Source organism: Embleya sp. NPDC008237, assembly GCF_042956465.1.
Classification (GTDB): Bacteria; Actinomycetota; Actinomycetes; order Streptomycetales; family Streptomycetaceae; genus Embleya.
Genome location: NZ_JBIBGL010000020.1, coordinates 1 through 57,671, shown reverse-complemented (window position 1 = coordinate 57,671; position 57,671 = coordinate 1). Strand labels below are relative to the sequence as shown.

Here is a 57,671-nt window from a genome sequence, read left to right as displayed (position 1 = left end):
GCCCGCGAGGACGGGCGGAAGATCCGCGAGCGGCCGGGAACCGGGCGTGGACGCCTGCGTGCACGCGAGCGGCGACAACGCCACCACGAGTGCGGCCGACGCCGCCTGGACCGGACGTAACGAACGGGACCGTCGCATGGGACCAACCTCCGAAACCGGACGTCACCGCGATCACGGGCGTCCTCGAGTAGGTGCGATCGAACAATCTTTCCCGCCCGAGTGCAACCACGGGCGACGTCGCCGACCGGGACCGGACACCCACGCACGCCCCGTTCCCACACCACCGCCGGCGCCGCCCCCAGGACCTTGCACGGCAACGAACGCGCCTACGAGGGGGATAGGTTCGACGTCGGGGCAGGTTGCCGAGGAGGCGAGGCGGTATGACCGACAGGACACAAGGCACCGTTTTCACGGAGTACGGGAGCTTCTACCTCGTGCCCGGGGAGGACCGACCCCGGAGCTGGGCGCAGTCCTTGACGACGGGGCTGGTCTCGGCTCGCGGGGAGGACGTGCGCATCAGCACCGGGACACAGACCGGTGAGGTGCCGTTGGCCACCGAGACCCTCGACCGGGAGCCGCCCCTGGAGCCCGGTTGGGAGGACGTCGCGGAGGTCTCCGTCGCAGCTCCCTCGGGAAGGCTGCGTGTGCTGGAGTCCCGGCATCCGTTCCTGTTCGGCGACCTCGCCGCGTTCGGCCCCGGGGACTACCGCGTGCGGGTGCACGCGAACCGCCGCGGCGACGAACGCGCCGGCCGCGGAGGCGGGGACTCCTATCTCCTCCAAGTCTGGCCGGCCCCCTGGGCCGAGGAGAAACTCGTCCGCCTGTGCGAGGAATCACGACGCGGACTCGAATCCGCGATGAGGTTCGCCCGCGAACCCCTCCCCGACGTTCCGCGACCGCCCCGCGGCGACCCCCGACCCGAACCCCGCCCCGTGCCCGCACCCGGCGGTCGCCGCGTCGCATACCTGGAGGGTGCGCTGCCGGAGCCCACGACACCCCCGGCCGACAATGGCCGACAATGACCGACCGGGACGCATCACGACCGGTGAACATCACCGACGCCGGGCGGGCCCCGTGTGACGACGATCGATGGTGGCGAACGGCGGTCGCGTCGTCGGCAGGTCGCGGCTTCGTGCCGATGCGGGGTGCGGGTTCCCCGTGAAGGCCGGGCGGTCCGGTCACCGGGCCGCCGACGGCAATTCGACACCACCGTCAACCAGGCGTGTCGGGACCTGTGCGAGCATGCCAACACCCCTCGAATTCCTTACGATTAGTCAGGTTCTCGCGTCGGAATGCGGTAGGATCTGAGGTGTCGGTGTCATCGTGGGAGAGGTCGGGCGGATGAGCGACGAGAGCCGGGCGTCCGATCAGGGCGAGCGGACCGAACCCCCGCACCGCCTCCCGGCCGGGTCCGGTCCGGACGTGGCGCTGGGTGTGGAGGAGGTCCGCCGCAAGTGGGCCCAAGTGGTGGCCGACGCCGCCGCCGGCGCCCGGATCGTGATCCACGCCCCCCACGGCGTCCGAGCCGTGCTGGCGCCGCCCACCCCGGATGTGATCGCCGCACAGGGCGAGTTGCCCGCCTTCACGATGACCGCCGCCCGCCAGGGCCTGGGCAACCTCGTACGCGCCGCCGCGACGGGCACGCCGCAACTGGTGCTGCGCTACCGCACCGTCTACGCCCAGATCACCCACCTCTCCGCAACACCCGCCCCCACCACCGACACCCCCGCGACCGCCACCGGTTCCGCCGTGCCGCCCGCCGCGATCACGCACCGGGACACCGACATCGCGCCGGCGCCGTCCACGGCCCCGAAGACCGGCCGTCGGGTCACGGCGTTCGCGACCGCCTTGAACGAGGCGACCACCGCCCGCCGCCGCGCCGTCTCCTTCGGCCCCACCGCCCTGGACGAGGCCTCGGGCGGCGGCGCACTGCCCGGCCGCCTGGTCCTGGTCGTCGGCGCACCCGGCGCCGGCGCCGGCCTGCTCGCGGCGGGCACCGTCCTGTCCGCGACCCTCACCCCGGCCGACGACCCCGACGCGCCGAACGCGGTGCTCTCGTGCACACCCGGCCGCCCCCGCGCCGACATCGCCGCCCGCCTGACCGCCGCAGCCGCCGGAGTCGACCACCGACGCCTGCGCGCCGGCACCCTCACCGAGTCCGAACGCCACGCCGCCGACGCCGCCTCCGCACGCCTGGCCGCCGGGGGACTGCTCCTGGACGACGGCACCGACCTCACCCTGGACCTGCTCCGGGAAACCGCCGCCGACATCGCGGGACTGCGCCTGATCGCGGTGGACCCGCTCAACCACCTCCTCCCCGCCGCGGCCGGCCCGGCCGGCTCGGATGTCCGCCGTGGCGTGGCCGCGTTGCGCCGTCTGGCGGCGGACCTGGACCTGCCGGTGGTGGCCGTGTGGGAGACCGGCGCGAGTGAACCACCGGAGGTCGCGGCGGCGTTGGCCGAGGCCGACACCGTGGTCCATCTGACCCGCGAAGGCGAGCAGGCGTTCGCGATCGTCGCCGAACGCGACCTGGGCCCAATCGCCCAGGCGGCCCTGCACGCCGACCTCGCCCACGTCCGCTTCACCGACCCCCTGCCGACCTCGACCCGGACCGACCCGGCCGGCGCGGCCCCGGCCGACACCGCCGGACCCCCGGCCCCCACTCCTCGCGAACGCGCCGAGGGCGGACAGGACCGACCCGCGGCCGGCGCACCGGCGACCGCACCGCGTACGTCGACCGCGCCGAAGGCCCCGGCGGCGGCGAAGAAGACGCGCAGGGTCGTGGTGGACACCGACGAGGACCCCCTGCCCGGCGCGATCGCCGACGCGGTCGCCGAGGAACTCGCCGCCGCCGAGGGCGACATCACCGCCGCAAGCGAAGCCCTGGCCCGCCGCGCGATCCCCGACGTGATGGAACTCCTGCGGCTGTCGCGGGCGGGTTCGCGGTACGAGCACACCTGGTACCCGCCGCTGCCGGAGTTGCTGCGCAAGCGCAGCAAGGAGGAGTCGGACGCGGTCTGGGAGGCCCGCCCCAAATGGCGCAACAGACACCTGCCCCCAGGGGATCACGAGGTCGTCGCGCTGGACATGAACGCCGCCTACCTGTCCGCGCTCAAGGCCCACCTGCCCATCGGCCCCCTCGAACACCGCGCCGGCCCCGACCTGGACGACTTCGACGGACCACGCGGCCGCAAACGCCGCCGCGCCGGCATCTACCTCGTCGAACCCCAGACATGGGACCACGCCGATCTCCCGAACCCGCTCGGCGACCGCGACGAGCCCGGCCCGTTGTGGATCACCGACCCCACCCTGCGCCTGCTCCTGCGCTGCGCCTCGCCCGCCTACGGCAATCTGTGCGAGGAACCACAGATCCTCGAATCCTGGACCGCGGTGGCGACCGAGAACCTCCTGGAGCGGCTGCGGACCGCGCTGCGCGACGCTCGCGACGCCGCGATCGCCGAGGGAGACGACGTCACGCTGGACTACGTGAAGCAGATGTACGCCAAACTCGTCTCCACCATGGGCGGTTCGAACTACAACCGGGAGATCAACCGCCCCGACTGGATGCACATCATCCGCTCCCAGGCGTTCTCCAACCTGTGGGTCAAGGCCTACAAGGCCCACCGGGGCGGCCTGACGGTGGTGCGGGTGATGGGCACCGACGAACTCCACCTCACCGGAGGCGACTGGCGCACCCTGTTCACCGAGGGCCGCAGCGTCGGCGACGTGAAGATCAAGGACACTTACATTCTCCAGACCAAGGACAAGAGTTGACGGCCCACACCACCGCCCCCGCTTCGCCCGAGAGGACCTGACGCCGGATGCCGCACCGCTCCCTGGAGCCCGGCAAGTACGGGATGCGCGGCGCCCGCGCGTCCGCCCTGGCCGCCGAGCGCCTGGACGAACTCGCCGACGGCGTCAGCTCGCCCGTCGACACCGAACGCGGCCTCGCCGCACGCCTGCGCTACCTCACCGCCTCCACCGCTGGCTACACCGCCATGGACACCGCAGGCATCGCCGTCACACCGCGCACCCTCGCCGCCTGGCTCGCCGAGGACCAGACCCCCAACCGGGCGAACCTGCGCCGGATCGAGACCGCCTACCGCGACCTGCGCCGGCGCAACGTGGCCCGGTCGCTGATCCGCCGCCTGAACAACGACGGTCGCGGCACCCGGGTCGAACTGCACCCGCACGACCAGTCCGGTGTACGCGAGCCGCACCGCCGGGCGGGCGTCGCCGGGCACCGCAGCGTGAACGTCCGCCGCTGGGACGCGATCGTGCGCGCCTGGGCGGCCGGGGACGAACGGATGCTCGACGAGCGGTGGACCGACGAGGTGTTGGCCGATCTCGGTTCGGACTGGGGCGGCTTCGAGTTCGCTTCCGGGGTCGGATTCGCGGCCTGACTGGCTGGTTGGTTGGCTTTCGGGCTTCGAATCTCCCGAACGGTGGTCACTCGCCAGCCGATTGGCCACTCATCCGAGACTGGCCGCTCGGAGTCCCGAACGCCATCACTCACAAGAGTGAACGTAGGCCCGCTGAAGGTCGACAGCGCCCACGGGCGTGAGATCGAGGGGCCCGCCACAGCCTGTTCGGGCCAGGGCGGCCGGCAGTGTGTGCTCGCACGCTCCCGGTTCCTCGACCAGGTTCACGAACGACGAGCGCCACGGCGCGGTCTGCCAGCGCTATGCCGGCCGATGAGGATCAGCGTGGTCCCTGCGCCTGCCAATGCCGGAGCAGCTCGCGCCAGTTCCAGCGGGCTTTGCCGAAGGTGCTCCAGCGTGGATCGGCTGGCGCCGTGCGAAGGTCGTCGACGGCGATGCGTACGGCCAGGTCCAGCCACTTGGCGGCGTATTGGGTCCCGATCAGATCCCGCAGCGCGTTCCGCGAGCGTGGGAGGCGGGCGACGGAGCTCCAGTGGGCGGCGCGGATCTGTTCCGGGGTGAGTTCGCGGCTGAGGAGGACCGGCACTGCCAGTTCGACGAAGTCGCGGCACTTCGCCTCGTGGGGGCTCATGTCGATGACTCCGCGGAGCGCGCGGTGTGCGTCGCCGGCTCCTTCGGTCGCGTGGTGGGTGATCAGGCCGCGGGGCACGGGCGAGTTCACGTGGTCGTCCGGTTCCCATGCGAGGGCGATCCACCGGTGCGGCGGTGGCGCGGGCCGGGTGAGGAGCCGGGTGAGCAGTCGCTCGGCTTCCGCTTCGTCGAGCAGTGGGCCGGACTTGGTCCAGTCGGTTCCGCGTCCCAGCGGCGTCGCGGTCACGCCGGCCCAGTACACGTACGGCACCACCAGCCGGTCGTGCACGCGGCGCAGCCGCGTGAGGTAGTCCGCCTCGCTCAGTCCCAGGTAGTCCAACTCCCGCCGGAAGGCGCCCACCGTGATCGTCTTGTCGCGGCGCAGTGCGCGGTGCAGGTCGCCCGCCAGGGTTTGGAATCCACGCTCCGGCAGGCGCAGCGCGGCCTCCAACGACCCGAGCGCCGCGTTGCAGCGGCGACACAGCGCGCCGCGTACCAGGCCTGTGGCGTGGTCGTGGTCGACGACCACCGCGGCTCCCGGGCAGAGCATGCAATGTGGGTGTTCGGACAGGTAGCGGCCCTTGGCCTGCGACGACATCGATTGGTACCGCACCCGTGCCTCCTGCGTCTTCGCGGCCGACCGGTCGTCGACCGGCAAAGCGTCCCGGCTTCCATGGGACGAGAAGTCCGCGGCGGACACACGCTTTTTTGTGAATCCCGCACGGCCCCGAGCCCCGAGACATATCCCGGCCGGCCGGATGACGGCGTGCGCCCAGCCTCTCGATCGTGACTCCGGGTGCCCGCCGCTGTTGGTGAAGTCGCTGGTCGAAGCTCCGGGTGGAGAGAGATGATGGGCCCGTTCCGTTGTGAGCGATGCGAGGAGAGCACCCTGATGACCGTGCCGCCGCTGACCACCGAGGAGCGCCGGGCCGCGCTTACGAAGGCTGCCCTCGTGCGTAGGGAGCGGGCCGAGGTGAGGGAGGCGCTCAAGCGCGGCCGGTTGTCGCTGGGCGAGGTGTTGGCCGCCGACTCCGACGCTGTGCGCAAGATGCCGGTCCGCGCCCTGCTCGAATCCCTTCCCGCCATCGGCAAGGCGCGGGCCGCGAGGCTCCTCGGGGAGTTGGAGATCTCCGAGAGTCGCCGTGTGCGCGGCCTCGGCGTTCAACAACGCGACCGTCTTCTGGAGCGATTCCCACCGCAGGGCTGACGAACAGGGTGACATCCCGACCTTGAGCCGATCCCAGGTCAGAGCGCGCGGTACGCGGCCCACGCGCGGGCGGCATCGGCCAACGCGCGGGACCAGGGCTCCGGTCTGCGCCGGGTGATGTCCTCCCAGTAGCGCGCCTCGGCCCCGGCGAAGTCGGTGAGCACCCGATCGGGCACATCGCGCCACGCGGGCAGTCGACTCGCCCACGCCTGCGCCGCGGCTGGCGACTGCCCACCGGTGGCGATCAGGCGCACGACCGCCAGCGCCGGATCCAACCACGCGGGCCCCCGCACGGCCCACCCCCAGTCCACGAGCACCGCCCTGCCGGGCTCCACGAGGACGTTCTCGGGGGTTGAAGTCCGTATGACACAACGTGGACCCCACCAGCGCCTCGCCCAGACCCGCCCCCGGCACGCATGCCGCCCACCGCTCCAGGGCCGACGGCAACTCCACGGCGGGCAGCCGAAGACCGGCGAGCACGGTCAGCGTGTCGGCCAACAGGCCCAGGTCCCGGGAGTGTTCGCGATAGTCGGCGTGACGGCCGACGACGAACTCGAAACCCACCAGATCCCAACCCCCGACCAGCAACCGCCACAACACCCGCGGCCCCACCCCCACCACACTCTCCCCGATCAGCGCCTCGCGCCGCTGCGCCACTACTCGCGGATCACCGGTACGCAGCCCTTTGACGAACACCGGCCCGGTCGCGGTGTCCAAACGCACGGCCAGATCGCTGTGATGGCCTCCCTCGACGGGCGTGAGCGTGTGGATCGGCCCGGTCAGGGCCTCCACCGCCGAGCGCACGCGAACCGACAACACGTCCCGAGGCCGCCGCCCTTCGCCCATCCAGCCCTCCCGGCCGGTCGTCCGGACACCGCCCCGTGAGGATGCGTCAGCGCACAGAATTGCGCACGTCGCCCTCGGCGGCGTGGCGACACGGCGACCGACCACCAACCCCAGTGGTGGCGCTCGGCGCGGTTCCAGGGGTGGGACGGTGGTGTGCTCTTGCCCTGGGTGATCACGGGCCGGTGATGGCCTCGCCGGCGGTCGTGTCCGCCGATCGCACGCGAGCGATCATCCTCGCCCCGGCCGGGGTCGGGAAAAAATCGGGCATGGATTGTGTGGTGGTCCGTATGCTCGCTCGTCATGGGATGGAACAAGCTGGCCCGTTGTGGCTGGTGCGAGCACAACACGATGATGCGACCGATCCCCGAATCCGCTGTGCTGACGTCTTTCGGACCCGACGATGGGTCCGACCCCCTGGGGTGGATGGCCTACCGGTGTGAGGGCTGTCAGGCGCTTTCCCTTGCGCAGGGTCGCTTCGCGAGAGTCGATTTCGGCGTGCCCGACGGGGGATCGTTGTGGGGTGAGTCCTGGTATCCGCAGCATCCGATCCACAAGACGTACGAGTCGTTCGTTCCCGAGCGGATCGCGGAGGTGGCGTCGGAAGCCCATGGTTGCCTGAGTGTGGGTCACCATCGTGCCGCGGTCGCCCTGGCTCGCGCTGTCGTGGAATCGACCGCGAAGGCCAAGGGAATCGACACCGGCCCGCTCGTGAAGAAGATCGACAAGCTCTACGAGCAGGGCCTGATCTACGAGCACGTGAAGGATGCCGCCCACGAAGTCCGCGAAGGGGGAAACGAGATCGCCCACGGTGACCTCGTCGACGATCCCATCGGCGCGGAGGAGTCCGCGGCCATCGTCGAGCTCATGGACATGGTTCTCGACGGCGTCTTCATCGCCCCGGGCAAAACGGCCGCGCAGCGTGCGGCCCGCGTGGCGCGCGAGCAGGCCAACCAACCGCCGGCGCCTCCGACGCCCTGACGTGAACCGCCGGTTACCTATCCGAGTCGGTCGCCGGACTGAGTGATCACCAAACGCCGGCCCTCGAGACGGAAGGCGAGTTCCAGGCCACTGTCCAGGACGGCGGTGACGTCGACATGACTGTCGGCGGGCACCGTGGCGACGGACCGGCCCTGGTGGGCGACGGACAGGACTGCCGAATCCGCAGCAATCCTGGTGATGGTGACGCGACCGTCGACGACCTCCGAGCCTTCGGTCGCCGTGACCTCGACGGTGGCACGCCCCTGTTCGAGAAGTGTGGTGAACAGGCTGCCTTCGCGGCGGCGCACATACTCCAGCAGATCAGCGATCTCGTATTCGGTGGCGTGGAAATCGCTCCGCCAGCCGTCGATGTGCAGGCCGGTGAGCCAGCCGCGCAGATCCTCGGCGTGGACGTCTTCGTCCGCGGCTCGCCGACCGACGAGGTGGGCGAGCCGGCGTGAACTGATCCCGGAGGTCAAGAGGGCCAGAGCCTGTTCGGTATCGACGCCGTGGCGCAGGTACCAGGCGGTGTCGCCGCGCAGGCGGGTGGAGGCGTCCGTGTTCTCGAGCCGTTCGTTGACGAGGTTGACCAGGGCGCCGAGGACCCAGGAAAGCGCATGTTCGAACGTCTGGCTGACGTTGTCGACCGTTTGCTCGAGCGCCCATTCCCGGGGTACGCCGGGAAGCCAGGTGGTGGCGAGGTCGGGAATCGAGGCGCCGGCCATCCAGTCGTCGATCGCACGCGAGAGCGGGACAAGGACGGGAAGGCCCAGGGTCCGGCGGTTGGTGAAGGTCCACGCCCCGGCGACCTCGGGGAGCGTCAGCAGGTCGTCGAAGACCTGGTGTTCGGCGAGGAAGTCGAGGGTGCGTCGCAGGGACCATTCGTCGGGGCCCCACGGCTGGTGGAAGACGATGGTCGACGTGTGCGGTTGCGGTGGTTCCGCGGCCTGGAGGAGTAGTTGGGTGAGACGTTCGGCGAGGCCGTCCAGGACGCGGGCGGTGCCGAGGCTGGTTCCGGGAGTGGTCCAGCGATGCCGGGTGATCGGGTCGGTGCGCGTGTACTGGTCGGCTACGTGCCGCGCGAGGTCGAGCCACCGCTCGCGAATGGACACGTCGAGTTGGTGCATGGCCAGCAGGCGGCGGACGGCGCGTAGGGGGTCGTTGAGAGTGAGAGTGGGAATGCGGGTGAGCGCGTCCAGGGTGAACCACACGTAGGCGGCGAAGTCGGCGACGAGAGTTCCGGCGAGGGTGAAGACCGCGTCGGTGGTGTGCCTAATCAGTTCCTCGGCCTCGGCGAGCTGCTCGAGGGCGCTGGGGTCCAAGAGGGCGGAGTCGACTTGGAGGTGGGCGTCGCCGGGGGTCATGTGGTCGAAGTCTGCGGGGGTCGGCGTTCGGTATCGGGTCAGCAGGAGCCAACCCTCGGTCTCCCGCCCGGCGCGCCCGGCACGGCCGACTGCGTTCAGAAGCTGGGCGGGGGTCAGCCGGCGCTGGTTCTCGTAGGTGAGGCGGTCGTCGGCGACCGGGGCGTGGACGATGACCGTGCGGACGGGAAGGTTGACGCCGTCGGTGAGAGTGCTGGTGCTGGCGATTGCGAGGAGTTCGTCGGTACGCAGGGCATCCTCGATGGCCCGCAGGACGTCGTCAGGCAGGCTCCCGTGGTGGAAGGCGACACCCTTGCGGGCGCACGCGACCAAGGGGTGCTCCGGGCCAAGAGTGTCGGCGAGAAAAGCGGTGAGGGAGGCGGCCTTTTCCCGATCACCGAGGTTCTCGGCGATGGCCAGCGCGGTGTTTCGTGCATCCCTGCGGGTTCCCACGATCATCAAGACGCTACCGGCGCGCGTCAGATATGCGGCCCCGGCAGCGAACAGTTTGTAGTCCGCAGTCCCCCCGCTGAGCTTGCTTGCAGACTTCCAATCACGAGGTACACGCTCGGCGTATCGGCGCTCCCCCAACGGCTGCGTGACCAATCTGGTGACCTGTGATGTGGGGGTGGGCCGCAGACTCAGACGCATGGCGACGGGCACGATGGCCCTCGTGGTGCCTGGCTGGTTCTTGCTGGGTTTGCGGGGGGTTCGGACAACGCCGTCGTCAACCAGGTGCGGGGAGAGCACTCCGTGTAGGCGGCGAGGGCCTCGCCAGTCGTCGCTGAAGACGACATGTCCCTCGTGTACGCCCGGCGCCAACCAGCCAGCGAGCGAGGCACGGTTGCCCACGGCAGCGGACAGGAGCACGAGCCGGGGCGATGTCGGGTGGGTTTGACAGTAGGCGAGCAGACTCTCCAGCACGAAGCCACGTTGACCCTGCGCCATGTGGTGAGCCTCGTCGACGACGATCAGCCCGACGTCTTCCAGCGCCGCGGCGGGATCCTGGCGCAGCGCGTGCATCAGGCGCTCCGGCGTGAGAATCTCCACGTCGTCCGTGAGTGAGGTGCCTCGCTCGGCGGCGGGAAAGTCCGGCTGCTCGGCCGCCAGCCGTCGCCCGAGCAGCCGTAGGCGGGCGCGCAAGGCCTGACGCATCTCGCGGCCCAGACTGCGCAACGGACAGACGTACAGGACACGGCCGGGAGCCTGGGCGAGGTGGGAACAGATGATCAGCTGGGCCATGAGGGTCTTGCCAGCGCTGGTGGGGACGCTGATCAGACTCCGTGTGGTCGCGGGGTCCACGGGATTGCCGTGTTGCAGGCTCAGGAGTCGGCGTTGGGGCGGCCACAGGGTCAGCACGGCGGGTTCGGACAGCGCGAACGTACGGGCGACCGCGGGGGGAGTCCCTGACGGCAGGCAGGAGTACAGGCTGCTGGCAGCCAACTCACGGGTAAGTTCCAAGAGATGCGAGGCAACCCATCGTGCCCACAGATCTCCCGTACCGGCACTGTGATCGACCACCGACCACAGAAGGGCCTGGGCCTGCTCCAAGTCGGTCGCCTCACCGAATGCGAGGTGCCGATGCAGATGATGGACCGCGTCGACGACGGCTTCGGCCGGACCGTACATGGTGCCACGCAGGGAGCGCAGGTCGGTGAGCCCGCGCAGGGCCGAGAATTGGCGACGCCAGGTGCGCAGCGCGTGGGAGAGCGGGGCCCGATTCATGCCGAGGAACGCCACCCCGGCCTCGACCGCAACGGTGTCCACGTGATCCGTCAGGTCATCATCCGTACGGACCAGATGCTCGACGCGACGAAAGACCGCAGTGGCGTTGGGGTCCTGTTCACAACGCCGGTATCCGGCTTGAGCCGCGAACGCCAGCCGCAGCCGTTCCGCGTTACTGCGGCTGCCTTCCGTCTCGCCACCCGAGCGGGCCTCGGCGTCGCCACGCCTTGACGGGCTCTGCTCGCTGGCGTTGCTTTGTCCTGACGCGCTGTGCTCTCCGGCGAGTGCCAAGTCGAAGACGTGGGCACTGACGGCGAAGGCATGGCGTCTGCGTGCCAGATCGTACAGATCGGTGCCGGGAACGGCTGCGGCGACGCCATGGAGGTACCAGGCGGTACGCAACAGATCGTCGGGGATATCGAACTGCGCGCGGACGACCTTGATCTCCATCTCGGCGATCAAGGACATCAGTCGATCGGGGTCCGGCAGCATGCCGCCGGTGTGCTCGCCCAGAGCTTGAGCCAGAATGTCCCGATCTACAGTGCGGTCCACACGTACTCCCGGACGTCGGCGGCGAACGCCTCGAAGTTGTCGATGGCGACGATCAAACCCTGAAGCGCGTCAGCATGTGTGTGCGTGGAGAAGTGCGTATGCGAGGTATGAAAAGCCCGGTTCGGTACGGCGGTTTCATTGATGACGACACTCACCCCACCGCCGCTGCTCGGCTCGGCGTCCAGCCACTGGCCAACGAGTGTGCTGATGAAGGCCCGTGTGTCCTCGGCCAGATATTTGTCGCCCCACGCCATGGCCGCCAGATAGCTGGCGCCTTTCGTGCTCAACTGCTGCCACGCCTTGCGGATGGTCGGGTCGACATCGTCGTTGCCGCCAGTGAACTTCTTCATCTCCCAGAGTCGGAAGACGAAGCCGGCCGAGGTACCCGGCAAGCGGTAGACAACGATCCCGTCCCCACCGCTGTCGGTCACGGTGGGACTCGGGGTCGACAGGATCTCCACGCTGCGCCCCGCTTCCGGGGGATGACCTCGGGTCAAGAGGTACCAGAGCCACTCGCCCACGTATCCAGCCAAACCATGGCTCTTCTGTGATCCGGCGGCTTCAAAGACCATGTGCGCGAACGCCCGGACATGCAACCGGTCCTTGCCCGTCAGCGGGATACCAGCGTGTGCGGCGTTGCGCCACAAGTCGTAGGCGGCGGTGTCGTAACCGGTACGGCCTTTCATGATCGCATCGGCAACGATCCACGCCGCGGCTGCCTGCTGCTCAACCGACGAGTTGATCAGAGTCACCAAGTCCCAAGGGCACTTCTGCGCAACGCCCTTTCTCTGACGTGCTACGAGGGTGTGGAGCAAACCACCGTTCGCTTCTGCAACCCGCTGGGCGACGTCGATCGAAACCCTCGGAGCCATGGATGTTCTCCTCGCAACACGGGCGGACCACCCAGCCCCCGATCCAGACCCTAAGGCGTCCCGCATCTCGTCGCGGGTACATGCTCAGATCGCGAAGATGATCAATCCCCATCCGACAGAGGCGTCGATGTGCATGGGTAATTCCCACGCCGATCTCACTCCGGATCTCACACCTTTCCCGCGCAGCCTCACCACCTCATGCCGAGCATGATGAGGAGCAGTTCTGGCTCATCGGAGAGCGAACCCCCTATAGGCCCGCCGGTTGTTGATCCATTTGCCGAGCAGGACGACGACTGCCGCCAGCCTCGCCGACCGTCGCGGCGCCGCGTCCACCCGGGCCCGCGGTCTCCGGCGTCGGCGGAATCAACGTCCCGCTGCGCCACGCGAAGGGTTTCGACGTACGCTCGGGCACGTCCAAACGCCCCTCGCGTTCGCGGTAGGCGACGGCCGCGTTGAGTGCCTGTTTCTGATCCCGACTCCGTGAAGAGTGCGGGGCCTAGGCTGATGTCGTGCACGAAGGCGCCGGGCCAACCGGGGAGCGCGTGTGTCCGGGCTGTCGTGGGCGGCTGAGAGCGGACGCGCGGCCTGGTGCCGTGTACTGCTCGGGGGTCTGTCGTGCCTGGCAGTGGCGTAAGGACCGCCTCTGCGCAAGCGGGTGGTGGCGGAGTTGAGTGGTACGGGCCGGGCCGAATGCCCCGAGTGCGGGGCCACTTGGGTGGCGGGGGTGGACCGCCGTTCGGACGCCGTCTACTGCTCTCGCCGGTGTGTCGTGAGGGCCTGGCGGACTCGGAACGAAACGTTCGACGAACGGTCACCGTGACCGCACGGCGAACGCATCCGAATGGCACCTTCGAGTAGCTTTCTATCACTTTCTGTCGTTTGCTGTGATCTTCGTATTTACCGTTCGAATCTCGGTCTCGGAAGCGGGCCGACGTCTCGTCACGGTCGAAGGGGCCGTGCCCCGGCTCGCGGTGGGTGGTGAATCCCATGCCCGAAGAGTCCATGAACACCGACAGGGTCGGCAGCGTCAGCTCCAGCCGCTACGAACAGATCGTGGCCGAACTCCGCGAAATCGTGGAGAACCAGACCCGGGGCCAGTTCACGATCGGCGACTACGCACTCGAGATCGAGCCGATGCGGGAGGTCGGCGGCCAGGAGCGGGGCGATGAACTGTTCACGGTCAAGGAGTCGTTGTTCCGGCTGGCCGAGGACATCGGACTGTCGTATTCCTCGGTGAAGGAGACCCGGTGGACGGCCTCACGCTGGCCGAGGGAACGCCGGCAGTCCGGGGTTTCCTTCACGGTCCACAAAATTCTGGCGGTGATCGCCGACGAGCGGGAGCGGTTCGCCGCGATCCTGACCCCGCCGGAGGGCGAGGCCCGGTGGACCGCGGACGGAGCCAGGCGCCGGGTCGGCCGGCAGGTCGACCGGCCGGTCACGCCGCAGGAGAAGGTCAGCGCGATTCACACCCTGGCCCGTGACGAGGACGTCGCCGCGGTGGTCACCACCGACTTCCTGCGGCGGCCGACGGTGGTCGCGCAGGTCAAGAGGGAGGACAAGGTCCGGGTCGTCGAGGAGTTGACCCGTGACGACCACGTTGCCGCGGAGGTGACCACCGGTCTGTTGCGGCGGCCCGACGTCGCGTTCCGGGCGATGCGGGACGACACCGCTCGCCACCAGGTCAATCACGCCCAGGTCGAGCGGGGGCGGCAGGCTCGCGAGCACTTCGAGGAGACGAATCCGGTCGCGCCGGCGGTCCGCCGCATCGAGCGGTCGGTGGAGTTTCTGGACCTGGTCACGGCCTGCCATGCGTTCGTCGCGGCGGCCGGCCGGGTCGTCCCGGGCATGCGGGATCGGCAACTGGGCGACGACGAGCGCACGATCGTGCACGAGAACGTGGCCAGGGTTCGGGCGACGTTGGACTGGATCGAGACGGCCGTCGACACCGGGCGGGTCGACGTCGACGGCGAGCTGGCCCGACTCCTCCAGGGCGAATAGGCGATGCCTCGGGCCTCCGAGCGCAGATCGCCCGCGGCCCAACGGCACGCGGACACCGTTCGGTTCGTCCTCTTCGAGGCACGGCCGGCCGGTCTGGCCTTCAATCAGTTGGTCAGATCCACCGAGTTGTCGCCGAACCAGGCGCGCGCGGGCCTGGCCTGCCTGCGGGACATCATCACCGAGCGGGGCTGGCCGCCCCTGATCTGGACGCGGGCGGACGGCTACAAGTTCTGCTCGGACCCCTCCGAACTCCAGGCCTACGAGGTCGCGGTGATCCGGGAGAAACTCACCGAGATCCGCCGGTTCATCACCGGGGTCGTGGCCCCGCACGCGGCCCTGCAACCCAAGGGCCGCTGGATCAAGCACCTGAACACCCAGCTCAACTCCGTCGAGTCGACGCTCGACGTGATCGCCGACTACATCGAAGCCTGATCGGTCGGGGCCGGCCGCGTCGCGGCCGGCCCCGACCCCGTCCTTCAGGAAGGGGCACGATGGCGCGGCCCCGCTGCTATCCCTCGGACACCTGGGACGACGAATGGGCCCTGATCGAACCGCTGTTACCGCCGCCCGCCTGCGAGAGCCCGACCGGCGGCCGGCCGGAGAAGCACCCGCGGCGGGAGATCGTCGACGCGATCCGCTACGTCGTCGACACCGGTTGCAAATGGAGGGCTTTGCCCCGGGATTTCCCACCTTGGCGGACCTGTTACGGCTTCATGGCCCGCTGGGCGGCCGCCGGGGTGGTCGGACAGATTCGTGACCAGCTCCGCAAGCGCATCCGGCGCGGGATGGGCCGGGCCCCCGGGGCGGTTGCCACCGTCATCGACTCCCAGTCGGTGAAGGCCGCGGAGACCGTGGGCAAGGACTCGCGCGGCTACGACGGAGCGAAGAAAATCAACGGCCGCAAGCGGCACCTGGTCGTGGACACCAAGGGCCTGCTGCTGTTCGTCCTGGTCACCCCGGCCGACACGACCGACCGCGACGCGGCCAAGGAAGTGCTGTTCAGACTGCGGCTGATGCACCCCGAGATCACCATCGTCTGGGCGGACTCCGCCTATGCCGGACAACTGGTGACCTGGGCGAAGGACCGCCTGGACCTGACGCTCAAGACCGTCAGCCGACCCAAGGACGCCATCGGATTCGTCGTCCTGCCCCGCCGTTGGGTGGTCGAAAGGTCCATCGCCTGGGTCATGCACGCCCGCCGACACGCCCGCGACTACGAACGGCTCATCCAGCACTCGGAATCGCTGATCACCTGGGCCGCGATCACGCTCATGACCAGGCGCATCACCCGGCGACAATCCCGACGGACGAATCAGCCGTCCTCCCGCGAGAACATCAGGGATTGACGGTCGCCCGGACCACCGCCACCCGGGGCGTTCGCCGTCGTGGCAGGCGTCGTGGGCATGGACCGCGGAGGAGTCCCGCACGCGCGAGTACAGCTCGCTGCCGTCCGTGATCGCGGTCCCGCACCAATCGCACGGCTCCGGCAGGACCTCGCCCTCGCCCCGGCCGTCCGCCGTTCCAGTCTCCAACACCCGGACACCGCGCCCGAGTAGTTCACTGCCCTCGCCACCGCTTCCTTAAAACCGGATAACCGCTAGCGTGTTTTATGCATTGACACTACAAGATCAACGGAGTTTCCTTGTCTTGCACGAGGAACCGGTAGTCATGTTGAGGGGGGACGATGATCCGCATCCGTCTGGGCAAGCGTAAGTACGTCGGCGACGGCGGAGAGACGACTCGGCCGCACGCGTTCCTGGTCCGGCAGCTGACCGGCTGGGACCCCACGATGAGCGAGCACGACGTCTACGACGCTGCCCGCGGCTGGTGGAAGCTCAGCGACCGGGCGGAGCGCGAACAGTACGCCGCGATCGTCGGCGACGGCGTGGTCCGCATGGTCGTCGAGATCGACGAGTGGGCCACCAACGACGAACGCCGGGGCTTCGCCGGCACCGTGCTGCAACCCGGCCATCCGGTCCGCGACGCGCTGGTCGGACGCGACGACCCGGTGCCCACGACCAGCCGCAACCCGATCGCGTACTTCCGGCACGACCTCGAAGCCGGGATCTGCCGCTGCGGCTGCGGGGAGCGGGTGCCCTCCGGCGACTGGGTCCAAGGACATGACCAACGCGCGCTCCACCAGCTCATCAACGACGAGTTCGGCGGCTCGGTCAGTCGCTTCCTCGACTGGTACGAGGATGCGGCCGCCGCCCGAGGCTGAGCACTCCGCACGACCTCGGCCGGCGAACATCCCGGACGGGCCGCACACCGACCACGACGGACACGAAGCAAGGGGGACGAACATGGCGAAGAAGAAGGCACCAAAGGCCCACGTCTACAGCAAGCACCGGCACGGCGACGTCACACACCTCTCGCACGACCGGCAGTCCCGCCTCGTCTGGAACGCAGAGACGAAGAAGTTCGACGTCCAAGTCCGCGACTGGGTCACCATCGACGCCTGGAACCGCAAAAGCGCCTACGACGAGGTCGGCGAGGGCTGGGACGCCTTCCAGCTCACCGCGCTGACCGACCCCGACAACGTCCACTTGGTACCTGTCGAACCGGCACAAGACGACGCGGTCTAACCCCGCGGCGCGGCAACGAGGAGATGGCCCCAGACACCTGTCTGGGGCCATCTCCTCGTTGCCGCCGAACCGACTGACATGTGTGTCAGACCGGCCTGGGATTAGACACAGGTACTGAACGCGGTCTCCCAGGCCGCCTTTGCCGCGCCGCGCCCTACATCCCCGCCAGCGCCCGCCGCTGCGTCGGAATCACCATCGGTAGCGCCATCCCGTGGTCGACGTCGCCGGCCTCGGGTGGGAATCGAATGGCTGCGCGACTTGCCGCCAACTTCACGGCCGGCCTTCGAGAACAACCACGGAGCCGAGGTGGAGCCGCCGGCCGGACGCGTTGCCGCGCTATTGATCCGCTTGCGCCTCGACCGAAGCCTCGACTCGGCGGTCGACCGCGCGGCCGGCCTCCGTGGCGTTGTCGACCACAGGGCGGCTTTTCGATCGGCCGTTCACCGTCGCCGGAACACAACGGCGCGGACTCCTGTTCCGCGCCAACCACCGACCGATACCGGCCAATCGTGGTTCCCGGGGCCGTCGTGGCCTCGCGGCAGCCTCGGATCCGCCGGTCACGTCGGCGAGTTCACGGTGTGTACCGTCGGCCGGTGTCGAATGGCGCCACCGTCATGTGAAGCCGATACAGCCACGGCCCGGGCGCCCACGTGCGGCTACGCGGTCGTCGGCCACCACCAGGGTCCGGTGTCGGGGTGGTGGGCCCACACGTACTGCGTGTCGGGCGTGACGGTCATCCCGTGGTCGTACAGCCCCGGACCGCCCGCCGCGATCCACCGGTCCCAGGCCGTCTCCAGCTCGTCGCCCAGTCGCCGCGTTCCGCCCTGGTACAACGTGGTTCTGTGGCCTGCCGATGCGGAGTACACGGCCCAGGAGGAGTCGCCGTCGTGGATCCACGCGTTCACGCCGTCGGCGTCGCGCGCGGCACGCACCCGCACCTCGGGCAGCGCGACCCGCAACGCGAACAGCAGGTGCGCGTCGTCGCACAACGGCGCCAGGCCCCGGACGACGCCGCGCTCTTCCCCAGCCGCCGTGTCGCCGCGTATTTCGGCGAACCGGCGCTCGGCCGGGGTGCCGCGGGCGGGCATGAACGTGGCGAGCCCCTGGACCCACCCGCTCGCCGAGCGTCCGTCGTCGGCCACGGTCAACGCGACATGACCCAACCGCCCCCACGGCGTGACCACACGGCCTCCGGGGCGGGCCTGCGCGATCCACGCCCACGGCACCCGCTCCACCGCGTACGTCGAGATCACCCGGTCCCACGGCTGCTCCGACGGGCGGCCAGCCGCGCCGTCCCCGACCGCGACGCTCACGTCCAGCCCGGCCGCGGCGAGCGCCTTGCGAGCCCCCTCGGCCAGGTCCGGATCGATCTCCACGCTGACGACGTTACCGGGCCCGGCGCGTCGGGCGGCCAGCGCCGCGTTCCACCCCGTCCCCGCGCCCAACTCCAAGACCCGGTGCCCCGGTTCCAGGAGCAGCGAGTCGAGCATGTCCACCACCACCGCCTGACACGACAGGCTCGACGTGGGCACCCCGTCGACGACCTGCGTCACCGCGGCGTCGTCCGGCCCGGCGTACACCAGCGACACCCACGCACCCTCGTCGACCACCCGATCGACCGGCGCATAACCGTCGCCGTCCCAGCGCCACAGCCGATCGGGCGCGAAGGCGTCCCGGGGAGCCGCCTCCACCGCGGCGCGGATCCACGGCGCGCGCTCGGGCCAGTCCCCACGCCGTTCCATCTCGGCCGCCAACCGCGACCGCGCCTCGACAAGATCCACGGCGAGCTACTTGTCCTTCTTGTGCTGGCCGTTCGACGGCGGGGGAGCAGGCACTTGCCCATCGGAGTTGTTCGGCGGCGGATTCCCCTTCGACGGATCCGGCGGCGGCTTCTCGTGCTGTCCCATGAACGCCTCCTCGGTCACCCAGAGAGACCCCATGATGACGCAACACCACATCGACGCGGAAGACACACCACACCGCGACCCACACCACCCGCAACGCGTCGACGGATCCTCGCCACCGACACCCGGCTATCCCCAGCGCATCCCAAGCCCGGTCAGGGCCTCGATCCGCTCCGCTGCCCATGTGCCCTGTCGTTGTCGGGCGTTGGCGAGCGCGACACCCAACTTCACCGAGTGCGCCTCACCATCGACCTCGACGGTCTCGACGTGTTTGCGCGGCACGGTCAGATGCCCTTCCCGCTCACGGAACGCGGCCGCCGCGGCCAAGGTGAGCGCCCACCGGTCCACCGGCGCCGCGCGCTGCGCCGGTGGACCGGCCACCTCGACACCCACCCCCGCCAACGCCTCCCGCTGCGCCGGCGTCAGGCCCGCCCCGCTGCGGCGTTGCCGCTGCAGCCATGCTCCGACGTCCTCGCCGCCGACGGTGTGTCCGGGCACCAGTTCGTCCAGGTTCCCGCCGCCCTCGGTGTGCAGTCGGATCGTCGTGAGTATGCGTTGCCAGTCCAGAGACCAGCGTCGGGCGGGGTCGTTGCGGCCGGTCGGGTTCCAGTCGGGGTCGATCGCGGCGAGCCGCTCCCAGCGTTCGGCCCAGCGTGCGGGGTTCTTGCGGGACTCCAGCGGGCGGCGGCAGTTGGCGAGGAATTGCCCGACGGGGTAGTTGTTGACGGCGGCGGCTTTAGGTGCGGCGAGGTGTCCGTGGACGGCGAAGTAGGCCCGGCACATCGCGAGTCCGTCCTCGAACGCGGCGTCGTCGGGGCTCCACACCATCCCCAAAGCCTCGAGCAACTCGATCCGCCGCGCACTGATCGCCCCCGCCGACCACGCCCTGCGCTGCTCGCTGATCCACGCCCCCACGGGATGACTGGTCCCGGTCTCGGCGTCGTAGTCGATCGCCTCCAACGGAATCCTCAGATCACCGTGCGCGGCGTGCCATCGCCGGGCGGCGAGGTAGCCGCGGCGCCAGTCCCGGCGTTCGGGGTCGATGACCCTGAGTTTGACGAAGTCGGCGATCAGGGCGGGGTCGCGCTCGGTCATGAACCGCACGAGGAACCGTTCCTCGATGTTCCCGGATTCCCCGCCCGCGCCCTCGCCTTCGGAATCCTCCTTGGCCGGCTCGCTCTCGTCGCCTCGCGTCTCCGGGGCCTCGTTGCCGTCGGCGTCGGCGTCGGTGTCCGTCGAGGTCGTGAGCCGGAAGCGGCTGCCGCTGGGTGCAGGGGTGGCGAGCATGTCCAGGACGCGGCTGTCGTGCGCGGCCAGCGCGTGCAGGACACGCACGAGGAAGTGGTACGAGTCGGAGACGAGCATGTCGTCGGGTTGTTCCCCGGCGGCGAGGAACACGGGCACGACGATCGTCGCGGTGCGGCCCTCGTGGGGTTCCTGGCGCAGGACGCGGCCGATGGCCTGGACGATCTCGATCACGCTCAGCTTGGGGTCCATGAAGGCGACCGCGTCGGCGCGCAGGTCGACGCCTTCGGCGAGGACGCGCACGTTCGAGAGCACCGCCCGCCGCGTCACCACCGCGTCCCGGTCGGGGACCTCGAAGAGTGGGGCGGGTTCGCGGTCGGTGTGCGCGGCGAATTCGCCCAGCACACGTCTCCGGTGCTCGCTCTCGTGCTCGCCGCACAGCCAGTCCGCCCACACCCCGGCCGGATACCGCTGAGGGTCGGTTTCGTGGAGCCGCTTGGCGACCTCGGGCAGGGTCTCCGCGCACGCCTGGGCCTCGGCGGTCCGCGCGTGATAGGCGATGACCGTGCTCAGCCCTTGGTCGGCGGCGACCCGCAGGACGGCGGTCTGCAGGGCGGCCAGGCGCGCGGCCCGGTACTCCTCGACCTCCTCGAGAGTGCGCCGGCCCGGGCCGCGGTTGAGGTCGAGTCCGCCGGCCTCGGCCAGGTTCTGGACGGTGGGGTCGGCGACGTCGACCACGACGATCCGCGGCTTGGCGAGCAGGCCCAGGCGTACGCCGGCCGCGAGCTCCAGGCGGTGGACGGTGGGGCCGAAGATTTCCTCGTTCTCCATGGACGCGACGGCGTGGAGCGGCAGCGGCGAGTGGATCGGACGTCCACCGCGCACCCGGATCGGCCCGGCGCCGCCCTCGTCGTCCTCATCACCTTCGTCGTCCCGGCCGACTTCGTCCTCGGAAAAGCTGTCGAGCCCACCCGGGCCCGCCGCGTTCGGGTCGTCCCATGCCGCGTCGTCGGCGAGGACCGAGGGCCGTTCGGCCTCTCCCTCGCCGGTGCCTTCGCTGTAGGTGCTGTTGGCGGGCGGTTCCCACACGCGTGGGGTCGCGGTCAGGTACAACCGCCCCTGGGTCGGCAGGCGTCGGTCGTCGTGGACGGCCCCCCACTCCTTCGCGAGCGATCCGCTGGTGCGGTGTCCCTCGTCGATGCACACGAGCCGCCACGGCTTCAACCGCAGCCCGTACACGCCCGTGTGGGCGTCCAGGATCGTGCCCAGCGACTGGTAGGTGGCGTACACCGTCAACGCCCCATCGCCTGCTGCCCACAGGGCGAGTTGCGGGGCGCTCGTGGTCGCCCGCACCCGTGCGTCGCCCAACGCCGCGTCGCCGCCGAGGGAACACACCGCCACCTGCGTCCCGCCCACCCGCCCGGCCCGCCGCCACGCCCGCACGGTCTGGACGAGGAGGTCGAGGGTGGGCACCAGGACCAGGACGCGGTCGTGCGCAGCAAGAGTGGCGGCGGTCGCGGCGGCGACCCAGGTCTTGCCCGTGCCGCAGGCCATGACCGCAGTGGCGCGGCGTCCGCTGTACCGGGCGCTGCCGGCGGCGTCGGTGTCGGGGTTCTCCAGCTCGCGGACGATCGCAGCAAGGGCGTCGCGTTGGTGGGGGCGCAGCGCCGGCGCGGTGTTGCGGGCGGGTCGGCGTGCGGTGGGGGCGGTGGGGTTGGGCATCGGGGCCTCCGCGCGGTGGGCGAGCCGGGTGTCCGTGTCGGGGTTGCGGGCGGGTGGGTTGGCTCATGCCCCGGTGTTCGGGTGTTCCGGTGCGGTTCGGGTGTCGCCGGGGCCGACGGGCGAGGGGCTGCGGAGCTTGGAGGGGGCACTTTTGCCGATGCGGCGGCGGTAGAGGTCCTGGGCGCCTTGTTCGGTGATGCCGAGGCGTTCGCCGACTTCGCGCCAGGTCATCCGTGGTTTGCCGTCGGTGTTGGGGGTGCGGGCTGCGCGCAGGAGTTCGGCTTCGCAGTGCTCCCACCAGATGCGGGCCGCGGGCAAGGCCTCGAGGGCGTCGGCGACGTCCTCGACGGCCAGGCGACCCGGGTCGCCGATCGGTGCCGTGGCGAGGGATTGGCGGACGACGTGGGTGATCGCCAGGAACGGCTCGGCGTTCATGTCCAGGGCCCGCTTCACGTTCCGTTCGATGGCTTCGCGGTGGCGCGTGATGATCCGCGCGGCGGGGTGGTCACCGCCGAGGCGGTCCGTAGCGGGCGGGGAAGACTTCTCGCTTCGTGCGCTCATTCCGTCACGCTACGATACTCAAGCTTTCCTTGACAAGGATTCCTTGTACTGACCCCGAGGCGCCGGGCGGTGACGTTCATACAGAACCCCAACGGGGACTGGTCGTGGGCTGGGCTCGTCGATGCCCACGAGACGCACGCCGACACCGGCGTGCGCACGATCCGCGCTGGCACCGTCCGGGGTTGGGCCTACGCGACGGAGCGTCAGGCCATGGGGCGTATGGACCGGACGCACTCTGGCGCCGACGATCGACGCACGCGCCCCCGCCCCACCTCGTCACTCACCGTGACGGATCTCCGAAAGTGACGCAGACCCGAGGAGCGTGCTCGGCACGGAGATGTCCGGACGATGCACGATGCGTGGCCGCAGTGAGGGCGGGCGTGGGTGCGTCGGCTCGGGTGGACAGAATGCGATCGGGGCAGGGTTCGAACGGGAGAGTCATGGCGGTCGCGGGGTTGGTCGGGCTGAGGGAGCTGCAGAGAGCGGCGCGGCTGAGCCGGTCGACCTGATTTCCGCTTCACTCGACCCGCGCGGTGTGGACGACGTCTGTGGTCGCGGCCCGGCGGGGGCCGCCTCGCGGTTGGCCACGTCATGCGGGCCAGGATCAGAGGGTGGTTGCGCGGCACGGGATGGTTGCGGTGGCCCGGCGGACACAGCTCGTACAGGGCTTCGAGGGTGCGGTCGTCGAGCGTCGGCGGGGTCGGGGGAGGTTGCTTCTTCGTGCGCGACCTGTCCGTGGGGATGCTCGTCGTGGGGGAACACGCAGGGTGGGCGTCGGGAACGGTCCGCGGGGCGCGGGCCGGCCGGTGCGTGTCGGGGTGAGCGAGGCTTGTCGTCGACGTTGGCGAGGTACCCGCCGGTGATCGATGCCGAGACAGGGAGGTCGCAGATGAACGCCGACGAGTTGCTGGGCCGCGTCCGGCTGGCGCGGGACTGGGCCACAGAGGCCGCGGACATGGCTTCGGAGAACACGGCTCTTGACAGAACCGCAGAGGAGCTCGCGTCGATGGCCGTCTACGAGGTTGTCTATCGGGTGGTGGCCAACGTGCTGGATGTCATTGTGAACCCGGTGGCTACCTCTGCGGAGGGTCAGGAGCGCGCTACGTAAGTCGGGGGCGTCGTCCAGGGATTACACCGGGGTCGCCTCCCATCCGCGCCCCGGACACCGAACGCGAGGGACTGCACAGCATGTTCCTGCGTCTCGATGCGTCCGCGGGTGCTGTCGCGGCGTGACGGCCGGTGCCGATGCCGGTCCGCCTCGCCCCCGAGGCGGACCGTTCGGTGCCTGAGGAGCCGGCGCGCACGGGGTCGAGCCTTCGGGCACCGGGCGGTCGCGGATCGGCTTTGAGCAGGTGCCCGGCAACGGGGTGGGCCAGCTCGTGCTTCAGGGCCCAGAGCAGGATGCCGCCGGGTAATGGGTATCGCGGCACGCGATCACCCCCGTGGCACCGTCGAGGAACAGGCAGTCGCCGGCCGTGCCCCGATCGATCCATTCCCGCGCGATGGCCGGCGCCAAGGTCCCCGGTCGGGCTACGCCACAGCCGCAGGTGCAGGACCCGATGAACCGCGAGTAGCCTTCGGGGTCCATTGTGGGGATCCGGCAGCGCGTGTCGAGGATCGCCTTGAATCCCTCATGGGTGTCGTCGGGGCCAGTACGGCATCTCGTCGGCCATGTGTCGCTCCGTCCATCGAGTCTTCTATTCGCCCGTACTCGCGGTATCGCGGTATTCGCGGGCCGTGCTCGTTCTATCGACCCAACGTCGCGGTATTAAATGTTCGCGGACTATTCTCCCGGAACACGATCGGAGTATCGCGAACTTTTTTCGGGGTTTCGAGAGAATGACGGTTGCTCCGGCCGTGTGTCGGCCTGCAGCGCAAGGTTGTGGGCCGACACACGGGTATCTCAGTTTTGGTAACGGTGCGGCAGGGCGAAGGCGCCGGAGATCACGCTGGCCACGGCTGCTGCGGCTACCGGGCTGTCCGGGGCGACGGTAACCATCGCACAGGCGAAAGCACAGGTCGTTGCAGCAATACACAGGACCGTTCCGGAACGCCGGAGCCAAGACGGCTCCGGCGTCTCAGAGGTCGGGCCGCTAGACTGACCGCGCGAGGGGACGTGGTCGCGCGACTCGTGTGGGTCGTTCATTCGCTCTCCTCTCGGTTGGATTTCACGTTGTGTGAATCCACATCGGCGGCCGGTTGGGAAAACTTTTCCAGGGTTGACCCCAGCCGGCCGCTTCCCTATCGGGATGCATCCCAGGTTATCCGCTCGCGCAATAGTCCTTATGCTGCGACGGCGAAGTGTGGACAACCGCATGGGATGCCGCACCCGAGATTGCTCGAACCTGCATTCGATCGGCGATCGATCTGTCCCGATATTTCCGCCCCGTACGTAACACGGGATTAGCGGATCGCAGGCCACTTCCGGGGAGATTCCCTCCCCGGAACGTTGCCGACTCTTTACTTTCGGCCCGCGACGGTAGGCACAGTGGTCCGTACGGTCCGCGGACATGGACACCCCCGCGAACCCCGCGCCCGACGACACCCTTCCCCAGTGTTCGCCGTACGCCCATCTCGGCGAGGAGACGCGCAGGATCCTCGGCTATTTCGGGCACGAATCCGACGTTCCCGAGGTGGTCGCGGCGGCGCGCTCGTGCATCGGCGTTGCGCACGTGATGGCAGCCTCGCTCCCGGACGGTCCCGAACTGCGCGCCGGACTCGTGCACTTGCTGGAGGCCAAGGACTGGTTCGAGCGCGCGGTCGGGCTCGACGTTGTCCCGCCGGTCCCGGTGGACGACAGGGAACCGGCCGACGAGATCCGCGTCGGGTACCACTTCCTGGCGCGCGTCCTTGGCACGACGCACGAACACCGGATGTTGGGGGCCTGTTCGTGGCGGGTCTCGCGGCGGAAGCCTCGGGCGAGATGGCCGTGGCCCACGTCCAGCTCAATACCCTGATGCGAATGGCCCGGGAGTACCGGAACGAGCCCGGCCACCCGGATCCCGATCGCCAACTGAGCCGGGCCGGACCCGGCGGCTCGTGTCACCGGGTACGTCCCGGGCACGATGGACACCACCGGTCGCCGGCCCGACATCGCTCGCCTGGCCCAGGACTTCGCATACGACCACCTGCCGCCTCGAATTCAGGAGATCAGCAGGATCTTCCACGGCGTCGTTGCGCGCCCGTTGGCGGAACTTCCCGACAGTGACGAACTCTTCGCCTCCCTCGCGGAGTTGTGGGCGGCGAAGAGATGGCGGCACGGCGCGAGGGCGAGGACCGGGCGGGGAACCCAGGTGCGGCGTACGGGCGGTCATGAGCAGCCTCCTCGGAGAGGGAAACCGACACGGTTCCTTCCTCGGAGTCTGCACCTCGCCCACGATGTCCCGAAATGGTTCACGAGGGTCGAGTCGGTCATAGGACGAACGGCTTGTCCATCGGACGGCTGACCCCCGACCGTTACGACGACGTACCTATCCCCTGGGGGCAGCTTCGGGAATCGGCCCGCAGCGTGGCGGTGGTCTCTACAGTCGTCCCATGACCTTTGGTGCGACGCCCGGGACATTCCGGCGGCTGATGTGGGTTGAGATTCCGTGCGGGACGTCTCTCTCGCAGTCCAGGAAGACTCTTGGGGCCCTGAGCTCCCTCGTGCGTGCTCAGGGCAAAGGGCTCAGGACGCACGCCGATCTCTTTCCCACCAGATACGTGGTCCCGGGACTCCTTGCGGTGGGTGCCACCGTGGGTGTCATCGCCACACTGCATATCCAAGGTTGGTTCGGCGACCGCGAGTCGAAGGTGGGTCCTGAGTCGGAAGACGCCGTTCGGCAGGCCGGGTCGGAGCAGCCCGACGAGGTCGGAGATGCGAGCGAAGTCCAGCACTTGCGCGCCGTGTGACGGCCTCAAAGCGGCGGTGGATTGTGTGAGGGGCGGTCCTCCCGTCGCCGGCCGCCACAGTGCTTCCGGGTAGTGGTCCGGGCCCGGCCGACGGGGGTCGATTTCCCGGGGGCGTGGGGTGTTCAGCAGGCGAAGGTGCGCCATTCGTCGCGGGGGACGAGGCCTTCCCGGGTGTCCCGGCAGTTGGTGGCCCATTCCCGGGCGAGGAGGACGGGGCGGGTGAGGACGTGGTCGCCGGCGCGTTGGACACGGACCACGACGCCGAGTTCGGGTGCGCACGGGTCGACGTCCCGGGAGTACCGCACCCGGTGGCCGCGTGCGGTGAGGTGGTCGCAGAAGGCGTCCTCCAGGCGGGACGGCGTCCGGCCGACCGGGGGGATGTCGTCGAGGTGCACCTGCGGGCCCCGCCGGGCGTCGATCGCGATCGCGGCCGGCCCGATCGACTCGTCGTAGTACAGGTTCACCGCCGCACCGGAGATCCCCTTCACCGCCGCACCGGAGATCCTCGAGTCCGCCGGGCCGCGCACGGGCCACAGATCGGCCTGTGTCACCCGTCCCCGGCCGTCCCCGCTCGTTCCGACCGCCCTCAGGACTCCGTCCACCGCGGCCATCGCCCGATCGTGGGTCATGCCGAACCTCAACGGGTCCACCCGCTCGAACGGCGCGAACGACCACACCGCGCGCTGCGACTCCTCCACCACGCCCCACACGCCCGCCCCCACCCCGAACCTCCGCTGCCCGTACGACGATTCCCGGCCGCGCCGTTGATCCGCGCACGCCCCCGGGGAGGCTACGGGCGCCGGACGACAATCGCGTGTTCGGCTGTTCGTTCGGGTGGTGTCGGTGTCCGCTGGTAGGCAGGGGTCTTTCGGCCGGTGACTCGGCCTCCTGATGGCCGAGGTGCCCTGGATACGGCAGGTCGATTGCTACGACGGTGCCGGACTGACGCACACCCTGAACCACATGTTCGACCCCATCGAACGCCTCACGTTCCCCGATCCCTGGGGAGAGCCCGAGGGTTCGCCGACGACCCGCCCTTCTGGGACACGCCCGGGGCGCTGCCACAGCGGTGTTGCGTACGTCGGCGACCGCGCACCGCTGCCGGCGCCGCTTTTTCCCCCATCACAAGAAGGGCACCAAACCTCGACGAACAGGATTAGCGACCGGCAGGTCCGCCGGAACGGGCAGGTCCGGGCCCGCAGCCCTGGACTACCTGCCCGGATGGGAGGATCTTGCCGACAGTTCTGTACGGGGAGGCAAAGTGGACGACCGCTCGAAGCATGACCACTCCGGATGGGAAGAGGTCGTGCTCGCGGCCCGCGAACGTGCCCGCACCCGGCAGACCCTCATGGTCGAACGCTTCGGACTGTCGGGTGATGTGCAGTACCAGTGGTCGATGGACGACGCACAGATCACGTGGTCGCGCGCCGGGAAGGTGTTCCTCACCGGCCGACTCACGATGATCGGCAGCGTCAGTCTCGCTCGGCAGTCCTGGCTGTGGTCATGGGCAAACGAGTCACTTCCGCCCGCAGTCCTGGGCGATATCGCGCGGGTCCGGCAGTTCGGCGAGAAGAACGACTACCCCGTCCTGCCGTGGCCGGTGTTCAACTACCATCCCGAACTCGTCGCTGAGGCTCGAATGGTCGCAGCATCCGTACTCGACGCCGAGGGGCTGTGGGCAGACTCCACAGACGACAAGCAACTCCACTTCCTGGTCCACGACTTGGCGCTCACCTCCGGATGACAGCGACAGGCGCCCAGGCGTCAGGGCTGCCGGCCCTGACCGTCGGAAGTTGAACGACAGCTCACTGGTGGGGATCTCCTTTCCGCAGCCCGGTGGAGTCGAGGTGCTCGCCGACCATCCCGTCCACACCGAGCACTCCGGGGTGCCCGCCCGGCTCGTCTTGCCCGCCGCAACGCCGCCCCGGCTGAGATCGTGCTCCGGGGGCACCGTGACCCCTGCCCCCGGAGTACCGGAACGACCTGTTTGCCGTACATGATGTGCCCGGGGCTGCGCCTGTGCCCTGTGGTTCGACGGGCCGCCGTTCGCCGTCGACGTGTCTTGCGAGCCGCGCCGGGCCTGGCAGCGCGCCGCGTCCGGCTGCCCACCCGCTCCGCGTGCCTGTGGCGGAGGGGTGCGTTGACTGCGGTGTCGCCGCGTCATCGCCTGGGACTGTCGGGTCTATGGGTGGCCGAAGTAGCGGTCCCACCATGTGGGTGGCCACCGCGCGTCCTTGCGCAGCGGCGCGGGTCCGTCGTATCGGGTGTGAAGCAGTTCTTCCGATACCACCACATGGCCGGTGTCGATCAGTGCGCGTTCCACGGTGGCGAGATCCCCGAGGTCCAGGGCGCCTTCCTCGCGCGCGTCGTCGGTGCCCAGGTACGCGCCGGGGTTCTCCGCCGCCACCATGGCAAGCGAGCCGAAGTTGCTCACGGATACGACGATCCGCTCACCACACACCGTCGCCTCGCCCGGGACGACGACACAGGCGTACTCGACGGTGTTCCGGCCGTAGCGCTCCGCCGGGCAGCGGGTCGCGAAGTCGCCCTCCAACCGGGACACCAGCCGGTCGAGCATGGCCGAGATCGCCTGCTCGTCGTACTCTCGCGGCCCCGTCAGATGATTCGCGTCGTCGAGCCGACGCAGGAGCGCGATCACAGCCACATCATCGTTCATCATGACTCTCATCCTGGCGCTGCGGAGATTCGCCCGGAACAACGCCCGACCCGAGTTACGCATCCGCCCCGGATTCCACTGCGGGACTCGCATCGACCGGACACGAACATCCCGGACCGACGCCGGCTGGGTTAGTGATGGTCGCGAGGCCCGTGATGCAGCCTCCACGACGCACCGTCCGAGATCCGTGCGGAACAGGCGCATCTCCTCGGGCGGACGAACGGTCTCGGATGGATGGGCGTCTACTGGAATGATGCCGGTATGTTGACGAACCGGATGGACGCGGTGGATTGGGCGGCGATTCCGACCCCGTTTGGCCCGACGGCCCGGCTCGGAGGCGCCGATGGGCAAACCCGGTATGAACTCCTCGACCCCGCACAGGGGTTGCGCGCACTCGCCTCGGCCACGAACCTCTCCCAGGCCGCCGAGGCGGCGTCCCATCTGTCCAACAGCACGCTGCCGCACAGCCACATGGCCGCCGTGTTCCCGGCCGCGGTGGTGGCCGCGCCGTTCCTGCTGGACATCGCCGAGCACGGACGACCCCAGGCCCGTCAGGCGGCGGTCACCCTCCTCCAGGAGATGACGTGCTCCACGCCGATCCCGGGATTCGACCGCGTTCGCACGGCGGCCGGCCACCACGCGCCGCTGTGCTGCGCCGTGGCAGAGGTCGTCCGCGGTCGTCGGGAGGCCCTGGTGGCGCTGGGGAGGTCGGGAAGGGACCTGCTCGGTTCGGCCGCCGCCCATTGGCGCTTCGACGTCCGCGAAGCCGTCGCGACCGAGGGCGGGACGATCGCGTTCGGGATCCTGGACGGCGCGCTCCCCGCCGACCCACCGCGAGGGGAAGTGCACCTCGCGGGCGCAAGGGTGTCGATCGCGTCGGTGGCGGTCGAGTACCCGCCGGTGGAGGAGTGGGGGGATGCGTGCGTGCGCCTTGTGGGCGCACCGATCGGGGAGAGCATCGAAGGTGGCGTCGTCCGTCCGGCGGAGTGTGGCGAACGCTGACCCGTCGACCGGAGGGCACCGTGCGGATGATGGAGCACTTGGGGGAGCACACGAAGGCCGGTCATGTCGTGCCCGAGACCGTCGTCCCGGAGTTGCTCGCCGACGATGCCGAGAGCGCGCCGGGTGCCTGCGCCGCGAGGCAGACCCTTATGGATTGACACGACGGCCCGGTCCGACTGGACCCGCTCGACGTCCCGCCCTTCCGCCCGGCAACGCCTACGCCGGGGGCCCGACACTGGCGAACCCTCCTGGCGGAAGCGCTCTCCGACCGCGACTCACGCTGAACGACCTCCTTCCTCCCGCGGGCCGGCTGCCACGCCGTATTCCCAACGCGTCGGGTAGCCGCTCTCATTCGCCGCCGAGCGTTCCGCGTCGCGTGCGCTGGGTGTTGATCCGCTTGCCCAACCGGACCCCGACCTCAGCGCCGTCTCCTTTGCCGTGCCCGTTCGTCGGCCCGGTCACGGTCTCCACACGCGACCTGACGGCGCGGGGCACGTCACGGGATGGGGGAGAGTTCGTTGTTCCCCCTGTGGGGTGTGGTCGGGGTGGGTAGGTTGCGCGGATGGATGAGGATTCCGAGGGGGATCGGTTCTCCGATGCCGTGCGGTTGCTGTTGTTGATTGCGGCGGTGGGGGAGCCGTTGGACGAGGTCGCTCTGCGGCATGCGCCCGAGGGTGCGGTGGCGGTGGTGCGTTCGGAGGGGCGGCTGCAGAAACTCGATTTCTGGCTGCGGAACCCGGACTATCTGGCGGACGAGTTGCTCAACGACTACGAACGCGTGCCCGAGGCGATCAGCCTGGAGTTGGCGGGGGAGATCCTGGACTCCGACGAGCCGGAGATCGCCTGTTTCCCGATGCTGCGCTACCTGTTCGGGGCGTTCGAGTACATCGACCGGGCGATGAGCGTCCTCGTCGCGCCACGCCTGGTCCGCCTCACCCACGGGCGCACTCCCGCCGGCAAGCCGTTGGTGAGCTACTACCTCACGGCCAAAGGCCGCGCCGTCGCCGACCAGGCGACCGCCAACTGCCCGGAACTCGCCTGGTTCACCCGGCGGGCCGTCCTGGTGCGTTCCCTCGCCGAGTCCACCGGCCACACCGTGCACGCCCTGCGCCGCCGCCAGTACCTCCAACGCGACTACGCCGAGACGCCGCTGAACGAACTCATCCCTTCCATCGCCGAACGCGCCCGCGAGCGGCTCGCCCGCCTGCGCGCGACCGCCGCCACGGGAAGTGCCGCATGACGTTGATGACCATCCCCACACCCGACGAGGACTCGCTGTACCGGCGGATCGCCGACAAGGCTCCCGGCACCGATGCGGACACCGTCCGCGAGATCCTCGCCGGCCACGGCATCACCCTCAACACGCCACTGCCGTCCCGACGCGAACTCGTCGTCCACCGCCTCTACTGCGAAGGCACGAAAACCGGTACCGACGACAACGACGGCACCTTCGCCGTCGACATCCCCCTGGGCCCCGGCGCGTGGGCACTGACCAGCACACACAACTCCGCCGGGAAATCCAGCCTGCTGTGGGCCCTGAGCTACGTCCTCCGCGGCGACGGCTTCGGCGCCTTCCAACGCAAGGACACCATCGACTGGTTCACCTACATCCGCGCCGACATCGAGGTCTCCGGCGTCCCCGCGTCCATCCGCCTCACCTTCGACACCCCCGGCAAACCCACCACACGCCTGCTCACCGCCCAAACCGTCGAACAACTCCAGGCCCTGGACCCGCACGCCGTGGACGGCGACGGCGTGCGCACCGCCGCCACCGCCCCACCCGGCGGCGCGAAAGACCTCATCGACCGCTTCATGCTCGAACGCCTGGGCCTGCGCCCCATCTCCGTGTGGTCCGCCGAGAAGAACGCCCCCAAAGACGCCGACGGCCACCGCGACAGCGCCGAACAAGTCCACGGCTGGGCCAGCTACTTCTACGCCGTCGCCATGAACAACGGCAACTCCAACATCCTGCTCGGCCCCACCACCACCGGCCAACTCCCCGTGCGCCTGATGCAACTCTTCCTCGACGTCCCCTACACCTCCGAACTCACCTACCTGACCACCGCCCGCAAACAGGTCGACCAAAACGACCGCCGCACGCAACGCCGCGCCGCCGAGGACACCCAGGCCCGCCGGCAGCAGACCGAACCCCTGCGCCAGGCCCTCGCCGCGGCACGCGAACGCCTGGCCGCCTGCGAAGCCCGCCGACCCGACCACGCCGCCCTGCTCACCGACCTCCAGGCCGCTGGCCACGCGCTCGTCACCGCGCAGGAACACCACCAGGACACCGCCGAACGCCACGGCACCCTGCGCAAGATGCGCCTCAAGGACGAACGCGACCTGCGCCGCGCACGACAAAGCTCCGCCGCCCGCCTCCTCCTGGGCGCGCTGCAACCCGAGGCATGCCCACGTTGCGACCACACCATCGACGACACCCGCCGCGCCACCGAGGACACCGACCATCGCTGCTCGTTGTGCACCCACCCCCTCGCCGAGGTCGAAGTCGACCCCGAGGCCGAGGCCGCTCGACTGGCAGCGTTGGAAGAGCGCCTGAAGGCCTCGACTCGCGCCGAGACCACACTCGACGCCGGCCTGCGCACCGCAGAAGTCCACCTCGAGCACGCCCGCGAGGACTACCGGTGCGCGGCGGATCGCCTCGAACAGGTCCGCACGCATCCACACACGACCGACGCGGAACAGGCACGCCGCGACGTCCACCACCTCCAGGGCGCCCTCGCAGTCGCCACCGGAACCGCGGCGGAACTCCCCGCCGCCGTCGGCCACTACCTCACCGACACCCCCGACCCCAGACAAAGCGAAGACGAACCCGACGACACCGAGGACCGTGTCCTCGCCGCCGCGGCGACCGTCGTCGGCGACATCGTCGCCAAACACAGCCGCACCCTCCTGCCCGACCTCAACACGGAGATCCTCCGCATCGCCAAAGCCCTGGCCGTGGACAACCTCACCGACGTCAACCTCAGCCTCGGCGGCCAGGTCAACGCGCAAAAGTCCGGAAAGAAGATCGCCTTCGCCGACATCAGCCCCACCGACCGCCTCAAAATGCGCATCGCCACCGTCGTCGGCATGATCACCGTCGGCCGCAAACACGGCATCATGTCCCACCCCGGCCTGCTCCTCATCGACGCCCCCACCGCCGAGGAACTCGTCCCCGAAGCCACCTACCAGGCCCTCAAAACCCTCTACGAAACCGGCGGGATGCCCGGCGTGCAGGTCATCATCACCTCCATCGAACCGGTGATCCCCGACATCTTCCCCCCACACCGCATCCACACCGGCATTCCCGAAAACCCCCGCATGTTCTAACGTCCCCACCACGCCCAGGCGCTCGACCACCCGCACAAGGAGAGCCCATGACCACCGTCGAAGGGCACCTCACCGCCTGGGCCAGGAACGCCACCCCCACCCAGCGCCGCTCCGGCCCCACCTTCGACGACCTCGGAGGCACCCCCACCGTCACCGCCGCGGCACCCGCACTGGCCAACGGCCCACTCCTGCCGTTCCTCATCCAAGCCCTGGCCCACCACCTCGCGGCCGACAACACCGTCGACGACGTCGCACCCATCCGCGACGCCGTCCTCGACGCCATGAAAACCCACGACAACCACACCGCCTACGCCGGAGCCACCGACGCCCTCGCCGCCGCACCCACTCTCGCCGCCGCGCTCGGAACACCGCTGACCCGCACCCTCGTCGCCCGCCTCCGCGCCGCAACCGACGACGAAGACGACCTCTCCCGCGCCCTCATCGGCGCCGAAGCCGCCGACTGCCTCGTCCAACTCACCCTGGCCGACGTCATCACCGCCGCCAAAGTCCTCGGCGCCCTCGACGAAGCCACCGAAGACCCCGCCGCCCTGGCCCCCGAACTCGCCACCCGCCTGCCCCGACTCCTCGGCGTCCTCCACGCCCACCACCCCGACGCCGGCCTCGACCAAGCCCTCACCCGCTTCCTCGCCCTCGACCACACCCACCTCGACGCCGCCTTCGAACTCGCCCTCGACGACCTGCGCACCGCACTCGAGACCGACGACTACACCACGATGGCCGAGCAACTCCGCAGAACTCGCGACCACTTCGCAGCCATCACCGCCACAGACCCCGACCGCGTCGACGCCCACCTCTACCGCGCCGCGCTCGACGCCGTCCTGGGACTCTCCGCCCCCGACGCCCGCACCCGTGTTCCCCTCGCGGCCGCGGAACTGCGCACCGCGTTGCACCGCTACACCTCGTGGCGCCGGGGCGCCGCAACGGTGACCTGGGCGGCCGGCCGCACCGCCGGCATCACCGCGTGGGCCGAACTGGTCGCCATCCTCGCCGCCGCCGCGCCCTACCTCGATGCCGCCGACCCCTGGTACGCCGGAGGCCCCGCCGTCCTGTCACCCCTCCTGCGCGCCTACACCGCCCACCACAGCGTCGCGGTCGCCGTCACCACGGACGCCTCACCCGCCGCCGCGGCGCGCATCCTGGTGATGCCCATCGTCGAGGACACATTCCTGCGCCACGAACACCGCAGCCGGATCCTGCTGCACGCCATCGACCACGACGACGCCTTTCGCGACGACCCAGCCGCCTATCAACTCCGCGCCGCCATCGAACGCGCCGCCGCGACCCAGCCGGCAGCACCAGACGGCGTGGGTGAGCGTGATCAGGGAAAAGCACGCCGGTGGCACCGCGTCGCCGACGTGTTCGGACCCGAGGAGTTCGCCGCGCTCGCTGACACCATCTCCGACCGGTCGCTGGACCGTCTCGAACTGGAACTGCGCACCGGTGAGGACGTTGCCGCCTCCATCCGCGACCCCAAGTACGACCGCCTCATGTCACGGCTCCTCGACGACCTCGGACGATCCGCAGACTGGCTTCCCGGCATCGCGGAGGAGTTCAACGCACTCCTGGACGTTACCGTCCGGTTCGCTTACCACTGCTACGACATCGGGCGTAAAATGGGCGGCTCTTACACCGAGTTCCTCCGCCTCCGTGACAAGGACGGCAGAAAACAAAAGGTGGACGAGGCTCTCTTCCATCAGTATTACCGCGAATGGATCTCCGTCACCGGCCTCTTCCGCGTCGTCAACTGCGAAGTCGACGACCGTGCCGGAGGCCGCGCCGACCTCGTGTTCTCCTTCGGCGCCGTCCACTTCTCCGTCGAATGCAAAATCGAGGAAAACGACGCCACGGAGACCGGCTTGCGTACCTACGTCTCCCAGGCCACCGAATATCAGAACACCAGCGCCGCGTTCGCGATCCTCTTGGCCCTGGACAAGACCGTCGGAGCCGAAGGCGCCGTCAACATCTTCGACAGCATCTGGATCGAACACGTCCAACGCCCCGGCGAGAGCGAGCCCTGCCGCGTGGTCATCGTCCGCGTGCCCGGAGGACGAGAGCAACCCAACCGCCTGCGCCCCGGAGTGCGGCAACCATAGGAAGCCGGGCACGGCAACACCGTCCCTCCAGTCCAGGGCGGCAACGCCTGCCCAAACGCCCCCTCCCCAACCCCATCCAACCCCATCCACCACACGTGCGCCCGAGCCACACTGGCACGTGCTCGCCCCGCTCCGACACCGCCTTCTGCGCCGTTACCACCTCAGCGATGGGCGCCGTATTCAGGCGTTCCCTTCGCGGGCAGTGGCCTGGAGGCGTTCGGCGGCTCGGCGGGTGAGTCTTTCCAAAACGGTGGGTCGAGGCACCGTCGCCGACGAGAGGGTGGTGACGGTGTTGGCCCAGGCAGACGGTCATCGTTTTCCCCGGATCAGAGTTCGGGTGGGCTCCGGGCAGCCTCTCCATCCTGCACTGCGCGCTGTGTCGCTACCTGACGGATTTCCGCCGCGCGTCCCCTTGTTCGATACGTCAAGGCTCGTGGAGAGTGGACCGCCACCGAGTGCAAGCAGCTGTGGCAGGCCCTGCAGTACGTTGTCCTCAGGCCCCGTCAGATCAGCGAAATTGCTTGCGCAGCCGTCGTCTTCAAGGCTGGAAGTGGTCAACGCTGAGAAAACCTCGGCGGGGTGCTGCTTTGGTTGACATAGGAGGGGACGCACCGCGTGGCCGCAGTCAAGTCAGTAGAGTTCGACCGGGAGCTGCACGAGCTTATCTTAGCTAGCGGCCAGTCTCGTCGAGGAGTCAATGCCAATAACTTTTTTGTCCACTCCGATGATCTCAAGGGCATGCGCCCTACTGACTTGAAAGCGGCTTTGAAGCAAGCAATGGAAGGAGACGATGTCGAAGTCCGTGTCACTCACGATGACAACGTCGACGAGGATTATTCTATTGCGGAGCCCATCTCGTTCACGTTTTCTGCGGGCCAATTGTCGATCTCAGTCTCAGTTGGATACCATCCTGATGGTCGCGATATCGACGAAGCAGCGATCGCCGCGCATAGGGCAGTCTTGACTCCCTACCTGAAGCGCCGTCGAGCCTCGGTGAGCAACGTCGAGCTGGTGGACTGTGTCCCTCAAGGCGTCATCTGGAATATCGAAATCGCCTGCTCGCCGCGTGGGCGTGACATGGCCGACCTCTTCCAGATCGGTGAAGGAGCGATGGCTCTATTACAGGCATTTCAGAGCGGGGAACTCACCCGCGAGACGACACTCGATCTCATCCGTTCCGGCAATGCACAGGTCTTGGTCGGGCAAGAGGAGGGACCTTGGCTCGATGTGAAGAGCGCCCACTACGACCTTCAGTCTCCCTCGGGGAAGATCAATATCGCGCGGGCGGTCGCCCGCTTTGCTAATGCCGAGCACGGCGGGATCGTCGTTGTCGGGATGCGCGGCAAGAAGATCCCAGGCGGTGAGATCATCAGCAGCATCTGTCCAGTACCGGTGGATCGCCGGACGCTCCGCAACTACAAGACCGCGCTAGAGCAGCATCTGTATCCACCGCCAGACTATCTCGACATCGAGATGGTGCCAGCCGAAGGAGGCGGCCTCATAGTCCTGCATATCCCGCCGCAGCCCGAGGAACACAAACCGTTCCTTGTTCACGGGGCGATCGTGGAGGGGAAGGTCGAGGGCACGTTCATTAGCATTGTGCGTCGGCGCGGTGAAACGTCGATCTCGATTACCGCTCCAGCCGTGCACGCTACCTTGGCGGCTGGCCGGGCGCTTCTTCGGCGTGGGGAGCTCCCCAAGGATTCAGGATGACCCACACGGGGTCTCGCTCGGCAGTTCGCGCCCAAGGGCCTGCTCCAAGTCCGGGTGCGCGATCAGCGAGTTGACGGTGTCGGGGCAAAGCGGTCGCACAGCCTTGATGAACGCTGTCGGCGTACGAGTTGGGCTGGCTCTGACACGGACGACCGAACAACTGCCCTCGACATTGGTCTCACCCGACCGGGAGCCCACCGCCCGGAGGCGGCGATCCACCACGTCCACGAAGCAGCGCTGCGCTGCCTCGTCGGTGATGACGTCCGACGGTGCCCGGCCGTTCGGGACGTGCGCGCATCGGCGGGCGGACGCCTCCAACACGCGCGGAGCCGGTGGAAGGGTTGCTCGGCCGACCGGTCCCGGGGGGTGTGGAGATTGTGAAGGCCCGACGGTCGATCGTCGGCACGGGTTCCCAGCGGCCTCGACGGAGCGTCATGATAGACCTCCGCACCGTGACGCAGCGGACAGGGGGGCAGGGCATTGGGTGAGCATCAGAAGCCGGATCCGGACCCGTCGAAGGGCAGGCCGCCGCCCGGGAACAAGGACGGCCAGGTCCCGGAGGAGCCCGAGCCGGACGGCCGCCACAAGAAGCCGCCAAAGCCGTGAACGACAACCTTGAGGGGCATCGTCGCCGCGCGATGGAGGCGATGGACGTGCACCGGGCCTGGCCCGAGGACGCAGCGTGGGTCCGTGACGCCGTTGAGGCGCTGCCGCGGCAGGGGTTCGCGCCGGATCGGTTGTGGGACTGGGACGGCCACGCCTACGTGCCCGTCGACCGCGGCACGGATCCGTACGGGTGGGCGCGTCTGGTGTACGCGGGCCCGTACGACGCGGCGATCACCGAGATCACCCACGCCCGTCCCTCCTCCAGCCTGTCCTGCACTTCTGTGGTCGCGAGCATGCTTGACGCGCTCGACATCGAACCCGGCCACCACGTCTTGGAGTTGGGCACCGGCACCGGCTGGAACGCCGCTCTCCTCGCCCACCGCGTCGGCCCCACCGGCCACGTCACCAGCGTGGAGGCCGCGCCGGACCTGGCGGCTGGCGCCCGCGCGACGCTCACACGAGCCGGCCTCGGCGACACGGTCATGGTCGTTGTCGGCGACGGTGCACACGGCCACCACGACACCGCCCCCTTCGACCGCGCGATCGCCACCTACGCCGTCGATCACGTCCCCTGGGCCTGGATCCGACAGCTACGCCCCGGTGGGGGTCTGGTGTTCCCGTGGGGACGTCTGGGCCATTTCGCCGTGACCGTCGCGGCGGACGGCCGCTCGGCCACGGGGTGGCTACAGGGCCTGGCCCAGTTCATGCCCGCCCGTGACACCGCCCCGATCCCGGAGTTCGACGAGGTCCGTGCCGACCGCAGCGCGGACCACGAGGACCTCTTGGCCCGCGACATCACCCCCCTGCACACGGATCGGGACCTGCTGTGGGCGTTGCGCGTGGCGGTTCCCGACGTCGTCTACGCCACCGACACGGACGAGGACGGCGTGAACGCGTGGATTCACGACGGCGCCCGGTCGTGGGCCGTGCTCACCACGCTGCCCGACGGTCGTGTCCGTGCCGGGCAGGGCGGTCCGCGGCGCCTGGTCGACGAGCTCGGGGCCGCGTGGGACGCGTGGGACGGTGACGGTCGCGTTCGCCGTTGGGATCACGGCATCACGATCACGGCCGAGGAGCAGTTCGTCTGGGCGGGCGATCCCGAGACCGGCCCCCGGTGGACTGTCTCCGCTCCGGCAGGGGTCACGAACGGGTGACATGGATGTCGTGTGTGGGGCATCCGCTCGTCTTCACGTCGTGGTGACGCCGAACGCGGTGAACAGGTCCTCGAGGAATCGTCGGACCATGGGTTCCGCTTGTTGTGGGGTGCGGAGGTCGTGCCAGCCGAAGCGGAAGACCTCGTATCCGGCGAGTTTGAGGTCGCGGTCGGCCCGCATGGTGGTCGCGTAGGTGGCCTAGAGGCGATCATGGATGCCGCTTTCGCCGAGGACGTCACCCGAGCCTTCCCCTTCAGCGCGCCGGGCGAGCACCGGCTGGTCAAGGTGGCGGAGACGCCGCGTTCCGCCACCAAGAGCCTGGACGCCAAACGAGCGGCTGCCGCTGCGCACGCCGCTGCCCTGACCTGGACTGGGGACACGGGCGACATCAAGGGAGCCGGAGTCCTCCTCGTCGACGACGTCTTCACCAGCGGATCACAGCTCCAGCAGGTCGCGCTGCGGTTACGGGCCTCCGGCGCCGCCGACGTCCGCGGGCTCGTCCTCGCCCGCGTCCCCTGGAACGGATGATCCCCGGCGGGGCGAAGGGCAGCGGCGCGCAGCCGGCGACAGGCCCAAGGCGACCGCGATTCCCTCCGTCACCCACGGTGCTCGCCCGATCGTCGTACGACCACCCGGTCCTGTCCAGCCAGCGCTGGACCTTCTCCCTCTCGTCCGCCCCCACCGACAGCAGGGCATCGACTGCAGCCTCACCGTTGTCGACCAGCCAGTTGATGGCGTAGGCGTGGTTGAAGATGTTCCGCATCAGGGGCGCGATCTCGGGAGCGGTGTGGCCGTTGCGCACGAGCAGGAGGACGGCGGCCGAGGTCCGGTTGACGAGTCGCCACCAGCTGTAGGCCCCGAGCACCACCTTGTAGTTCTCGGCCGGGAAGCTCAGGGGGAAGCGACGAGCTCGTCGCCGGCCTTCAGGAGGAGGGAGGCCGCCGCATGGGCGCGCTCGGCCGTCTGCGTGTCGTTCGCGAGTTCGGTCACGAACCCGAACTCTAGGCCCGTCGAAAGCCCTGCGGAATCGGCCGGTTGACGTCGACGACCACCGGTTGCGCAGTGCGTCGGCCGGGTGCCTATGGATACATCCGCACCCGGCAAGGCTCGGACCAGGGCGATGAAGGATCGATGGCACGAACCGCACAGTGGTCCGACTTCAGTGGCGATCGATCGGGAACCATTGGCGCACCGGACGGGGGTGCTCCGCTCGCCTGCGGCAACGCCTCACGGTCGACGCCGCTTCGGAAGGTGCCGACCTGCCATGTCGAGGCGGCTGGCTGCCGGCCGGCCCGCGTCGCATCTGCCAACCACGAAGCGTCGGAACGCTCCGGGCCGAGGCCCTCCGCTCTTTCCTTCGCCGACTGTGCTGCGTTGTCACATCCACCCGCGCCGTGCGCCTCACGTGGAGGGTCGAGCTGCCCCCACTCTGCCGAGCGTTGTGGAGGATTGCCCGATCGCCGCGCCCGCACGGACCTGGTCCGGGGGATCGCCTGCGGGAACTTCCCCCGATGCGCGCCGGGCGCCCCGTGCCGGTGGGGCCGGGGGACCCGACGGCGGCTTCGAGATGACGTTCGACCGGGTTGATGGCGTCGCGCAGCACGGCTGTCCTCGACCATCAGGCCGTCGTGGTCGGCGACTTCCGCCACGACGCCGCCGGCACGCCGCCGAGGGGTTCGCCCCCGGCGAGCGTGTACCGGGCGATGTCCGTTCGGCCGCCGATCGCCACCGGGCCGGGACGCAGCCGGGCTCGACTTGTGCCGTCGGGTACCCGACGATGCCCCGCCCGGTCGGGTCAGGTGCGGCGGAGCATGCTGTGCATCTTGGCCATCGTCGCGATGAACGAGGGGATCCCCGTGGCGATTCCGATCATCACGCCGATGCCCGGGCCGTACGCGGCACCGGCCATCAGGCCCGCGGCGGTTCCGGCCGACACGCCGACCGGCACGGATACGATCTGGATCACCGCCCAACGCACGGGCAGCCGTGCGTCGTCCTGGGTGTTGTGCGTGCTCATGTGACCTCTTCCTGCTCGCTCCATGATGGACACGGCGATGTGCATGCTCTGGCGCCAGAGGCTCGGTCTCGCCTGGGTACAAGCCTTGCGGGCGGGTCGCCTCGACCACCACGCTGTCGAGACCGCAGAAAACCAGGGGGGTCCGTATTTCCACCGACGACGAACCGGTACGGATGCGCTCGCTCGGGCCGGGCGACGGCGTCGCGGGGTGGATCATGCGCTTCGCCGGCGGCGAGGAACGCGTGCACGTCACCTTCGACGACATCCCGGGCGAGTGGGTGTACGAGGTCGAAGGACGCATCGTCGCCGGCACCGTCGGCATCACCCGTCTGACGATCGCCCCACGCGACCTGGACAACCCGAGGAGCCTCACCAGAGCGATCGTCGCGGGCACCCCGATCGACACGGTGATCGAGCGCCTGCGCGGCGCGCTCAAGCAGGCGTGGGACGAGCGCCCCGCCCACCTGGCGGCCGCCGTGCGCAAACACCAGCCCAAGCAGGGTCGTTCCCATTCGCCCGAGCACTTCCTCCAGGTCGCCTGGCGGGCCGTCGAAGGCGACCTCGACGGACGCTCACCCCGCCGGGCCATCACGGACACATGGAACGTGGACGGAGACACCGCCACCAGATGGCTGGCCGAAGCCCGAAAGCTCGGCTACCTCCCACCCGGCCCCATCCAACCGGCACCCGGCACGGACACGTGGGTGAAAGCCACCGGAATCCTCGAGGCACGGATCTTCGAGAAGGCCCTCCACGACGCGTTGGCGAACCCCGACGCGACGCCCATCGCCGAACTCCTGGCCACCGCAATGACGACGACGTCGCCCCTCGCGGAACAGCTCCGCAACGAGGCCTTCCTACATTGCCTCGTCGACCTGGCCAAGGGAGATCCCACCGACCCGGTACACAATGCCGCCGCCGCACTCCTGGCCGCCTTCCAAGCGACTTCCCCGACGGAGGAGAACAGCTCCGACACCGGCGACCACAGGCACGAGCCTGAGGACACCGTGCCGACAGCGGCCGAGCCGCCGCCCGTCCGACCGGCCGAAGGCACTCGCCCAGCACGGCCGCCTGGGCGAAACGTGCCGGCGGACGACGGACGCGAGGTGACGCACCGCATCGTCGAGAACGGGCTGACCTACGCCTACAGCGGATACACCCGACTACGACAGGGTCGTCGCCGGACCTGGGTCGAGAGCCGGCAGCCCATCCGCGACGACATCCACGCCGGCCACACCTACTACGTCGTCACCCCCGACGGCACCGAGATCGCCGTGTACGTCGACGACGACCGGGAATTGGCGGCCACCGACCACGGAAGCAACCTCCTGGACGAACTTCCCGAGGCCGATGCCCTGCCCGGGCGGGATCGTGCTGCCCTCGAGATGTATCGAGAGCATTCGGACCTGTACCGGGCCATGCGTGGCGGCCTACGGTGACCGGAAAGGACACGAGACCCGGGCAAGGTTCGGGTTCTCTGGTTCGGTAGTTACTCGACGCGCACCACCCCGGGCCGGTTTCGAAAATCCGACCTCGAACGAGTGGACGTCGAACGCGGCGACGGCACGCTCGGCTGGGCCCCGGCCGCCCCTTCGACCGGTTGATCGCCGCCTACGCGGTCGAACGCGTCCCCCGCGCCGGGATCGAACAGACCCGCCCCGGCGGCGACATCGTCTTCCCCTGGGCCCGCCTGGGCTACTTCGCCCTCACCACCGGCAAGGACGGCCGCTCCGCCACCGGATGGCTCCACGGCCTCGCCCAATTCATGAACGCCCGCGGCACACCCACCACCCCCACCCACCGCCAAGTCCGCGCCGACCGCGACCCCGACCACCAACGCCCCCTTACCCGCGACCACGCCCCCTCCAAGACAACGCCCACCTGATGTGGGCGCTGCGCCTGTGCCTGCCCGACGTCCTGTTCGACACCACCGCCGACACCGACGGTGTCCACGCCCGCCTCCACGACGGTGCCGAGTTCTGGGCGACGATCTCCACGCCGCCGACCGGACCCGCGATCGCCTCCCAAGGCGGTCCGCGTCGGCTCGTCGACGAACTCGAGGCCGCGTGGGACGCGTGAATCGAGGCGGGCGCGGTGGTCCTGTACGAGCACGGTATGACCCCCACGGCCGACGACGAGCAGTTCGTCTGGGCGGGCGACCCCGACACCGGCACCCGATGGCCCCTTCCCGCACCCGCCCCGATCACGATCGGGTGAGGTGGACACCTCTCGCGGCGGCTCCGCCCGATACCGTCGGCAGCGCGATCAGGGCTGCCCAGGCGGGACGTTGGCCCGCCGGCCCCGGCTTGTCACGCGGGTGACGGGGCGGGTGGTCACCCATAGCCCTAGTCATTCGTGCTATCCGCGCTCGGTCGCAATTGGGATTTGTCGAGAACGTGCAGGCGCACCTTCGCCTGCCCGCACAAGCTCTGCGCTTCGGCTCGAAGCTGCGGCGAGATGACACCCACCGATGCCATCACGTGGACGTCGACGCCGAGACGAACGCTGACGTCGATGTCGTGCTGGAGTTGCTCGGCGTTGAACTGTTCCGGGTCGGTCTTGATTTCCCCGGCGAGGAGTTCCACGCCCCAGAGCCCATAGATGTCGACCTCGCGCTTCATGGCGGGGAAGTGCACGTTCGCACCTGGGATCAGGTGGGAACCGGGGCGTTCGTCGGCCAAGGCGGCCACGGTCAAAAGGTGCGGGAGGACCCCCTGATCCGCGGCGAGGTCGATGAACGTGTTGAGTCGGTACACGACCGTGGGGCCGGTGGCGTCGACGCGGTACCTCGCCGGCGTTCCGCAGCCGGGGCAAGGCGCGGGACCGGTGGTCTCCACCAGGGGCACGAACATTTCCTGACCGCAGTGATCGCAAGCCGACTCAAGGCCCCGCTCCGCCCAACCGGCTCCACACATTGCTTCCAGCACGTCCGGAATCGTGCTCCTGAGCTTGGTGAGTCCTGAATCTTCCGAGAGCTGTTGGACGGATCGATAGGTTCTCCTGGCGCGACCACCCCATGCCCGGGCGAGCTCCAACCGGGACGCCTCCTCGGCGTCACCGTCGCGATACGCAAGCTTGAGTTGCTTGGCCAACTCCTTGGACCGCTTGGTGAACAAGGCGATGATCGTTTCGTACATTCCGGGCTGCAGGAGCGCGCCCGGGGCGTGCTGGGCGAGCACCCCCTGCGCGATGCGTCCCTTGTCCGACACCTCCCACCGGTCGGTCGCCTCCTCCAGCAGGCGCTCGGTGACCGAGGAAGCGTCGGGGATCGTCAGGTTCATGCGGTGCCGCCGGTCCGCCGAGGTCTGCAGTTGGAGGCTGTCCCTGTGCCAGGTGGCGGACGCGGTGACCATCCCGGCGACGGCCGGACGTCGAGGCAGGCCGTCGAAGGCCACGCTCGTCAATCGCACGAGGGCGCGACCCGGGCGGTCGAAGGAGACCGGTGAAGCGAACTCGACCCTGTTCTCGCCGGCGTACAGATGCAGATCCACATGGGTGGTGGCGCCCCAGGACCGGTCGAACACCAACCACGTTCGAGGCTCCTGGTTGACGATGTAGGAGAAACCCGGAGAGCGCGGCGCTCCGGGGACCGCGGTGATGTCGGCGCCTGGCGTGTGGGTCATTTCCAAGTGGCTCCCGAGCCGGTGCAACTCCTCTTCCGGCGCCGTCAAAGAAACCAGCGCGACGTCGGGTGAGCGGTCATGACCGGTCAGAACGAGTTCCCTCAATTGCTCGGGAAAGTGGATCCAGGGCTCGACACCACCCCGCGGCACCAGCATGACGTGAGTGGGATTGATCGTCCGCGCCCGCAGGGCCCGCAGATTCCAGAACCAGACGCACGAACCCACGTCGTCGGGATCGGTGACGACGATGGTCACAGGACCACCGACCACACCACCGACCCCCGTCGACGCGTGCTCATGGAACTGCGCCGCCGTCCGGTCCAGCAACGTCGTCCCATGAATCTGAGCACTGCCGATCTCGGCATCGGTCATGGGCCGGTACACCGACAGCCAAGGTCCGGCATCGGCAAGGTGGACAGCGTCCAACTCGCCCGCAGCGGCGACCTGCCACAGCGGCGCGTCGCCCTGAGCCATGACCAGGCTCCCCCCGGTCCGACCGGACGGCGACACCGCAAACGGCGGGCACGTACACCCACTCAGCGACCCCACACGATCGATGTCCGCCAACGGCTCCACCCGAAGCCCGAGTTGATCCGCAGCCTGCTGCGCCCGCACCTCGTCCAGATCGACACTCACCGCGACCTGGACGTCGGCCGCGGCGACGATCTCCCGGAACGCTTCTGTGACCTGTCCGTCGGCCGGAACCTCCACGATCGGCTCCGTGACCCCGCCCCAGCGCGAACTCGCCTCACGTACGGCCCGACGAAACCCCGCCGAGCCACCCTCCTCGATGAGATACACCACCCGGGACGGCAGGACTGCCACCCGCATCGGAAACTGACCGAGGTACTCCCTGCGCTGCATGAACGCACCCTTTCCACTCCACCACCCGGCCCATCGAGTCCCGCACAGCACTCGCCCGCCCAGAGGCAACCGCGACCGCAAGCTTCGGACCAACCGCACGTGATCTCGACTGACACGTCAACCGGGCGCAGACTACGCGGCACGAGCCGCCTACGAACCGCTTTGCCACGCCGAAGAACGCCCCTGCACTCACGTCATGACAGGCACATACGGTGCACGTTGCGCCCACGGCGGTTTCCTCGCACCGTCACGGCGATCGTGGCGTCGCACCCTCGACCTCGGATTCCGCCGTCCCCGGGCCGGGCAGTGGTGGGACGTGGACCACACGACGACGGGCCTGCCGGTGCGGTCGCGCACGAGCACCGGGCGGGTCCTCGTGACGCTCAAGGGCGAGATCTTCCGATGCGCGGAACGAACTCGGCGGTGAGTGTCGTGGGATAGGTATGACATTCATGGATGAGCGGATCGGTCAGGACCCGAGCCGGCCCCCGGTGGCGGACGCGTCGGGCGGCGAGGACGAGCCGACCACCACGGAGATGCGGGCACGGCGCCGTGACGACCTATTCCTGCCGCAGGCCCGAGCGACCTCGCAGGAGTTCCCCTCCCTGCGCAACCTCTCCGCCGGATACCTCTTCGGTGGCATGGTCCGCCCGTTGGCACCGGATCCGGCGGAGTACGCGGTATTGCCGATGCCGCCGCTCAAAGGCGGCTTGGAGTTCGCCGCTGCGGTCGGACAGTGGAACATGCTGTGGGAGGCCGCCCAGTTCCGGCGCCGCTGCTTCGACATGGAGGATCTGCCGGATCCCATGGCGCGAATCGCGGACCTGGGCGACGTCAACATCACGTTCGTGCCGCGTACCCGTTCGAGGTACTTCGAGTACGCCCCGTTGTTCCACCTGCTGCCCAGACACGTCCTGGAGAGGTTCGGCCTCCCGCTGCTGCGAGGTGGCATGTGGCCGTTCATGATGGACCACGCGGGCATCGACGACTTCCTGCCGCCCGACTTCGAGGACCGCTTGGCCCGCGCCTGGGCGTGGACCGTGTGGCCGCGGATGATCTCCGGGTCGGGGATGAGGGCGTTCTCTGCCGACGACCCGATCCGACTACTGGCCCACAACCTGGACTTCTGGGTGCCCGCGGTCACCACCGCCGTCCAGGACCGACTGCGCGACTTCCCCGAGATCGACAACGGCACGACGCCGGGGCCGGTGACCCTGGAGGACGGCAGCCTGCTCGCGGGGGCCGTGGCCGGCAACCCCCGGGCGGGCGGCGTCGTGTGGTTCGGGGAGGAGGACGCCCGCGAGGCGCTCGACGAGACCGTGGAGGCCGCGGACCGCATCGGCCGACTGCGTGACATCCTCGACGCCGTGCGCTCCCACCGGATCGAGGACGACTTCTCCGACCGATGGTCGTACGCCCGCGAGGACTTCGAACGCAAGCTCCACGGCAAACGACGCAAAGTCAAGGTGACGTTCGTGGAGTTGACCGACACCATCCCGGTCCAGGGACCCGAGAGCGAGGTCCTCGGCAACCTCGTCACCAACGACTTCCTCGCCCTGCTCGACGTCCGCGACCGTCGGATCGTGGTACTGCTCAACAGCGGGGTGACCAGCAGGACGGAGATCGCGGACATCCTCGGCTACGCCAACCACAGCGCCGTCTCCAAGCGCCTGGCACGCATCCGCCGCATGGCGCAGTCGTACTTCGCCGAGAACTGAACCGCGCCCCGAACACCCGCCCGCGCGTCGGCACCCGCAGGCGGCGTCGCACCGCGACCGCGGAAGTCAGACCTCCACGGTCGTGGTGGCGGCGGATGACCACCCGAGCCCGGGGGCGCCGGCCCTCCCGGCCCGGCGCACCCGCACGTTCACGCCATCTCCGTGTCGTCCGGGCGGATTAGCATGGATCATCGTCATCGGTTGGGGAGTTCCCTTGGGCAGCAGCTTCAAGATCAATCAGCGCGAGCTCGACAAAGCCATGCGGGAGATCGCCAAGGGCCTCGAGCGTGCCGCGCGCAAGCACCCCGTGTCGGTACCCATGCGCGTCGAGTCGATCGCGTCACCCCGGATGTCCGGCGAACCCCTCGAACAGGACCCCGTCATGTCCCGCCTGGTGACATGGCTTGCACAGCGCACGGCATCACATCCCGGGCGGTACCAAAACCTCTCCCATTTCACCGACGAAGAGGGGGATCTGCCGCCGGGCGAGGCGGACATCCTCGGACTTCGCCTCGAGGAACAGGGCCTGGCGAAGGTGCTCCGGACCTTCGGAAGCGGAAGCAGGACCGTCATCCTCACGGACGCGGGAGAACTGGCGGCCCGACGTCTGGCCCGACTCCGTTCGGACCGCGCCGCTCGATTCGCCCACGCGTGCGACGCCCTTCTGCGATGGATGTACGACACCGGCCCCGGCGGCGAGGCGGTTGCCGTCACCGCGTTCGCGGATTCCCGCGACTGCCGATTCGCCGGGGACCCACTCACGACGGACGAGGTCACCGGCGCGCTCGAGCGCCTCGTGCGCCACGGATTCGCCCGCCTCACCGACGACCCCGCCGCGGTCGCGGCACAGATCACTCAACGCGGTATCGACCGCGTACTCTCCGGAGGCTCCGTGAACACCCCCGCCCCCCAGGCCGGCAACACGTGGAACGTGCACAACTCCCCGAACAGCGTCGTCGGCAACCAAAGCGACTTCACCCAGAACAACCACCACGGATTCGACGCCTCCGCCGTACGGGACTGGGCCGAACTCGTTCGCCAGATCGCCCCGACGCTGCAGGGCACCCCACAGGAGGAAGCGGACATCGTCCGCGACGCCGAGATCCTCATCGAACTCGTGGACCAGGAGAACCCCGAGCCCGGACGCGTACGCGCGCTCTTCGACGGCATCCAGAACCGGCTGACCGGACTCGGAGGCGCGTCCGCAGCACTGACCCTGCTGCTCGCCCAGGCCGAGCAGGCCCGCCAAGCCGTTTTCGGCTGAGCTGGTCGACGACCCCGTACCCGAAACCTTGCACGCAGTCCTCGCCCCGCCGACTCGGCCGCGCAATGGCCTTGGTGCCCCGGCTGAGCCGGGTCGACCACGACGGGGGAGGGCGAGAATCATCCGTCGATCCCGAAGCGGACGCGCCGTGAGATCGCCCGCGCACTCGACCTCGCAGACATCGTCCAACGCCCCGAGAAGTTCCTTCGCGACCGCCGGTAGACCGGCGTCGGGCAGCGCCGCCACGCTCGCGGTCACGCGCGCGTGCTTCGAGCCCTCGCCCGGGGGCGTGGGCAGACCCAGGAGCGCGCACGCCTCGCAGAGCGTCGTGTGCGTGTTCACGTCGCCGAGATCGGACGTAGCCGCTTCGACGATGCGCCGCAACGCGACGAGATCCGTGCCAGCATTCACCACCCGTCGAGTCTGACAGCGACGAACGACATCCGCACCGACGTCGCCGAAGGCCGGAACGTCCAACCCGGCACGGCCGGTACGTATCCGGAGCGTGCGACGCCACGGGGCGTGTGGTGACGCATCCGGCTTCCCGGCACCCAACCCCTTCGGGGACCCGGTCGTCGATGCTCCGGGAGATGCCGCGTGTCGGGAACGGCCCACGGGCCGTACCGTCCCCTCCTCGGATGTGCCGAAGCCCGCGCTTGGCTCGGCCGAGTCACGGGTGGCTTCCTGCGCGGAGCACAGACCGCCCGGGCTTACAGACCCGTGTAGTGATCGACGTCGGGGGCGAAGTCGATGTCGGCGTAGAGGTCGCGCATGTCGACGTAGTAGTCGATCTGCATCTGCTCGTGGTTGTCCAGGAATCCGGCGTAACCCGCATGCAGCAGGGTGGCGAGCTCGTGCACCTCCCTGACCAGCTCGTAGAAGTTGAGGTTCGTCTGAACGGGGCGCGCCGCCGCCTTCTTCTCCCCGTGTCCGACTGTGCTGTACCTGTAGGTCTCGCCGGTCTCGTCCTCGCTGTCGAGCCAGTCCAGGAGCTGTCGGGACGCGTTGTCGATGCGATTGTTCGGGGGCTCGAGCTCCAGCAGTCCCATGTATCGGTCGAGTCGGTCCGCCAACTTCCTGATGTTGTGCGTGCGCAGCTTTTCGTCCAGCTTCAAGGGGCTGAGGTTCTCCGGGCCCGTGTAGCCGCCGCGCACCGCGCATCGTGCGGTCAGCCGGATCAGCCATTTCAACGTGAGCTCGATGCCGTGGCGATAGTTGTACAAGATCGGAATCGGCAGCCTGTCGTCCGGACCATGCTCGATCCAGCGGCGCGCCCCGGCCTCGGCGACCCGTAGGAACCCGGCGGCGATCACGAACTCGTCCTCCCGGGAGCCCCCGACGATCGCAATCTCGTGAATCGCCCACTTCGGCCGCGGAAGGCTGTGCAGATCCTCTGTCTCACCCATGCCATCAGCATGGGCCGCACGGCCGTTCCACCGCCATCACAATTTCGACCCCACGCTCCTCGCGAGCCAAGACGCCCCCAAACGGGCCTACCCGTCGAGTGGTGCGGACTCAGGACAACGCCCCCGATCACCCGCCGCCCGTACACCTGGATACCGCTCGACCACTGGAACCGCGGCCTCGCGCGCGACAAACCCACCCCTCGGAGCCCGCGATGCGAAACTCCTGCGCACCGCGCCGCACCCGGCTCTACCGTCTGGGTATGGCCGTGCAACGCGAACTCCTCTCCCGTACCGCCCGCAACGCCGTGCGCGGGGAGCTGACCGGTCTCGCGAAGGCAGCGATCGCGGAGTACTGGGAGAACGAACACTTCGCCCCCGACCCCAACTTCACACCGGGCGAGGGCAGCGTGCGCAAGCAAACGTTCGACTCCTACGCCACCGCCGTCGACTGGACCGACGCCGACCACGTCGCCCGCGCACTGCGGGTGTTCGAGACCCTGCTGCGCCGTGTTGACCGCGACAGCCGCCGCGACGGCGGCGGGATCCCCACGGACTCACTGGCGGATCTGCGGGAGGCGTTCGCGCGCGACGGTGTGCGCCTGGACGACGACCTGCGGCTGCACACCGCCAGGGTCGCCCACCTGGTGGTCCGCACGGACATGTTGACGAAGCCCTCGGGGATCCAGGCCGAGTTGGAGCGGGTGCGCAGGTTCGGGGCGGACTATCCGGACGACGCGATCGGTGCCGCGAAACAGTTGATCGAGGCCACCGCGAAGGTCGTTCTCCTCGAGCGCGGTCTACCGGTCGACGAGCGCCTGGATCTCCCCGCGCTCGTCAAGCAGGCTCAGCACGCCCTCCACCTGCACCCCACATCGGCGCCGCCCACCGCCTCCGGGGCGGCCCCGGACAACGCGGAGAGCATCAAGCGCATCCTGGGCGCGCTCACCTCGGCTGCTATTGGCGTGGCCGAGCTGCGCAACCGCTACGGCACCGGCCACGGCCGCCTGACCGCCCCCACGGGCCTGGGGCCGCGGCACGCGCGGTTCGCGGTGGGCACCGCCGCCACTTGGTGCGAGTTGATGCTCGACACCCTTGTCGACCCCGATGCCCCGTGGCGACGCGCGAACGCGGCTGCCACGTCCGCTGGTGGCGCGACCTCGACCTGAGCGCCGAGCGGGTGCGGGGATTACCGGCGCCGTGTCGGGGTGACATGGCATCGTGGCGGCGAGTCACGTGCTCGACCGGCGTTTTCCTCGCCCGCCCGAGGCGGTGCCCGTGTCGTTGCCGATTCGTGGAGGAGGCGCGTCATCGCCGGGTCCGGTCGCATCACCCACGTCACGCGCCGTCGCCTGGTCAAAGACCTCGCGACGACATGGAGCGGGGATCTCGACGAGGTCGAGTTCCTGCGCCGTTTCCACGACCTGGACGCGCTGCCCAGTAAGGATCCGCGGCACGCCACCGCGCGTGAGGACATCGGCCGCCATCGCGTCCACGACTGTGACGGGGACGACGACTGGATCTTCACGGACGAACGCTTCGGCCTCGCCGAGAGCGACGGCGCGCTCCTGCGGTTTCTGACCGAGATGCTCCATCCCGAGGTCCGCACCGACCTGGCCGAGGTGAATCGGCTGCACACGCTTGTGAACTCGGTGCTGGTCCACGACGGCTACGAAATCGTCCCCGTGGAACACATTAGCGGCGCCCCGGTGTTCGCCGCCCGCGCGATCGGCGCGGGCGTGCCCGGAACCGTGAAGAACCTGATCTTCGCCGCCGACGGCCCCAAACCCCGCATCGTGCTCGGCGACGCCCTCAACAACGACCTCACCATCGTCGAGAACACCAAGCACTGCCTGGTCTACGACCGACCTCCCGCTGCTCACGGCCTGACCTGGAGCGACCTCACCACCTGGTGGGCCGACCGCGAGAACATGACCAAAGCACCGGCGAACGACATCTCACGCAGCCTGTACGCGCGCCTGGACCGCTCCCTGGGCGACAACAACGCCGAACGCCGCATCCTGCGCACCTACGCGGAACGCTATGTCCGCCTCGGCCCCGACATCCCGGCCCTGATACCCCAGGTGTACCTGCACTACGACCCGTACACCCGCGCCCACCACGCCCCCGCGACCCCGCCGTTGGCCCGACAGCGCATGGACTTCCTCCTGCTGCTCCCACAACGGGTCCGGATCGTGATCGAGTGCGACGGCAATCAGCACTACGCCGACCCCAAGGGACGCGCGGACCCCTCCCGGTACGCCGAGATGGTCGCCGAGGACCGCGAACTGCGCCTGCGGGGCTACGAGGTCTACCGCTTCGGAGGCGCCGAACTGACCGACAACCCGGCCACCGGCCGCCGTCTCGCCGCGTTCTTCGATCGTCTCGCCGAGCGCCACCCCTGACGGCCCACGAAACCACTCCCGACCGATTCGGCGTCCGGCTGGCTCCCGTACTTGGCCGCCCACACTGCGCCGAGCGGTGGCGACCCGCGGCGGGACAGGCTGCAGGCGACCGGCAGGACCTCGCGTACACGCGGGGTTAGACCCTCGACGGTGGCGATCGCGGCAGGCTCCGTGCGCACGACCGACTCATCGACCGCCGCACGGCGGCCCGGGAGTTGTACTCCTCCCACTGGTACGCCCGGAGCCGCGACAACGGCGACTCGGACCCCAGGCAAGGGATGCCGGCTAGATCCTGACAAAGATGATGCCCGCGAGCTTGTCGGTGATCCCGGTCGGGACGGTCCGACCCTCCAGAGCATCGCGTGCGTAACCCGGGAGCGCGGTGCGCAGGCCGCAGAGTACCTCGGGAAAGTAGGGGCGTGGGAAGTGCCCCCGGTCGGTCGGGAGTTCGGGGAAGACCTTGCTCTCTCCGTGGGTGGTTCGTTCGTCGGTTGCCATCGAGAACTGGCGTCTGCGGGCCTCGGAGAGTTGCCGGAAGATCTCCTTCGCGACACTTCGGGCTCCGTACTGCGGATCCTTGAGGAAGGCCGTGAGTGCCGGACCACACCGCCGACCGGGCAGATCGCGGACAGGGTTGCCACGCAGGCCGGGGTCGGCCAAGTCTTCGAGAGGGGCGGAGTAGTGCAACATCTCCTGCCCCAAAGTGGGCCCGGAGAGGGTCCGCAGGTCTTGGACGAGCATCGTGCTGATCACAGAGACGCCGGCCAGCCCTGGGCGACTCGGCGCACGTCTCCGCGGTGTGCGGTAGTCCGCAATCGAGCCCCGCACGATACGTGGGACTCCCGCTGTACAACACGTACACGGGGGCAACATCGAAGTGGGCTGCCGTGCGGGACAACAGCGCGATCTGTTCGCCCTTCTTGTTCGCGTGTTCGACATCGACGTGCCACGAGTCGCCTCGGCGTTTGAGGTTCTTGGCCTGTGACAGCATCCCGAAGCAGGCTCCGGTGTCGTCCATCCACCACCAGAGCCAATCGGCGCCCGTCTCAGCCTCCTGAGTCCGGTTGAACACCACCGGTTTGACGTACGGCGCGGCAGCCTGACAGAGGGTGTCCGTGGCACTCTCCTCGCGCCATACTCCGTCGGTGATCTCCCAGAAGGTCATGAGCTCGTCGACCTTCCCTCGTGCTCGGACCAAAGCTTTGTGCAGCGCGAACTCGTCGGTCACCGGGATCCTCTTGGTGGCACGGCAGGGGGTCTCGACGATCACGAGTCCCGGTAGTGCGACAACCTATCCTGGCGGATGCCAACAGCCAGCGGGAAGTTGTCACCGGCTACGACAACGACATCACCGTCGCCTGTGGACACCCACGGGCGCGACGAAATTGTGCAGCGGTGCCGTTGGCGCTTTCGGAAAAGGTTGACGGTGGCACACCAGCGATGTGTCCATGTTCACGGGAGTGTCGAGGCCGACGATTCGGTTCAGTGGTCTATTTGACCATTCGGATCGGGTCCTCGCGACGGGTCGATCGGCGTCGCCGAGCCAATAGGCCATCACGGCGGTGGCGCGGCGTCTGTATGTGGCCCTTCCGATCGTGGAACGACGAGGACTTCACCGCCTGGTATCCGCGTGACGGGCGCCCCGGGCTCGCGCCCGCACGACTGGCCACCGTCTGCGTGCTGCAGTACGTGATGAACCTGTCGGACCGTCAGGCCGCCGAGGCGGTGCGCTGTCGTCACCGGAACCGCTGGCCGAACCGCGGCCGGGGATCCGGTGACGCGGCAGGCGCTGCAGCGCAGCGGGACGCTGGTGCTGTTGACCCGGCCGGCCGGTCAGGACGAGTGAGGATTTTCCCGAGCGGGTGAACATGTCACTTGGTCCCTTGGACGTGGCGGCAAAGCTCCGGATCTCCGGGACCGGAGAACCTGACAGCAGGTGATCAATCACGTGCAGAATCATGATTACCTCGACGGGCACCCCTTCCTGGGGTCTTCCCTCGACTCCACCCGTTCCTCTGCGGAAACCCGCCACCGGCCCGTACCTTTCGGCAGGGGCATCCGAACGGTGGGGGAACGATGATCGAACTGTCGAAGATGATCCAGGACCTGCGTGCAGAGATCGGCACGGCCGTCACGGCCGCCGCCGGCGAGTCGATCCAGTTTGAGCTCGGCACCATCGTGCTGGAGACCCACGTTGAGATGAAGCTCGACGCCGCCGTCAAGGGCAAGGTGCGTTTCTGGGTCGCGGAGACGAATGCCGAGGTGGGTGTGAGCCGGGGATCCCTGCACAAGATCACTGTTCCGTTGACGCCGGTCATCGTCGATCCGGCGAACCCGTCGACCCCACCGAGAAGCGCCAAGGTGTCCGGTCAGGCCCAGCAGAACGAGGACTGATCCGGTGGCAGGCCTCGACCTGGCCCGGGTGGTCCAGGTCTGTTCGGAGGGCGGCCGGGCCTCGGGATATGTCGTACGGCCCGGCGTCGTCCTGACGGCCGAGCACGCCGTCACCGTGCCAGGACCGATCCGGGTGGTGCGCTTCGGACCCGACCTCAGCAGTTGGGAACAGACGGCCCAAACGGTTCTGACCTCAGCGAACGCGGACCTCGCGATCCTGCTCCTTGATGAGGAATCGGAGGTCAACGGCGATTGCGTACGGTATGCCCGCGTCGAACGCAAGGTGGCGGGGAAGATCCGCTGCGACGCCGTCGGATTCCCGCTGTTCATGCTGAAGGCCACAACCGGCGGACGGTCGAGCCGGGACAGCCACCACCTGCGGGGCACCGTCGAGCCGGGGTCGGGTCTGCGTACGGGCGACCTGACGATCGCCACCGCCGTGCCGCCGCCCGACCCGGATCCGGCGGAGTCGCCGTGGGCAGGCATGTCCGGGTCCGCGGTGTTCGTCGACGGACACCTGATCGGTCTGATCAAGGAACATCACCGTTCGCAGGGCCCGCGGTTGACGCTGACGACCGTCAGTTCCTGGTACGCACGGCTCACCCCAGAGGAACTGACGCTTGCGTGTGAGCACTTGGAGCTGCCGGTGTCGGCCGGGGACCTGCCCGTGCTGCCGCAGGCCCAGTCGACGCCCACGCAGGGGCTGCGTTCCGTGGCGTCGCGGCGTCGCAACTCTTTTGTCAGGAGACGGGCTCGCGCGCTGAAAGCTGCCGTCGGCGTGGCGACGCTGGCGATAGCCCTGGGTGGAACTCCGGACGGACCACCCTCAGGAAAAGCCCCCCAGGGCACAGGAAAAATAGAGAACTTGGGATTCACCGCAGCCATATCAGACAAATCGTACAGGGTCATCCTTCCTCTTCACAATCCTCAAAACAAGGAACAGCGCCTCGACAAGGTCGAGCTAATTGTCACATACAATGGCCCGGCTTGTGCGGAAGTCCCCTTCATTCTCGTCTATGGCGTCCAAGAGCCGGTTACTGTAGATTCTTCGGGGAAAATCAAACAAGCTTCAGTTTCCGTCGACTCCGGGCTGGCACGCGGGTTCACAACCCCCGCGTCCGGGGAAATCAATCGAGGATGCGGGCCAAATCAATTGCAATTTCGCTTCCAGCCCCCGGGCGCCATCCTGGCGCGACAGTCAACTACGCCCATCCTGGTAGATATTCCTCGGAAACTCACTGTGACCGGGATGATCAATGGGATTGATGGTTATGAAAAGTCAAGCACTGAGCTGCCTGCACCGAACGATCCATTCTTCGACTACGTTGCTTTCCATGCGATTTCCATTACCGACTCCGGGGATAGGGTTAGTTCGTGCTTTCTGCTGGCAGCGAGCGATCATCAACCCGGAACCGGACCTCAGGACTGTGATACTAAAATCGGATCAACCCCGGTCTTTTGGAGGCAAAAATATGGACCAAATCGGAGCGGATTGGAGTATGTGAGAGTCAGCTGATTTCCTTTCAGAACAAGTCCCGTTTCGACTGATCTATTCTTTGGGTCAGCGCCTGCGGTTCGGCAACTCCAAAGGTGGCGAAGGCGGTTGCAACAACCCGCCATACGAAAGGACAGTGCTCCGTCCAGACGTCACTGCCGACGACACAGGGGTCCGAGGGATCGGCGCGGTAGTCGAGTGCCGGCGCCACATCCTCCCCGGCAGGACAGTTGGTAGCGATCAGCGCCGCCTGTTCGACGTCGAGCCAGGGCAGTTCTCCAGGCGATCACGGCCTCCCCGCGACCGACCCACCGCAACGGCCGGTCCGCCGACGTGGACGGGACCGCGGGGGCCGCGCCGTTCACATCGGGTGGTGCGACATCGATTCCTTTCCTCGAACCTCGACCTCTGCGCGCAAGGCGGCCAGGGCGACGCGCATCGCGGCGGAGCAGCGCCGGACCGACTCGGGCATCACCTCGGCGAGTTCCTCGTACAGGGCGTCGCTCGTGAAGGCCAGGAGGACGGCCTCCGCCGCCTGGGACCGCGCGTCGGTCTCCGGACGCGTCATGTCGTTCATGTCGCGGCCGGCCATCAGGAATCCGGCGTGCGCCTCGTCGGTGTCGATCGGTGGTCCGCCGTCCCCGCACAGGCCGGCCACATATCCCCAGGCGATGTTGTCGTCCAGGGATTCCTGGATCCGGTACTCGTGCTGGAGGCACTTGGACAGCTGGTCCCGATCGATGCCGTGCCAGTGCAGGTAGACGGTGAGCGGTCCGACGAGGCAGTCGAGGGAATTGAGCGCGTCGCCCAGGAGGTACGGGGTGGATCGGGCCCACTCGCCCCAATCGTGGGCGGTCTCGCGATTGCTCGTCAGGACGGAGAACAGGGTGTCCATGCACTGTGCGACGCGCATGCGGATGAGATCGGTCAGAACGTCTGGTGCGGGAGGTGTCACGGGCCGACATTAGGGCGGCGGAGCGGAGAGCGGGAAAGGCCCGCCGCCGGATTCACCCCTGCGGGTTGCCTCCGGCGGCGCGGGGGTTCGGGTGCGCCGCGGGCGAGTCGGTGATGGTGCGGCCTCCCGGGCGGGAATCTCCGCGCGCGGCAGGGCCGAGGGTGCCGATGATTCGGGGCGGCGTTCGGTGTCGTCTACTTCGCGGTGCCGAGTCCGTGGAGGGTTCGGGATCGGTCGTCGGTGGTGGGATGGGGTGTCCAGTCGAGCGGAACCTGACGTGGGGTTCGTGTCGGCGTCCGGGTCCACTCACTCGGGGGATGCCCATCCTTGCTCGGCGAGCCGGGCGCGGATCAGTGCCGCGATGTTCCGTTCCTCGTTCGCCATGACCGCGTGTTCGGGAATACCGAGGCTGTCGCCGACGTCCGCCCACCGGTCCAGGCCGGATACGACCAGTGCCCACTGGGCCGCGTTCAGGACCAGG

General features: G+C 68.9%; 48 protein-coding genes and 1 pseudogene (1 of these 49 running past the window's edge). 32 read left to right on the top strand and 17 right to left on the bottom strand.

The genetic code is table 11. The annotated features are described in order from the left end of the window. On the bottom strand, positions 1 to 138 hold the beginning of the coding sequence (locus ACFZBU_RS38985; protein ID WP_391588511.1) for a hypothetical protein. The gene continues 525 nt to the left of window position 1, outside the view; the window shows 138 of its 663 coding nt (coding positions 1–138); it begins with the start codon at positions 136 to 138; its stop codon lies beyond the left edge, outside the window. A gap of 242 nt (positions 139 to 380) precedes the next feature. Here ACFZBU_RS38985 and ACFZBU_RS38980 point away from each other — a divergent pair, with 242 nt between their 5' ends. The 3 genes from ACFZBU_RS38980 to ACFZBU_RS38970 all read left to right on the top strand — a co-directional run bounded on the left by ACFZBU_RS38980 (position 381) and on the right by ACFZBU_RS38970 (position 4,403). After that, positions 381 to 1,022 carry a hypothetical protein gene (locus tag ACFZBU_RS38980; protein ID WP_391588510.1) on the top strand — a complete coding sequence of 214 codons (642 nt, stop codon included), beginning with the start codon at positions 381 to 383 and terminating at the stop codon, positions 1,020 to 1,022. A 319-nt stretch (positions 1,023 to 1,341) separates the two neighbouring features. Further along, complete coding sequence (locus tag ACFZBU_RS38975) at positions 1,342 to 3,774, top strand: DnaB-like helicase C-terminal domain-containing protein (RefSeq protein ID WP_391588509.1); 2,433 nt, start codon at positions 1,342 to 1,344, stop codon at positions 3,772 to 3,774. A gap of 47 nt (positions 3,775 to 3,821) precedes the next feature. Next, complete coding sequence (locus ACFZBU_RS38970) at positions 3,822 to 4,403, top strand: transcriptional regulator (RefSeq protein WP_391588508.1); 582 nt, start codon at positions 3,822 to 3,824, stop codon at positions 4,401 to 4,403. Positions 4,404 to 4,701: 298 nt separating this feature from the next. Here ACFZBU_RS38970 and ACFZBU_RS38965 read toward each other — a convergent pair whose 3' ends face one another. Further along, positions 4,702 to 5,625 (bottom strand): endonuclease domain-containing protein, encoded by a 924-nt coding sequence (locus ACFZBU_RS38965; RefSeq protein ID WP_391588507.1) that lies wholly within the window; start codon positions 5,623 to 5,625, stop codon positions 4,702 to 4,704. A 279-nt stretch (positions 5,626 to 5,904) separates the two neighbouring features. Here ACFZBU_RS38965 and mihF point away from each other — a divergent pair, with 279 nt between their 5' ends. Then, on the top strand, positions 5,905 to 6,219 hold the full coding sequence (gene mihF, locus ACFZBU_RS38960; RefSeq protein ID WP_391588506.1) for an integration host factor, actinobacterial type: 315 nt from the start codon (positions 5,905 to 5,907) through the stop codon (positions 6,217 to 6,219). A 38-nt stretch (positions 6,220 to 6,257) separates the two neighbouring features. Here the strand turns inward: mihF and ACFZBU_RS38955 are convergent, their stop codons facing one another. Further along, positions 6,258 to 6,554 carry a hypothetical protein gene (locus ACFZBU_RS38955; RefSeq protein WP_391588505.1) on the bottom strand — a complete coding sequence of 99 codons (297 nt, stop codon included), beginning with the start codon at positions 6,552 to 6,554 and terminating at the stop codon, positions 6,258 to 6,260. An 811-nt stretch (positions 6,555 to 7,365) separates the two neighbouring features. Here ACFZBU_RS38955 and ACFZBU_RS38950 point away from each other — a divergent pair. Further along, on the top strand, positions 7,366 to 8,043 hold the full coding sequence (locus ACFZBU_RS38950) for a DUF4145 domain-containing protein (protein WP_391588504.1): 678 nt from the start codon (positions 7,366 to 7,368) through the stop codon (positions 8,041 to 8,043). 17 nt (positions 8,044 to 8,060) lie between these two features. On the opposite strand, the gene ACFZBU_RS38945 is transcribed toward ACFZBU_RS38950, so the two are convergent. Together ACFZBU_RS38945 and ACFZBU_RS38940 are read right to left on the bottom strand one after the other, a co-directional pair. Further along, entirely contained in the window at positions 8,061 to 11,681 is a 3,621-nt protein-coding gene (locus tag ACFZBU_RS38945; RefSeq protein ID WP_391588503.1) for a DEAD/DEAH box helicase, read from the bottom strand. Continuing rightward, the gene (locus tag ACFZBU_RS38940) at positions 11,666 to 12,433 is read right to left on the bottom strand and encodes a hypothetical protein (protein WP_391588670.1); all 768 of its coding nucleotides are present in this window, start codon (positions 12,431 to 12,433) and stop codon (positions 11,666 to 11,668) included. Before ACFZBU_RS38940 ends, ACFZBU_RS38945 begins: the two co-directional genes overlap by 16 nt. A 1,107-nt stretch (positions 12,434 to 13,540) precedes the next feature. Here ACFZBU_RS38940 and ACFZBU_RS38935 point away from each other — a divergent pair. From ACFZBU_RS38935 to ACFZBU_RS38915, 5 genes are all read left to right on the top strand, one after another. Beyond that, the gene (locus ACFZBU_RS38935) at positions 13,541 to 14,551 is read left to right on the top strand and encodes a DUF6192 family protein (protein WP_391588502.1); all 1,011 of its coding nucleotides are present in this window, start codon (positions 13,541 to 13,543) and stop codon (positions 14,549 to 14,551) included. 3 nt (positions 14,552 to 14,554) lie between these two features. After that, a complete protein-coding gene (locus ACFZBU_RS38930) occupies positions 14,555 to 14,983 on the top strand; it encodes a RacP protein (protein WP_391588501.1) in 429 nt (142 codons plus the stop codon). Between the two features lie 59 nt (positions 14,984 to 15,042). After that, complete coding sequence (locus ACFZBU_RS38925; RefSeq protein ID WP_391588500.1) at positions 15,043 to 15,897, top strand: IS5 family transposase; 855 nt, start codon at positions 15,043 to 15,045, stop codon at positions 15,895 to 15,897. A gap of 338 nt (positions 15,898 to 16,235) precedes the next feature. Then, positions 16,236 to 16,772 (top strand): hypothetical protein, encoded by a 537-nt coding sequence (locus tag ACFZBU_RS38920; protein ID WP_391588499.1) that lies wholly within the window; start codon positions 16,236 to 16,238, stop codon positions 16,770 to 16,772. 82 nt (positions 16,773 to 16,854) lie between these two features. Continuing rightward, positions 16,855 to 17,136, top strand: coding sequence for a hypothetical protein (locus ACFZBU_RS38915; protein ID WP_391588498.1), 282 nt, complete (start codon positions 16,855 to 16,857; stop codon positions 17,134 to 17,136). Between the two features lie 656 nt (positions 17,137 to 17,792). Here the strand turns inward: ACFZBU_RS38915 and ACFZBU_RS38910 are convergent. The 3 genes from ACFZBU_RS38910 to ACFZBU_RS38900 all read right to left on the bottom strand — a co-directional run bounded on the left by ACFZBU_RS38910 (position 17,793) and on the right by ACFZBU_RS38900 (position 22,568). After that, entirely contained in the window at positions 17,793 to 18,917 is a 1,125-nt protein-coding gene (locus ACFZBU_RS38910; protein WP_391588497.1) for a methyltransferase domain-containing protein, read from the bottom strand. A gap of 252 nt (positions 18,918 to 19,169) precedes the next feature. Continuing rightward, positions 19,170 to 22,007, bottom strand: a complete 2,838-nt coding sequence (locus ACFZBU_RS38905) for a Helicase associated domain protein (RefSeq protein WP_391588496.1) — start codon at positions 22,005 to 22,007, stop codon at positions 19,170 to 19,172. Positions 22,008 to 22,070: 63 nt separating this feature from the next. Then, positions 22,071 to 22,568 carry a hypothetical protein gene (locus ACFZBU_RS38900; protein ID WP_391588495.1) on the bottom strand — a complete coding sequence of 166 codons (498 nt, stop codon included), beginning with the start codon at positions 22,566 to 22,568 and terminating at the stop codon, positions 22,071 to 22,073. 889 nt (positions 22,569 to 23,457) lie between these two features. Between ACFZBU_RS38900 and ACFZBU_RS38895 the strand changes: the two genes are divergently transcribed. The 3 genes from ACFZBU_RS38895 (at position 23,458) to ACFZBU_RS38885 (ending at position 26,459) form a co-directional block, all read left to right on the top strand. Continuing rightward, on the top strand, positions 23,458 to 23,676 hold the full coding sequence (locus ACFZBU_RS38895; RefSeq protein ID WP_391588494.1) for a hypothetical protein: 219 nt from the start codon (positions 23,458 to 23,460) through the stop codon (positions 23,674 to 23,676). 1,402 nt (positions 23,677 to 25,078) lie between these two features. After that, positions 25,079 to 25,525 (top strand): hypothetical protein, encoded by a 447-nt coding sequence (locus ACFZBU_RS38890; RefSeq protein ID WP_391588493.1) that lies wholly within the window; start codon positions 25,079 to 25,081, stop codon positions 25,523 to 25,525. Positions 25,526 to 26,102: 577 nt separating this feature from the next. After that, positions 26,103 to 26,459, top strand: a complete 357-nt coding sequence (locus ACFZBU_RS38885; RefSeq protein WP_391588492.1) for a hypothetical protein — start codon at positions 26,103 to 26,105, stop codon at positions 26,457 to 26,459. A 122-nt stretch (positions 26,460 to 26,581) separates the two neighbouring features. Here the strand turns inward: ACFZBU_RS38885 and ACFZBU_RS38880 are convergent, their stop codons facing one another. Then, positions 26,582 to 27,181: a hypothetical protein gene (locus tag ACFZBU_RS38880; protein ID WP_391588491.1), complete on the bottom strand. Its 600-nt coding sequence runs from the start codon at positions 27,179 to 27,181 to the stop codon at positions 26,582 to 26,584. A 539-nt stretch (positions 27,182 to 27,720) separates the two neighbouring features. Here ACFZBU_RS38880 and ACFZBU_RS38875 point away from each other — a divergent pair. Further along, positions 27,721 to 28,203: a DUF6882 domain-containing protein gene (locus tag ACFZBU_RS38875; protein WP_391588490.1), complete on the top strand. Its 483-nt coding sequence runs from the start codon at positions 27,721 to 27,723 to the stop codon at positions 28,201 to 28,203. 438 nt (positions 28,204 to 28,641) lie between these two features. Here ACFZBU_RS38875 and ACFZBU_RS38870 read toward each other — a convergent pair whose 3' ends face one another. Continuing rightward, positions 28,642 to 29,139, bottom strand: coding sequence for a hypothetical protein (locus tag ACFZBU_RS38870; protein WP_391588489.1), 498 nt, complete (start codon positions 29,137 to 29,139; stop codon positions 28,642 to 28,644). 258 nt (positions 29,140 to 29,397) lie between these two features. On the opposite strand from ACFZBU_RS38870, the gene ACFZBU_RS38865 reads away from it, so the two are divergent. The 6 genes from ACFZBU_RS38865 to ACFZBU_RS38840 all read left to right on the top strand — a co-directional run bounded on the left by ACFZBU_RS38865 (position 29,398) and on the right by ACFZBU_RS38840 (position 39,052). Continuing rightward, the gene (locus ACFZBU_RS38865; protein WP_391588488.1) at positions 29,398 to 30,138 is read left to right on the top strand and encodes a hypothetical protein; all 741 of its coding nucleotides are present in this window, start codon (positions 29,398 to 29,400) and stop codon (positions 30,136 to 30,138) included. A 562-nt stretch (positions 30,139 to 30,700) separates the two neighbouring features. Then, on the top strand, positions 30,701 to 31,378 hold the full coding sequence (locus ACFZBU_RS38860) for a hypothetical protein (RefSeq protein WP_391588487.1): 678 nt from the start codon (positions 30,701 to 30,703) through the stop codon (positions 31,376 to 31,378). After that, positions 31,375 to 33,465, top strand: coding sequence for a hypothetical protein (locus ACFZBU_RS38855; protein ID WP_391588486.1), 2,091 nt, complete (start codon positions 31,375 to 31,377; stop codon positions 33,463 to 33,465). The genes ACFZBU_RS38860 and ACFZBU_RS38855 overlap by 4 nt, the downstream gene beginning before the upstream one ends. A gap of 47 nt (positions 33,466 to 33,512) precedes the next feature. Next, the gene (locus tag ACFZBU_RS38850; protein ID WP_391588485.1) at positions 33,513 to 35,579 is read left to right on the top strand and encodes a hypothetical protein; all 2,067 of its coding nucleotides are present in this window, start codon (positions 33,513 to 33,515) and stop codon (positions 35,577 to 35,579) included. A 615-nt stretch (positions 35,580 to 36,194) separates the two neighbouring features. Beyond that, positions 36,195 to 37,292 carry an ATP-binding protein gene (locus tag ACFZBU_RS38845; RefSeq protein WP_391588484.1) on the top strand — a complete coding sequence of 366 codons (1,098 nt, stop codon included), beginning with the start codon at positions 36,195 to 36,197 and terminating at the stop codon, positions 37,290 to 37,292. A 602-nt stretch (positions 37,293 to 37,894) separates the two neighbouring features. After that, entirely contained in the window at positions 37,895 to 39,052 is a 1,158-nt protein-coding gene (locus tag ACFZBU_RS38840) for a methyltransferase domain-containing protein (protein ID WP_391588483.1), read from the top strand. A gap of 33 nt (positions 39,053 to 39,085) precedes the next feature. On the opposite strand, the gene ACFZBU_RS38835 is transcribed toward ACFZBU_RS38840, so the two are convergent. Then, on the bottom strand, positions 39,086 to 39,232 hold the full coding sequence (locus ACFZBU_RS38835) for a hypothetical protein (protein ID WP_391588482.1): 147 nt from the start codon (positions 39,230 to 39,232) through the stop codon (positions 39,086 to 39,088). Positions 39,233 to 39,262: 30 nt separating this feature from the next. On the opposite strand from ACFZBU_RS38835, the gene ACFZBU_RS38830 reads away from it, so the two are divergent. Continuing rightward, positions 39,263 to 39,580 (top strand): ComF family protein, encoded by a 318-nt coding sequence (locus ACFZBU_RS38830; protein WP_391588481.1) that lies wholly within the window; start codon positions 39,263 to 39,265, stop codon positions 39,578 to 39,580. Positions 39,581 to 40,847: 1,267 nt separating this feature from the next. Here the strand turns inward: ACFZBU_RS38830 and ACFZBU_RS38825 are convergent. Beyond that, positions 40,848 to 41,069: a hypothetical protein gene (locus ACFZBU_RS38825; RefSeq protein WP_391588480.1), complete on the bottom strand. Its 222-nt coding sequence runs from the start codon at positions 41,067 to 41,069 to the stop codon at positions 40,848 to 40,850. A 173-nt stretch (positions 41,070 to 41,242) separates the two neighbouring features. Here ACFZBU_RS38825 and ACFZBU_RS38820 point away from each other — a divergent pair, with 173 nt between their 5' ends. From ACFZBU_RS38820 to ACFZBU_RS38810, 3 genes are all read left to right on the top strand, one after another. Next, a complete protein-coding gene (locus ACFZBU_RS38820; protein WP_391588479.1) occupies positions 41,243 to 42,508 on the top strand; it encodes a hypothetical protein in 1,266 nt (421 codons plus the stop codon). 161 nt (positions 42,509 to 42,669) lie between these two features. Continuing rightward, positions 42,670 to 42,954: a hypothetical protein gene (locus ACFZBU_RS38815; RefSeq protein WP_391588478.1), complete on the top strand. Its 285-nt coding sequence runs from the start codon at positions 42,670 to 42,672 to the stop codon at positions 42,952 to 42,954. Then, positions 42,954 to 43,148 (top strand): hypothetical protein, encoded by a 195-nt coding sequence (locus ACFZBU_RS38810; protein WP_391588477.1) that lies wholly within the window; start codon positions 42,954 to 42,956, stop codon positions 43,146 to 43,148. Before ACFZBU_RS38815 ends, ACFZBU_RS38810 begins: the two co-directional genes overlap by 1 nt. 266 nt (positions 43,149 to 43,414) lie before the next feature. Here the strand turns inward: ACFZBU_RS38810 and ACFZBU_RS38805 are convergent, their stop codons facing one another. Further along, positions 43,415 to 45,556: a hypothetical protein gene (locus tag ACFZBU_RS38805; protein ID WP_391588476.1), complete on the bottom strand. Its 2,142-nt coding sequence runs from the start codon at positions 45,554 to 45,556 to the stop codon at positions 43,415 to 43,417. A 443-nt stretch (positions 45,557 to 45,999) separates the two neighbouring features. On the opposite strand from ACFZBU_RS38805, the gene ACFZBU_RS38800 reads away from it, so the two are divergent. The 3 genes from ACFZBU_RS38800 to ACFZBU_RS38790 all read left to right on the top strand — a co-directional run bounded on the left by ACFZBU_RS38800 (position 46,000) and on the right by ACFZBU_RS38790 (position 49,069). Then, positions 46,000 to 47,274 (top strand): hypothetical protein, encoded by a 1,275-nt coding sequence (locus tag ACFZBU_RS38800; RefSeq protein WP_391588475.1) that lies wholly within the window; start codon positions 46,000 to 46,002, stop codon positions 47,272 to 47,274. 214 nt (positions 47,275 to 47,488) lie between these two features. Continuing rightward, positions 47,489 to 48,538 carry a hypothetical protein gene (locus ACFZBU_RS38795; protein WP_391588474.1) on the top strand — a complete coding sequence of 350 codons (1,050 nt, stop codon included), beginning with the start codon at positions 47,489 to 47,491 and terminating at the stop codon, positions 48,536 to 48,538. A gap of 330 nt (positions 48,539 to 48,868) precedes the next feature. Beyond that, positions 48,869 to 49,069, top strand: coding sequence for a hypothetical protein (locus ACFZBU_RS38790; RefSeq protein WP_391588473.1), 201 nt, complete (start codon positions 48,869 to 48,871; stop codon positions 49,067 to 49,069). Positions 49,070 to 49,248: 179 nt separating this feature from the next. Here ACFZBU_RS38790 and ACFZBU_RS38785 read toward each other — a convergent pair whose 3' ends face one another. Further along, positions 49,249 to 49,944, bottom strand: a complete 696-nt coding sequence (locus ACFZBU_RS38785; RefSeq protein ID WP_391588472.1) for a hypothetical protein — start codon at positions 49,942 to 49,944, stop codon at positions 49,249 to 49,251. Positions 49,945 to 50,204: 260 nt separating this feature from the next. On the opposite strand from ACFZBU_RS38785, the gene ACFZBU_RS38780 reads away from it, so the two are divergent. Continuing rightward, a complete protein-coding gene (locus tag ACFZBU_RS38780; RefSeq protein ID WP_391588471.1) occupies positions 50,205 to 51,110 on the top strand; it encodes an abortive infection family protein in 906 nt (301 codons plus the stop codon). Between the two features lie 39 nt (positions 51,111 to 51,149). Further along, entirely contained in the window at positions 51,150 to 52,346 is a 1,197-nt protein-coding gene (locus tag ACFZBU_RS38775) for a hypothetical protein (protein WP_391588470.1), read from the top strand. 285 nt (positions 52,347 to 52,631) lie between these two features. On the opposite strand, the gene ACFZBU_RS38770 is transcribed toward ACFZBU_RS38775, so the two are convergent. After that, positions 52,632 to 53,087: a hypothetical protein gene (locus ACFZBU_RS38770; protein WP_391588675.1), complete on the bottom strand. Its 456-nt coding sequence runs from the start codon at positions 53,085 to 53,087 to the stop codon at positions 52,632 to 52,634. A 103-nt stretch (positions 53,088 to 53,190) separates the two neighbouring features. Then, a pseudogene (locus ACFZBU_RS38765) lies at positions 53,191 to 53,511 on the bottom strand (DUF6615 family protein); the annotation flags it as partial. Positions 53,512 to 53,786: 275 nt separating this feature from the next. Between ACFZBU_RS38765 and ACFZBU_RS38760 the strand changes: the two are divergent. The 3 genes from ACFZBU_RS38760 (at position 53,787) to ACFZBU_RS38750 (ending at position 56,256) form a co-directional block, all read left to right on the top strand. Next, positions 53,787 to 54,212: a transposase gene (locus ACFZBU_RS38760; RefSeq protein WP_391588669.1), complete on the top strand. Its 426-nt coding sequence runs from the start codon at positions 53,787 to 53,789 to the stop codon at positions 54,210 to 54,212. 210 nt (positions 54,213 to 54,422) lie between these two features. Further along, positions 54,423 to 54,740 (top strand): trypco2 family protein, encoded by a 318-nt coding sequence (locus ACFZBU_RS38755; protein WP_391588469.1) that lies wholly within the window; start codon positions 54,423 to 54,425, stop codon positions 54,738 to 54,740. A gap of 4 nt (positions 54,741 to 54,744) precedes the next feature. Continuing rightward, the gene (locus tag ACFZBU_RS38750) at positions 54,745 to 56,256 is read left to right on the top strand and encodes a serine protease (RefSeq protein WP_391588468.1); all 1,512 of its coding nucleotides are present in this window, start codon (positions 54,745 to 54,747) and stop codon (positions 56,254 to 56,256) included. Positions 56,257 to 56,596: 340 nt separating this feature from the next. Here the strand turns inward: ACFZBU_RS38750 and ACFZBU_RS38745 are convergent, their stop codons facing one another. Beyond that, complete coding sequence (locus ACFZBU_RS38745; RefSeq protein ID WP_391588467.1) at positions 56,597 to 57,148, bottom strand: hypothetical protein; 552 nt, start codon at positions 57,146 to 57,148, stop codon at positions 56,597 to 56,599. Positions 57,149 to 57,671: the final 523 nt, after the last annotated feature.

Coding starts and splice junctions, on each gene's coding strand:
- ACFZBU_RS38980 (WP_391588510.1), top strand. CDS start 381: ATGACCGACAGGACACAAGGCACCGTTTTCACGGAGTACGGGAGCTTC.
- ACFZBU_RS38975 (WP_391588509.1), top strand. CDS start 1,342: ATGAGCGACGAGAGCCGGGCGTCCGATCAGGGCGAGCGGACCGAACCC.
- ACFZBU_RS38970 (WP_391588508.1), top strand. CDS start 3,822: ATGCCGCACCGCTCCCTGGAGCCCGGCAAGTACGGGATGCGCGGCGCC.
- mihF (WP_391588506.1), top strand. CDS start 5,905: ATGACCGTGCCGCCGCTGACCACCGAGGAGCGCCGGGCCGCGCTTACG.
- ACFZBU_RS38950 (WP_391588504.1), top strand. CDS start 7,366: ATGGGATGGAACAAGCTGGCCCGTTGTGGCTGGTGCGAGCACAACACG.
- ACFZBU_RS38935 (WP_391588502.1), top strand. CDS start 13,541: ATGCCCGAAGAGTCCATGAACACCGACAGGGTCGGCAGCGTCAGCTCC.
- ACFZBU_RS38930 (WP_391588501.1), top strand. CDS start 14,555: ATGCCTCGGGCCTCCGAGCGCAGATCGCCCGCGGCCCAACGGCACGCG.
- ACFZBU_RS38925 (WP_391588500.1), top strand. CDS start 15,043: ATGGCGCGGCCCCGCTGCTATCCCTCGGACACCTGGGACGACGAATGG.
- ACFZBU_RS38920 (WP_391588499.1), top strand. CDS start 16,236: ATGATCCGCATCCGTCTGGGCAAGCGTAAGTACGTCGGCGACGGCGGA.
- ACFZBU_RS38915 (WP_391588498.1), top strand. CDS start 16,855: ATGGCGAAGAAGAAGGCACCAAAGGCCCACGTCTACAGCAAGCACCGG.
- ACFZBU_RS38905 (WP_391588496.1), bottom strand. CDS start 22,007: ATGCCCAACCCCACCGCCCCCACCGCACGCCGACCCGCCCGCAACACC.
- ACFZBU_RS38900 (WP_391588495.1), bottom strand. CDS start 22,568: ATGAGCGCACGAAGCGAGAAGTCTTCCCCGCCCGCTACGGACCGCCTC.
- ACFZBU_RS38895 (WP_391588494.1), top strand. CDS start 23,458: ATGAACGCCGACGAGTTGCTGGGCCGCGTCCGGCTGGCGCGGGACTGG.
- ACFZBU_RS38890 (WP_391588493.1), top strand. CDS start 25,079: ATGGACACCCCCGCGAACCCCGCGCCCGACGACACCCTTCCCCAGTGT.
- ACFZBU_RS38885 (WP_391588492.1), top strand. CDS start 26,103: ATGACCTTTGGTGCGACGCCCGGGACATTCCGGCGGCTGATGTGGGTT.
- ACFZBU_RS38870 (WP_391588489.1), bottom strand. CDS start 29,139: ATGATGAACGATGATGTGGCTGTGATCGCGCTCCTGCGTCGGCTCGAC.
- ACFZBU_RS38865 (WP_391588488.1), top strand. CDS start 29,398: ATGTTGACGAACCGGATGGACGCGGTGGATTGGGCGGCGATTCCGACC.
- ACFZBU_RS38860 (WP_391588487.1), top strand. CDS start 30,701: ATGGATGAGGATTCCGAGGGGGATCGGTTCTCCGATGCCGTGCGGTTG.
- ACFZBU_RS38855 (WP_391588486.1), top strand. CDS start 31,375: ATGACGTTGATGACCATCCCCACACCCGACGAGGACTCGCTGTACCGG.
- ACFZBU_RS38850 (WP_391588485.1), top strand. CDS start 33,513: ATGACCACCGTCGAAGGGCACCTCACCGCCTGGGCCAGGAACGCCACC.
- ACFZBU_RS38835 (WP_391588482.1), bottom strand. CDS start 39,232: ATGCGGGCCGACCGCGACCTCAAACTCGCCGGATACGAGGTCTTCCGC.
- ACFZBU_RS38830 (WP_391588481.1), top strand. CDS start 39,263: ATGGATGCCGCTTTCGCCGAGGACGTCACCCGAGCCTTCCCCTTCAGC.
- ACFZBU_RS38825 (WP_391588480.1), bottom strand. CDS start 41,069: ATGAGCACGCACAACACCCAGGACGACGCACGGCTGCCCGTGCGTTGG.
- ACFZBU_RS38820 (WP_391588479.1), top strand. CDS start 41,243: ATGCGCTCGCTCGGGCCGGGCGACGGCGTCGCGGGGTGGATCATGCGC.
- ACFZBU_RS38810 (WP_391588477.1), top strand. CDS start 42,954: ATGTGGGCGCTGCGCCTGTGCCTGCCCGACGTCCTGTTCGACACCACC.
- ACFZBU_RS38805 (WP_391588476.1), bottom strand. CDS start 45,556: ATGCAGCGCAGGGAGTACCTCGGTCAGTTTCCGATGCGGGTGGCAGTC.
- ACFZBU_RS38800 (WP_391588475.1), top strand. CDS start 46,000: ATGACATTCATGGATGAGCGGATCGGTCAGGACCCGAGCCGGCCCCCG.
- ACFZBU_RS38785 (WP_391588472.1), bottom strand. CDS start 49,944: ATGGGTGAGACAGAGGATCTGCACAGCCTTCCGCGGCCGAAGTGGGCG.
- ACFZBU_RS38780 (WP_391588471.1), top strand. CDS start 50,205: ATGGCCGTGCAACGCGAACTCCTCTCCCGTACCGCCCGCAACGCCGTG.
- ACFZBU_RS38770 (WP_391588675.1), bottom strand. CDS start 53,087: ATGCTCGTCCAAGACCTGCGGACCCTCTCCGGGCCCACTTTGGGGCAG.
- ACFZBU_RS38760 (WP_391588669.1), top strand. CDS start 53,787: ATGTGTCCATGTTCACGGGAGTGTCGAGGCCGACGATTCGGTTCAGTG.
- ACFZBU_RS38755 (WP_391588469.1), top strand. CDS start 54,423: ATGATCGAACTGTCGAAGATGATCCAGGACCTGCGTGCAGAGATCGGC.
- ACFZBU_RS38745 (WP_391588467.1), bottom strand. CDS start 57,148: ATGCGCGTCGCACAGTGCATGGACACCCTGTTCTCCGTCCTGACGAGC.